At 60.2% G+C, this 57455-nt stretch carries 53 protein-coding genes (2 of these 53 only partly in view); 28 read left to right on the forward strand and 25 right to left on the reverse strand.

What is annotated here, in order from left to right:
- The 4 genes from I8E17_RS19970 to I8E17_RS19985 all read right to left on the reverse strand — a co-directional run.
- Nucleotides 1-190, reverse strand: the start of a protein-coding gene (locus I8E17_RS19970) for a xanthine dehydrogenase family protein molybdopterin-binding subunit (RefSeq protein WP_069610236.1). It extends 2075 nt beyond the left edge of the window; 190 of the gene's 2265 nt are visible here — the first part of the coding sequence; it begins with the start codon at nt 188-190; its stop codon lies beyond the left edge, outside the window.
- Nucleotides 187-648, reverse strand: coding sequence for a (2Fe-2S)-binding protein (locus tag I8E17_RS19975; protein ID WP_069610237.1), 462 nt, complete (start codon nt 646-648; stop codon nt 187-189). The genes I8E17_RS19970 and I8E17_RS19975 overlap by 4 nt, the downstream gene beginning before the upstream one ends.
- A 277-nt stretch (nt 649-925) precedes the next feature.
- A complete protein-coding gene (locus I8E17_RS19980) occupies nt 926-1645 on the reverse strand; it encodes a CDP-diacylglycerol diphosphatase (protein WP_069610238.1) in 720 nt (239 codons plus the stop codon).
- 317 nt (nt 1646-1962) lie between these two features.
- A complete protein-coding gene (locus I8E17_RS19985; protein WP_069610239.1) occupies nt 1963-2319 on the reverse strand; it encodes an NIPSNAP family protein in 357 nt (118 codons plus the stop codon).
- 524 nt (nt 2320-2843) lie between these two features.
- On the opposite strand from I8E17_RS19985, the gene I8E17_RS19990 reads away from it, so the two are divergent.
- From I8E17_RS19990 to fdxA, 4 genes are all read left to right on the forward strand, one after another.
- Nucleotides 2844-3317, forward strand: coding sequence for a (2Fe-2S)-binding protein (locus I8E17_RS19990; protein ID WP_069610240.1), 474 nt, complete (start codon nt 2844-2846; stop codon nt 3315-3317).
- Complete coding sequence (locus I8E17_RS19995) at nt 3317-4300, forward strand: xanthine dehydrogenase family protein subunit M (RefSeq protein WP_069610459.1); 984 nt, start codon at nt 3317-3319, stop codon at nt 4298-4300. Before I8E17_RS19990 ends, I8E17_RS19995 begins: the two co-directional genes overlap by 1 nt.
- Nucleotides 4297-6585 (forward strand): xanthine dehydrogenase family protein molybdopterin-binding subunit, encoded by a 2289-nt coding sequence (locus I8E17_RS20000; RefSeq protein WP_069610241.1) that lies wholly within the window; start codon nt 4297-4299, stop codon nt 6583-6585. Before I8E17_RS19995 ends, I8E17_RS20000 begins: the two co-directional genes overlap by 4 nt.
- A gap of 213 nt (nt 6586-6798) precedes the next feature.
- Entirely contained in the window at nt 6799-7140 is a 342-nt protein-coding gene (fdxA, locus tag I8E17_RS20005; RefSeq protein WP_069610242.1) for a ferredoxin, read from the forward strand.
- A gap of 65 nt (nt 7141-7205) precedes the next feature.
- Here the strand turns inward: fdxA and I8E17_RS20010 are convergent, their stop codons facing one another.
- The 9 genes from I8E17_RS20010 to I8E17_RS20050 all read right to left on the reverse strand — a co-directional run bounded on the left by I8E17_RS20010 (nt 7206) and on the right by I8E17_RS20050 (nt 16892).
- Nucleotides 7206-8603: an amidohydrolase family protein gene (locus tag I8E17_RS20010; RefSeq protein WP_069610243.1), complete on the reverse strand. Its 1398-nt coding sequence runs from the start codon at nt 8601-8603 to the stop codon at nt 7206-7208.
- Nucleotides 8604-8610: 7 nt separating this feature from the next.
- Nucleotides 8611-9534, reverse strand: a complete 924-nt coding sequence (locus tag I8E17_RS20015) for a LysR family transcriptional regulator (protein ID WP_069610244.1) — start codon at nt 9532-9534, stop codon at nt 8611-8613.
- Between the two features lie 35 nt (nt 9535-9569).
- Entirely contained in the window at nt 9570-10346 is a 777-nt protein-coding gene (locus tag I8E17_RS20020) for an enoyl-CoA hydratase-related protein (RefSeq protein ID WP_069610245.1), read from the reverse strand.
- Nucleotides 10343-11500, reverse strand: a complete 1158-nt coding sequence (locus tag I8E17_RS20025; protein WP_069610246.1) for a CaiB/BaiF CoA-transferase family protein — start codon at nt 11498-11500, stop codon at nt 10343-10345. Before I8E17_RS20025 ends, I8E17_RS20020 begins: the two co-directional genes overlap by 4 nt.
- Nucleotides 11497-12855: an FAD-dependent oxidoreductase gene (locus I8E17_RS20030; protein WP_069610247.1), complete on the reverse strand. Its 1359-nt coding sequence runs from the start codon at nt 12853-12855 to the stop codon at nt 11497-11499. The genes I8E17_RS20025 and I8E17_RS20030 overlap by 4 nt, the downstream gene beginning before the upstream one ends.
- A 27-nt stretch (nt 12856-12882) precedes the next feature.
- Nucleotides 12883-13716 carry an ABC transporter permease gene (locus I8E17_RS20035; protein WP_069610248.1) on the reverse strand — a complete coding sequence of 278 codons (834 nt, stop codon included), beginning with the start codon at nt 13714-13716 and terminating at the stop codon, nt 12883-12885.
- Entirely contained in the window at nt 13713-14525 is an 813-nt protein-coding gene (locus tag I8E17_RS20040) for an ABC transporter ATP-binding protein (protein WP_069610460.1), read from the reverse strand. Before I8E17_RS20040 ends, I8E17_RS20035 begins: the two co-directional genes overlap by 4 nt.
- Nucleotides 14526-14533: 8 nt before the next feature.
- Nucleotides 14534-15568 carry an ABC transporter substrate-binding protein gene (locus I8E17_RS20045; protein WP_069610249.1) on the reverse strand — a complete coding sequence of 345 codons (1035 nt, stop codon included), beginning with the start codon at nt 15566-15568 and terminating at the stop codon, nt 14534-14536.
- Nucleotides 15569-15803: 235 nt separating this feature from the next.
- Complete coding sequence (locus I8E17_RS20050; RefSeq protein ID WP_083258022.1) at nt 15804-16892, reverse strand: DJ-1/PfpI family protein; 1089 nt, start codon at nt 16890-16892, stop codon at nt 15804-15806.
- 62 nt (nt 16893-16954) lie between these two features.
- Here I8E17_RS20050 and I8E17_RS20055 point away from each other — a divergent pair, with 62 nt between their 5' ends.
- Nucleotides 16955-17986 carry a helix-turn-helix domain-containing protein gene (locus I8E17_RS20055; RefSeq protein ID WP_229002169.1) on the forward strand — a complete coding sequence of 344 codons (1032 nt, stop codon included), beginning with the start codon at nt 16955-16957 and terminating at the stop codon, nt 17984-17986.
- Nucleotide 17987: 1 nt separating this feature from the next.
- Here I8E17_RS20055 and I8E17_RS20060 read toward each other — a convergent pair whose 3' ends face one another.
- Both I8E17_RS20060 and I8E17_RS20065 read right to left on the reverse strand, forming a co-directional pair.
- Nucleotides 17988-19022: an ABC transporter permease gene (locus I8E17_RS20060; protein WP_069610250.1), complete on the reverse strand. Its 1035-nt coding sequence runs from the start codon at nt 19020-19022 to the stop codon at nt 17988-17990.
- On the reverse strand, nt 19022-20503 hold the full coding sequence (locus tag I8E17_RS20065) for a sugar ABC transporter ATP-binding protein (RefSeq protein ID WP_069610251.1): 1482 nt from the start codon (nt 20501-20503) through the stop codon (nt 19022-19024). Before I8E17_RS20065 ends, I8E17_RS20060 begins: the two co-directional genes overlap by 1 nt.
- 331 nt (nt 20504-20834) lie before the next feature.
- Here I8E17_RS20065 and I8E17_RS20070 point away from each other — a divergent pair, with 331 nt between their 5' ends.
- Complete coding sequence (locus tag I8E17_RS20070; protein WP_162711908.1) at nt 20835-20984, forward strand: hypothetical protein; 150 nt, start codon at nt 20835-20837, stop codon at nt 20982-20984.
- 80 nt (nt 20985-21064) lie between these two features.
- Here I8E17_RS20070 and I8E17_RS20075 read toward each other — a convergent pair whose 3' ends face one another.
- The gene (locus tag I8E17_RS20075) at nt 21065-22948 is read right to left on the reverse strand and encodes an MFS transporter (RefSeq protein WP_069610252.1); all 1884 of its coding nucleotides are present in this window, start codon (nt 22946-22948) and stop codon (nt 21065-21067) included.
- A 371-nt stretch (nt 22949-23319) separates the two neighbouring features.
- Nucleotides 23320-24519 (reverse strand): MFS transporter, encoded by a 1200-nt coding sequence (locus tag I8E17_RS20080; RefSeq protein WP_069610253.1) that lies wholly within the window; start codon nt 24517-24519, stop codon nt 23320-23322.
- Between the two features lie 407 nt (nt 24520-24926).
- On the opposite strand from I8E17_RS20080, the gene I8E17_RS20085 reads away from it, so the two are divergent.
- The 6 genes from I8E17_RS20085 to I8E17_RS20110 all read left to right on the forward strand — a co-directional run bounded on the left by I8E17_RS20085 (nt 24927) and on the right by I8E17_RS20110 (nt 30877).
- Nucleotides 24927-26486, forward strand: a complete 1560-nt coding sequence (locus I8E17_RS20085) for a DUF4070 domain-containing protein (RefSeq protein ID WP_113366211.1) — start codon at nt 24927-24929, stop codon at nt 26484-26486.
- A gap of 458 nt (nt 26487-26944) precedes the next feature.
- Nucleotides 26945-27187: a DUF1127 domain-containing protein gene (locus I8E17_RS20090; RefSeq protein WP_069610256.1), complete on the forward strand. Its 243-nt coding sequence runs from the start codon at nt 26945-26947 to the stop codon at nt 27185-27187.
- Between the two features lie 357 nt (nt 27188-27544).
- Nucleotides 27545-28219, forward strand: coding sequence for a response regulator transcription factor (locus I8E17_RS20095; RefSeq protein ID WP_069610463.1), 675 nt, complete (start codon nt 27545-27547; stop codon nt 28217-28219).
- Nucleotides 28216-29571, forward strand: a complete 1356-nt coding sequence (locus I8E17_RS20100) for a HAMP domain-containing sensor histidine kinase (protein WP_069610258.1) — start codon at nt 28216-28218, stop codon at nt 29569-29571. Before I8E17_RS20095 ends, I8E17_RS20100 begins: the two co-directional genes overlap by 4 nt.
- A gap of 95 nt (nt 29572-29666) precedes the next feature.
- A complete protein-coding gene (locus tag I8E17_RS20105) occupies nt 29667-30260 on the forward strand; it encodes a methyltransferase domain-containing protein (RefSeq protein WP_069610259.1) in 594 nt (197 codons plus the stop codon).
- Nucleotides 30257-30877, forward strand: a complete 621-nt coding sequence (locus tag I8E17_RS20110; protein ID WP_069610260.1) for a DedA family protein — start codon at nt 30257-30259, stop codon at nt 30875-30877. The genes I8E17_RS20105 and I8E17_RS20110 overlap by 4 nt, the downstream gene beginning before the upstream one ends.
- 23 nt (nt 30878-30900) lie before the next feature.
- Here the strand turns inward: I8E17_RS20110 and I8E17_RS20115 are convergent, their stop codons facing one another.
- Nucleotides 30901-31932 carry a class I SAM-dependent methyltransferase gene (locus I8E17_RS20115; RefSeq protein ID WP_069610261.1) on the reverse strand — a complete coding sequence of 344 codons (1032 nt, stop codon included), beginning with the start codon at nt 31930-31932 and terminating at the stop codon, nt 30901-30903.
- A 253-nt stretch (nt 31933-32185) separates the two neighbouring features.
- Between I8E17_RS20115 and I8E17_RS20120 the strand changes: the two genes are divergently transcribed.
- Both I8E17_RS20120 and I8E17_RS20125 read left to right on the forward strand, forming a co-directional pair.
- Nucleotides 32186-34129, forward strand: coding sequence for an EAL domain-containing protein (locus tag I8E17_RS20120; RefSeq protein WP_229002170.1), 1944 nt, complete (start codon nt 32186-32188; stop codon nt 34127-34129).
- 34 nt (nt 34130-34163) lie between these two features.
- Nucleotides 34164-34550, forward strand: a complete 387-nt coding sequence (locus tag I8E17_RS20125) for an ester cyclase (protein WP_069610263.1) — start codon at nt 34164-34166, stop codon at nt 34548-34550.
- Here I8E17_RS20125 and I8E17_RS20130 read toward each other — a convergent pair.
- The 5 genes from I8E17_RS20130 to I8E17_RS20150 form a co-directional block, all read right to left on the reverse strand.
- A complete protein-coding gene (locus tag I8E17_RS20130) occupies nt 34547-35749 on the reverse strand; it encodes an MFS transporter (RefSeq protein WP_069610264.1) in 1203 nt (400 codons plus the stop codon). The genes I8E17_RS20125 and I8E17_RS20130 overlap by 4 nt on opposite strands.
- Nucleotides 35750-35871: 122 nt before the next feature.
- On the reverse strand, nt 35872-38199 hold the full coding sequence (locus I8E17_RS20135; protein ID WP_069610265.1) for a cation:proton antiporter: 2328 nt from the start codon (nt 38197-38199) through the stop codon (nt 35872-35874).
- Between the two features lie 155 nt (nt 38200-38354).
- The gene (gene pcaF, locus I8E17_RS20140; RefSeq protein WP_069610266.1) at nt 38355-39560 is read right to left on the reverse strand and encodes a 3-oxoadipyl-CoA thiolase; all 1206 of its coding nucleotides are present in this window, start codon (nt 39558-39560) and stop codon (nt 38355-38357) included.
- A 114-nt stretch (nt 39561-39674) separates the two neighbouring features.
- The gene (locus I8E17_RS20145) at nt 39675-40364 is read right to left on the reverse strand and encodes a CoA transferase subunit B (protein ID WP_069610267.1); all 690 of its coding nucleotides are present in this window, start codon (nt 40362-40364) and stop codon (nt 39675-39677) included.
- A complete protein-coding gene (locus I8E17_RS20150; RefSeq protein WP_069610268.1) occupies nt 40361-41068 on the reverse strand; it encodes a 3-oxoacid CoA-transferase subunit A in 708 nt (235 codons plus the stop codon). Before I8E17_RS20150 ends, I8E17_RS20145 begins: the two co-directional genes overlap by 4 nt.
- Nucleotides 41069-41221: 153 nt before the next feature.
- On the opposite strand from I8E17_RS20150, the gene I8E17_RS20155 reads away from it, so the two are divergent.
- Nucleotides 41222-41977, forward strand: coding sequence for an IclR family transcriptional regulator (locus I8E17_RS20155; protein ID WP_069610269.1), 756 nt, complete (start codon nt 41222-41224; stop codon nt 41975-41977).
- Nucleotides 41978-41980: 3 nt separating this feature from the next.
- Here I8E17_RS20155 and I8E17_RS20160 read toward each other — a convergent pair whose 3' ends face one another.
- Nucleotides 41981-42868, reverse strand: a complete 888-nt coding sequence (locus I8E17_RS20160) for a helix-turn-helix domain-containing protein (RefSeq protein ID WP_069610270.1) — start codon at nt 42866-42868, stop codon at nt 41981-41983.
- Nucleotides 42869-42981: 113 nt separating this feature from the next.
- Between I8E17_RS20160 and pobA the strand changes: the two genes are divergently transcribed.
- On the forward strand, nt 42982-44154 hold the full coding sequence (gene pobA / locus I8E17_RS20165; protein ID WP_069610271.1) for a 4-hydroxybenzoate 3-monooxygenase: 1173 nt from the start codon (nt 42982-42984) through the stop codon (nt 44152-44154).
- A 7-nt stretch (nt 44155-44161) separates the two neighbouring features.
- On the opposite strand, the gene pcaQ is transcribed toward pobA, so the two are convergent.
- Nucleotides 44162-45088, reverse strand: a complete 927-nt coding sequence (gene pcaQ, locus I8E17_RS20170) for a pca operon transcription factor PcaQ (RefSeq protein WP_069610272.1) — start codon at nt 45086-45088, stop codon at nt 44162-44164.
- Between the two features lie 94 nt (nt 45089-45182).
- On the opposite strand from pcaQ, the gene pcaD reads away from it, so the two are divergent.
- The 12 genes from pcaD to I8E17_RS20230 all read left to right on the forward strand — a co-directional run.
- Nucleotides 45183-45989 (forward strand): 3-oxoadipate enol-lactonase, encoded by an 807-nt coding sequence (gene pcaD / locus I8E17_RS20175; RefSeq protein WP_069610273.1) that lies wholly within the window; start codon nt 45183-45185, stop codon nt 45987-45989.
- Entirely contained in the window at nt 45989-46393 is a 405-nt protein-coding gene (gene pcaC / locus I8E17_RS20180; protein WP_069610274.1) for a 4-carboxymuconolactone decarboxylase, read from the forward strand. The genes pcaD and pcaC overlap by 1 nt, the downstream gene beginning before the upstream one ends.
- A 12-nt stretch (nt 46394-46405) precedes the next feature.
- The gene (gene pcaH / locus I8E17_RS20185; RefSeq protein ID WP_069610275.1) at nt 46406-47155 is read left to right on the forward strand and encodes a protocatechuate 3,4-dioxygenase subunit beta; all 750 of its coding nucleotides are present in this window, start codon (nt 46406-46408) and stop codon (nt 47153-47155) included.
- Nucleotides 47155-47769: a protocatechuate 3,4-dioxygenase subunit alpha gene (pcaG, locus tag I8E17_RS20190; RefSeq protein ID WP_069610276.1), complete on the forward strand. Its 615-nt coding sequence runs from the start codon at nt 47155-47157 to the stop codon at nt 47767-47769. The genes pcaH and pcaG overlap by 1 nt, the downstream gene beginning before the upstream one ends.
- 3 nt (nt 47770-47772) lie before the next feature.
- A complete protein-coding gene (locus I8E17_RS20195) occupies nt 47773-48825 on the forward strand; it encodes a 3-carboxy-cis,cis-muconate cycloisomerase (RefSeq protein ID WP_069610277.1) in 1053 nt (350 codons plus the stop codon).
- 142 nt (nt 48826-48967) lie between these two features.
- Entirely contained in the window at nt 48968-50140 is a 1173-nt protein-coding gene (locus tag I8E17_RS20200) for an ABC transporter substrate-binding protein (RefSeq protein WP_069610278.1), read from the forward strand.
- Nucleotides 50141-50227: 87 nt separating this feature from the next.
- Entirely contained in the window at nt 50228-51091 is an 864-nt protein-coding gene (locus I8E17_RS20205; protein ID WP_069610279.1) for a branched-chain amino acid ABC transporter permease, read from the forward strand.
- A gap of 1 nt (nt 51092) precedes the next feature.
- Nucleotides 51093-52097, forward strand: coding sequence for a branched-chain amino acid ABC transporter permease (locus tag I8E17_RS20210; RefSeq protein ID WP_219511643.1), 1005 nt, complete (start codon nt 51093-51095; stop codon nt 52095-52097).
- Entirely contained in the window at nt 52094-52858 is a 765-nt protein-coding gene (locus I8E17_RS20215) for an ABC transporter ATP-binding protein (protein ID WP_069610281.1), read from the forward strand. Before I8E17_RS20210 ends, I8E17_RS20215 begins: the two co-directional genes overlap by 4 nt.
- The gene (locus tag I8E17_RS20220; protein WP_113366213.1) at nt 52839-53555 is read left to right on the forward strand and encodes an ABC transporter ATP-binding protein; all 717 of its coding nucleotides are present in this window, start codon (nt 52839-52841) and stop codon (nt 53553-53555) included. Before I8E17_RS20215 ends, I8E17_RS20220 begins: the two co-directional genes overlap by 20 nt.
- A 136-nt stretch (nt 53556-53691) precedes the next feature.
- Complete coding sequence (locus I8E17_RS20225) at nt 53692-54084, forward strand: GFA family protein (RefSeq protein WP_069610283.1); 393 nt, start codon at nt 53692-53694, stop codon at nt 54082-54084.
- Nucleotides 54085-54217: 133 nt separating this feature from the next.
- On the forward strand, nt 54218-57455 hold the 5' portion of the coding sequence (locus tag I8E17_RS20230; RefSeq protein WP_219511667.1) for a hydantoinase B/oxoprolinase family protein. Its footprint extends 389 nt past the window's final position; only the first 3238 of its 3627 coding nucleotides appear in the window; the start codon lies at nt 54218-54220; its stop codon lies beyond the right edge, outside the window.

A 57455-nucleotide genomic window follows, 5' to 3' on the forward strand; every position in this document is an offset into this window, starting at 1 on the left:
GCGTGCCCGGGGGCATGGCGCTTGCCGCCTGCTGTGCCCGTGCCCGGCCGACCGGCAGGCCGAAGCCAAGCACGAATGCCCCGGCTGCCGCACCGGCGGAAGTCAGGAGAAAGTGCCGGCGTGAGATGTTGACCGGAGATCCCGTAGGGAATTCATCCTCCGGAACGAGATTGCGGCTGGTTTCGGTCATAGCGTCTCTCCTTCCTTCGAGGAGAGGTCTTTGACCGCCGCCTTGATCGCATTGTAAGTCCCGCATCGACAGAGATTGATCATCGCCGCGGCGATTTCGTCATCGGAGGGATTTGGCGTTTGTTTGAGGAGCGCGGTCGCGGCGACGACCTGCCCCGATTGACAGTAGCCGCATTGCGGAACCTGATGCTTGACCCAGGCGGCGACAACACGCTTTCCAACCGGGTCCGCCTCGATCGCCTCGATCGTCGTGATCTGGCGGCCGGCGACGCTGTCGAGCGGCGTCACGCACGAGCGCACCACTTCGCCATCGACAAGAACGGAACAGGCACCGCATTGTGCCAACCCGCACCCATATTTCGTGCCGGTCATGCCAAGCTCGTCGCGGATGATCCACAGAAGCGGTGTGTCACCGTCTGAATTGACTTGATAAGACTGGCTATTGATTTGAAGATTCATGAGGCGCCTCCTGAGGCTTTCGATCGCGAACCTTCAATGCCGGTGCTGTTCGATGATCTGGATGCTCAACGAACGGATGACGCATAGCTCAGGCTCACAACCCCGACTATAACACTGAACCGACCGCATCAAAAAGATTAGTAGGTGAAACGTGATAGACGTTAGAAACCAGATTCATAAATCTGGTTTCCAGGCCATTTTCGTTCGCGCAAAGGAGGGCGGCTGCATCGAAGAAGTGATCGATGCAGCTTTCGCGCCAAGCGATAATATCCTGATTCTAATGCGTAATCGCACAGCTGTGATCCTGCACGTCTTCGCCGCCCATGCCGGGCACTGCGACATCGGTGAGGACAATGAAGCCGGGGCCGTCGGCGAAATTGGCGCCGACAACCACGAGATTGTGATCGCCCATTTCGTTTGCCGGGTCCTTCAATGTCTTGGCAAGTGCCAAGAACGGATTGAAGGTTCCCAATGTCTCACCCTTGACCCGGAGCGCCGTGAACTTGTGGCCGGCAATGGTATCGGGAAGGGGTGCCCAGTCGGCGCCGATCTTGTCGGCATCGGCCTCGAGGGCAGCCCGCGCATCTGCGCTCAGGCAATCGACGTGGATATGCAACTGGTTCTGCGAGCGGGCCTGCTGCGCATTGACGGCCAGGCTGAGGCCGTCGCGCGGAAGCGCATGTGGCAATCGGGCATCGACGTCGCCTCGTTCTGCCCATGCGTCGGCAAAGTAGTTATGCGTTGCAGGGTGGAGGAGTAGCGGGCTCTCCATGCCGGTAATCTTGTCGGTCGGAATCAGCAGAACTTGCGCAACGCCCCGCAGATCCTTCAGCATCGCATAGTGCTCGTTCGTATTCACCGAAAGGCAGGGCGCAGTTTGTACGACGCACTTGTCATGAACGATCTTCCAGAGCACGTCGGAGTCGGCGAAGGCCGGCGCGAAGAGTAAGGGGAGGAAGGATGCGGCAAGAGCCGTGACGCGGCGCGAGAATGTCATGGCAGGAAATTTCCCAGGATCAAGCGATTTGGCATTTTCGAAATTCCGAAGAGCTTAGCACAGGCCTATTAGGCTGATGTGACGGCTTGGCGACGGCAAGCGTCAAATCCGGCAAATGCGTACGGCGGATATCGCGCGATATCGGTTTCGTTTCGTCTCAGGCTAAGGCCGCTTTCAGTTTGGTTGCCTAAATGGCAGGAGCCGAGTGCCGACAATAGCGGCGACCAGAATGGTTGACTGGAGAGTAGCAGGCACCCCTGCCGAAAAGATTTTGAAAGCCTGCCATGTCCCGGCTTTTGCGATAGCCTAACAACCTTTTATCCGTCTTCAGCCATCGGACTCGCGGCAGATAAAGGGCGAAAGAATGCAGTCGGCTGCAGGACCGAACTGGCGATATTGGCGATGATCGGGCCTGAAGCCTCGCTCTTTGCCAAAGCTTCCTTCCAGGCCGGATCGGTTACGAACTCCGCCCATTTCCGCTGGCGCTCCTCTAGCGATTGCCATTCAAGTAAATAGATGAGGTCGACGCTGGAGGGTCCGATCATCGTCGTCCAGAAACCGATGGGGCGGATTCCGATCCGATCCCAGATCGCCAGTGTCGCCGTTTCAAAACGCTCCTGGAGCGCTGGCAGCTTGCCGGGTAGGCAGGTATAGATGCGCATTTCATGGATCATGAAAATCCTCCTTAAGTGAATTCACAAGAGGTCGAGCCTGTCCCTACGGCAGATTTAAAAATAGTTGAGCGATGACGGGAGGTTGTGATTCATTTTGGTGCTGAAACAAAATGAGGGTCCGATGGCCTCGGCTACTATTGCTCTATTTGAGCATAACTTAGATGCGCTTCATTTTTCAAGTGATTTGATGGACGGTGAGCAGGCGTTGATCAATCCCTTCATCCCGCCAGCTCGCAAGAGGGGACCGGTCCCACCTCCTGCCCTTCCTCTATCTCGATCGTTTCAAGGCTAGATTCGCCCGAATGTCGGGGCTTGACGAAAACAAGCCAGGCATTAATTTAAACGGAGGCGCCTCCGTTTATTTGTGGTGTCCTCCGCTTCCCAATTCAGATGAGAGCCGATCATGACGTCAGAAATTCCACCGGCCCATCTTTCCAACAGAAACCATAGCAACCGGTAGACCGACGGATAGATTCGACTAGATTCCGCAGGTCTCTTCTTCGTGACGATGGCAGGAGCTTATCATGACACGAACCATCCATATCGCGCTCGACATTAACGGGGAGCGTCACGAGCTCGATATCGAGCCGCGTGTGACACTTCTCGATGCGCTGCGCGAGCATCTTTCCCTCACCGGCACCAAGAAGGGCTGCGATCAGGGACAGTGCGGCGCCTGCACCTGCCATGTCGACGGTAAGCGCGTGCTATCCTGTCTGACGCTGGCCGCGCAGGCCGAAGGCCGTGAGATTACGACGATCGAGGGGCTGACTGACGAGAGCGGCGATCTGCATCCGGTGCAGGCAGCGTTCATCGAGCATGATGCTTTCCAGTGCGGCTATTGCACGCCGGGCCAGATCATGTCGGCCGTTGCCTGCATCCGCGAGGGACATGCCGGCTCGGACGCGGAAATCCGCGAATATATGTCCGGCAATCTCTGTCGGTGCGGGGCCTATAACAGCATCGTTGCGGCGGTGCGCCAGGCCGCGGAGGTGGCATGATGCGAAACTTCTCCTATCTGCGCGCGACATCGACAGCAGAAGCCGCCCAGGCGGCGCGGCAGGCTGGCGCCATGCTGCTTGCCGGCGGAACGACGCTGCTCGATCTTGCCAAATGCGGTGTCGGCGAGCCCGATACCGTTATAGACATTACCCATCTTTCCGGTATGAGCGGCATCACCGTTACCGCCGATGGTGCAACGATCGGCGCGCTTGCCAGGATGAGCGAAGTCGCCGACCACAAGGATATCCGCGCGGCTTTCCCGGCTGTTTCCGAATCCTTGTCTCTGGCCGCCTCCGCCCAGCTTCGCAACATGGCGACAGTCGGCGGCAACCTCCTGCAGCGGACGCGCTGTTCCTATTTCCGCGATCCCGGCGCCTTTCCCGCCTGCAACAAGCGCAATCCCGGCTCCGGCTGTTCGGCAATCGGCGGCGTCACGCGCAATCACGCCGTGCTCGGAACCAGCGAGGCCTGCATCGCCTCCTATCCCGGTGATCTGGCGGTTGCTCTGGTCGCATTTGACGCCGTGGTCGAGACGGATAGCCGTAAGGTTGGCATCGACGATTTCTTCCTCCTTCCCGGCGACGCGCCGAACAAGGAAACCGTCCTGCAGCGCGGCGAGATCATCACCGCCGTCACCATTCCTGCCTCCGCCGCGGCCCGGAACTCCACCTACCTCAAGGTCCGTGATCGGCAGTCCTATGAATTTGCTGCCGCGAGTGCCGCGGTCGGCCTGGAGCTTGAAGCCGACGGGAGAACGGTGCGCGATGTCCGCGTGGCAATCGGCGGGGTTGCCACCAAGCCCTGGCGGGCAAGGGCAGTCGAGCAGGCACTCATCGGCAAGGCTCTCACTCCGGAGGCTTTGGAGAAGGCCAGCCGGCTCGCCATGGAGGGTGCCGTCGATCATGGCGGCAACCATTATAAGATCGAACTTGCGCCGCGCGTCATCGTCCGCGCCATTCAGAAGATGGGAGGTCTTGCATGACCATGATGGAACCCCGCAAACACGGCGATGCGTCCGACGGCACCGTCGGCGGTCGTCAGTCGCGCTTCGAAGGCAGTATGAAGGTGACGGGTGCGGCGACCTATGCGCTGGAATATCCGGTCGAAAACCTGGCTTATGCCGTGCTCGTCCAGAGTACGATTCCGGCTGGCCGCGTTGTCGAGGTCGATGCTTCGGCGGCACTTGCGATGCCGGGCGTGCTGCTGGTGCTGACGCCGGAAGATGATCTCGGTCTCAAGCTTTCGGCTGATTGGGGCGGCAACAAGCCCGCCGACGGACCCTACTATCCGCTGCCGCGTGATGTGGGTTTCAACGGACAGTCGATTGCCGCTGTCGTTGCGGAAAGCCGCGAACTGGCGACGGAGGCCGCCAGGCTGGTGCGCGTCACTTACGAAGAGAGCGAGCACGTCGCCGATCTCAACGATCCGAATGCCGGCGAGGGCAAGCTCATGGAGCCCCTCTCGATTGCCTGGGGCGATGCCGAGGCCGCACTTGCCGCTTCCCCGGTTAGGATCGAAGCGGAATATTCGACGCCGCGCGAATATCACGTGGCGATGGAGCCGCATGGTCTGACGGCGAAATGGGATGGCGACCAGCTGACGATCTGGGAGCCAAGCCAATGGTCCCATGGCATGGCGCGCATGTATTCCGAATGGTTCGACATGCCCTATGAGAATGTCCGGATCATTTCGCCTTTCATCGGCGGCGGTTTCGGATCGAAGGGGGTGCCGCTTGCCTATGGCGCGGTCGCCGTTGCGGCTGCCAGAAAGCTAGGCCGGCCGGTGAAACTAGCGGTCACCCGCCCGCAGAATTTCACGAGCTATGGCGGGCGCGCCGCGACCAGGCAGAAGATCGCGCTTGGCGCGACGGAGGACGGTATCCTGCAGGCGATCGTCCATCGCGGTGCCAGCGAAACCTCGGTCGATGCCGACTGGCCGGAGCAGACGGGGGCGGCAACCTCGATCCTCTACAAGGTCGAAAATTTCTCTTCGCAGCATCGTGTCGTGCCGGTCAATAGCGTGACGCCCGGCGCCTTGCGTGGTCCGGGCAAAAATCCGAGTGCCTACGGCATCGAATGTGCGATCGAGGAGCTGGCCTACAAGCTCGGCATGGATCCGCTCGAGATAAGGCTGAAGAACTATGCTGATCACGACTATCAATCGGGCAAGCCCTGGTCGACGCGCAGGCTGCGCGAGGCGCTGACGGAAGGCGCGGAGGCCTTCGGCTGGTCGCGGCGCAGCCACGCGCCGCGCTCGATGCGCGACGGCAAGACACTGATCGGCTGGGGCATTGGCTGCGGCACCTTCCCGGTCATCCGCGCACCGAGCGAGGCGATGATCCGCATTCTCGCAAACGGTCGGGTCGAGGTCGTCAGCGGCGCCATCGATATGGGGCAGGGCACCTACACGATCCTTGCCCAAAGCGCTGCGGAAGTCTTCGGCATTCCGGTCGATCAGGTCGAGGTCTATCTCGGCGATTCACGCCTACCGGGTTCGGCGATTGCTGGCGGCTCGATGCTGGCAGGCTCGATCATGGGGGCCGTCCATAAGGCGGCGGTCGCGGCTCGCGACGAACTCATCGGCCTTGCGCTTAGCGATGCCAATTCGCCCTTCCGCGATACGGGTGCAAATACGCTGAATTTTGGCGAGGGGCGCATCGCAGCCCCGCGTGGCGAGGCACCATCGCTGACGCTCGCCGAACTGATGTCCGCGCTGAAGCGCGAGGAGATCGAAGTCCGGCGCAACACCCTGCCTGACGGTGCGAACGCACAGGAGCAGCTTCAGGCGTGGACCACCATGGCTAAGGTGCAGGGACCGACCATGGGCGATTATTCCATGCATAGCTGGTGCGCCCATTTCGCCGAAGTGCAGGTCGACGAGGACTTCGGCACGGTGCGCGTCTCGCGCATGGTTTCCGCCTTTGATTGCGGCCGGCTCTACAATCCGAGGCTGGTGGAAAGCCAGTGGCGGGGCGGCATCATCATGGGCATCGGCCAGGCGCTTCTGGAAGAGGGGTTGGTCGATCAGCGCAACGGACGCACCGTCAACAACAATGTCGGCGATTACCTCGTGCCGACGAATTCCGACATTCCGGATATTCAGGTGATCTCCGTCGGCGTTCCGGACCATAATGCTTCGGCGCTCGGAGGCAAGGGCGTCGGGGAAGTCGGCATCGTTGGTGTCGCGCCCGCCATTGCCAACGCCGTGTTCCATGCCACCGGCAAGCGTGTTCGCGACCTGCCGATCACGCTGGAAAAGCTGCTCTAACGACAGTTCGGCTTGAGCCGCATTGCGTAAATGCGTGCGGCTCAAATGCCTCAAGCCTATCTCACTTCCGGTGGGTGTATTCCAACAGATTTCCTCGCTCGCGAGCGTTGCCATTTCGGCAATCAGAAGGCCGAAAATCGGCGCTTCTTCAGAACGCTCCCATTTGTCATAGTTCGCCGAAAGCGCCCTTGAGAGCGCTGCGAGGCGAGCGTTATGGCTTACGTAATCACCGAGCCCTGCATCGATACGAAGGATGGCGCCTGCACTGTCGCCTGTCCGGTCGATTGCATCTATGAGGGCGGACGTATGTTTTACATCCATCCGGACGAGTGCATCAATTGCGGCCTCTGCCTCTCGGTCTGTCCCGTCGACGCCATCCTGTGGGATGAGGAAATGCCGGCGGAGCGGCTGTTCCTGCGCGACGTCAACCGCGATTTCTTTGCCGACGGCGTGACCGGCTGGGGTGCCCCCGGCGGCTGGGACAAGAGCCGCACGACCAGTCTCGATCATCCCTTCGTGGCGGCTTACGATGGTGCGCCCCAAAATCGCTTGTGATGCAAAGATATCCGGATTAGGTGTCTCCGCTGCCCTTTGGGCAGTGGTTGTTGCCTCTCGCGATATCAGGAAATGCCGGGCCAACTCGCATAATAGGCGCGCGTCGCTTCTGACAATGCGTTGACGAGAGGCCGTTGCCTCTCAAGTCTCGGCAGATCGGCTCTTGCCTGCGCCAGGAGCTCGGCAAGGGCAGCATCGAAGTCGACGCCTGTCAGTTCGCCTCCGCGCATCACCTCGCGGCCAGCCACGACAAGTCCGCTGGCATATTGCGCGCTCATGCGCGTCAACAAGACCTCCGCCTCGTCGACATCATCGAACAGCGCATCGGCGATGAGGGCTTTGTAGTCGATGATCGTAAAGTCTTCCGCACTCCTGGCATTAATGACCTGCCTCCCAACCCGGATTGCTGCGTCGAAGACATTCTCGGCCGTCAACCGTCGTATCAGGTTACGTCCGCCATGCAGCAGATAAAGGAGACGCATTTCCCGCCATAGATCCTGATCGTCATCCAGCCCTGTGCCATCGAGGCCGATGGCGAAGGCGGGACCGCCGAGTTCGGTCATGGATGCGATCGGAGCGATGCCGGAGCGAAGGCGAAGATTGGCTGAGGGATTGCTGACGAGCTGCACGCCGCGCTCGGCAAGCAGTTCAAGTTCATCGGGGCGCAATTGGACGCCATGGGCGATGGCGAGCCGTGGCGACAGGAAGCCTATTTTGTCGAGATAGTTGGCAATGCCCTCGGGAAAGCGGCGGTCCAGCCATAGACGCTGGCGGGGACTCTCGAGCAGATGCATGTGTATGCGTCGATTATGATGCGCGGAAGCCTCCGCAATCGCCTCCAGAAGCGCGTTCGAGCACCATTGCGGCCCGATCGGCCCATACTGCACATCGACCAGCGGGCTGGTGTTGGCCGCAGCAACCGCCTCAACGGCTGCAAGTTGGGCAGAGATCGGAGCGTAGGCCGGGACGGTCGGCTCCAACGCCTGCCAATCACCTGTGGACAGAAACGGCTTCAGCCGTTGCGGCCCGCCATCATAGGCCCAGGCATCATAGTCGAGCAGCGGGCAGGAAAGCGCAAGTCGAATGCCGATATCGTTGGCGGCCCGTATGACGGCGTTTGCCTCATCGACCAGACGATCGACATTGAGCGAGTTGTGGCAGTGCATCGTCGCGCCGACGCCGGTTTTGGCCAGCCGGCCGAAGGCGACAAGCGCCTCGAGATAAGGATCGGTGCGCGGCCGCAGCCTCAAGCCCGGTATCCACACCTCAAGTGCGTCGTCGGCCGAGCCAAAATCAAGTGTGCGGATGCCATAGCCATGATCATGGGCGTTGACGGGCGAGGGGAGGATGAGGCCGCCGGGCAGCGCAGTCGCAGCGTTGAACTGCAATGGCAGGTCTGTCAATCTGTCGAAGCGCGTGGCCGGGTCGTAGCCAGGGCATTTTAGCAGGCGGATCGTTTTCATACTTTTCTCATCTGCTGACGATGGCTCTCAAATCCTCGCCGAACCTGCGCAACTCGGTATTAAGCAGCTCGATGACCGCTTGGCTAGCATGAGTTAAATGCCGATCGCGGGGGACGAAAACAGCGATATCGACGGTGCTGAGCTTGAAGTCCCGAATCGGAATGGCAACGATCTCGCCCGTCTGGATTTCCGGCCAGAGTCCAACCGGGGTAAAGAAACCAATGCCGTCTCCCGACATGATTAATGGTTTGAGGAGGATTGGATTGTTGGATGCGACCAACGTTCGCCCCACACGATTAAGCCCCGCAAGCTCGACCGCTATCGCCGAACTGACGACTTCGCTGTCGAGCGCCAGAAGCAGCTTATATTGCGCGCATTCCGGCAGCGTCACCGATTTCGCCCTAGCCAGTGGATGCGATGAAGCGACCATGGCCATGAAGGCTGTGCGGATCGACCCCACAAGCTTCAGGTCATGTGGGGTCGCAAGGTCAAAGCTGATGCCGATATCAATATCGCCCGCCGCCATGAAATGGAAAATATTGTTGTAGGCTCCCGCTCGGACGCGAAAGTCGACCGCAGGATGCAGCTTATGAAACCTCTTAATGAAATCAGGAAGAAACGTGACGAGCAGGCTGTCGAGGGCGGCGATATGGACGCGGCCCGTATTCTTTCCCTGAAGGTCACCGAGATTGGACTTCATTACCTCGAAGTCCTGCAGCGTCTCCTTGGCGTGGCGCAGCACGATTTCGCCGGCCGATGTCAGCCGTAAACCGTCGGAAAAGCGCTCGAACAGCGGCGTTCCAAGCTCGTCTTCGAGCTTCTTGATCTGGCGGCTGACGGCGGAGGTTGCCACATGCAGCTCTTCGGACGCCTTGCGAATGGATCCAGAGCGTGCGACCTCGGTGAAATATTTCAGGATGCTGGCATGCATAGAAAGCCCTCGGCAATCTTGAAGCTATAGCATGCCTATCTGCCGCGCCAAACGGGCGCACGCTTCTCGCGGAAGGCCGCTACACCCTCCATCGCATCCTCGCTTTTCAGCGCCTTGATGAGCGCCGGCGTCCGCAGCGCCTGTGCCTCGGCCGGGCTCAAATGGGCGGTGCGATTGACCGTCTGCTTGATCGCCCGCAGCGACAGCGGCGCGCAGGCGACGATGTCGGCGACCCAGCGATCGACAGCAGCATCGAGTTCGCCAGCCGATACGACTTCGTTGACGACACCATAGCTTGCCATTTCGTGGGCGCCGAACTGACGTCCCGTCAGCATCACGGCCATGGCGCGGTTGAACGGGATTTTGCGCTGGAGCAGCACCATGCCGCCATCGAGCGGCATGCGGCCGACGCGCGCTTCCGGCAGGCCGAAGCGTGCCGTCTCCACCGCAATGACGATATCGCAGCCGAGCACCATCTCGAAGCCGCCGCCCAGCGCGTAGCCGTTGACGCGGGCGATGACGGGCACGTCGAGCGAGCGGCGGAACGCGAGGCCGCCAAAGCCGTTTTCCCGGCCGACGGTCCAATAATCGACGCCGGAACTGCCGCTGCCGCCCTTGAGGTCGGCGCCTGCGCAAAAAGCCTTTTCGCCTGAGCCTGTCAGGACGACGCAGCTGATATCGTCGCGCTTCTCGATCTCCGCCCAGATCGACTCAAGTTCGGCTTCCGTCTCGGCATCGACTGCGTTCATCCGGTCGGGCCGGTCCAGCGTGACGCGGGCGACGCGATCTCCTACGGCGAAGGAGACGCTCATGCTGCATCTCCCTGCACCTCGGAAAGCGAAGCCAGAATTTCGTCATTGTGCTGACCGAGCTGCGGCGGAGAAATTCGCACGGTCACCTGCGCGGCTGACATGTCGATCGGCGAGCCGATCAGACGGATGGGACCGGCTGCGGTCTCGCCTGCCTCGAGGATCATCTTGTTGATGATCGTCTGCTCGTCCTTCAGCGCCTCGGGGAGTGAACGCACCGGGGCGCAGAGGATGTCGACTCCTTCCAGCCGTGCAATCCAGTGCGCGGTGCTGTTCTTGGCGAAGTTGTCGCGGAAGATCGCCTGCAATTCCGGCCGCCGCGCCATCTGGGCATCGAAATCCTTGTAGTGCGGATATTGCGAGAGGTCCTCGATCTCCAACGCCTCGCAGATGTCGCGCAAGGGGTTCGGCTTGAAGGCACCGACCATAACGATCGCGCTGTCCGTTGTCTCGAAAACACCCGTCAGCGGAAAGGCGCCCCAGTTCAGATCCTTCTGCCGCATCAGATGCGTCGTGCCCTCCTGCATCTGCATGGCGATCATGGAGTTGTAGAGGCTGACGGCGACCTGTTGGCCTTCGCCGGTCTTGTCGCGTTGCAGCAGGGCAAGCAGGATGCCCTGGACGAGATGCATGCCGGCCGAGTAATCGGCAAGCGGCGTGGCATAGATCGAGGTCGGGTGGCTATTGTCCGACTTGCGGCGCATGACGCCGGAGACGGCCTGCGCCAGCACATCCTGACCGCCTTTATGCTGATAGGGGCCGGTCAGCCCGAAACCCGTGCCGACGGCATAGATCAGGCACGGATTGATCTTCTTGAGATCCTCATAGCCAAAACCCATGCGCTCCATGACGCCCGGCCGGAAGTTGTTGACGACCACGTCGGCAGTCTCAAGCAGCGCCTGGACGGTTTTGCGGGCGCCGGCATCCTTCAGATCGAGCGCCAGGCTCTTCTTGTTGCGGTTCAAGGAGCAAAAGACCGGATTGTTGAGCCCGTCCGGATCGGAGCCCAGCGACCAACGCGAGAGATCGCCGATCTTGACCTTCTCGATCTTGATGACTTCGGCGCCATAGTCGGCCAAAACCTGCGTGCAGGAAGGGCCGAGCATGACCTGCGTGAAATCGATCACGCGGATTCCGTCGAGTGGCAAAGTCGTCATTCTGCAGCCTCCAAATATGTCGCGTTCTCCGAGGGAATGTCGCCTGGATCGGCTCCCTGAGCCCGCATCTGCTTCTGAATTGCCCGAATATCGGCCTTGCGAACGGTCGTTCCGGCATTGAGGGCAACCGTTGCTGCGACACCCGCCGCTTCGCCCATCGCCATGCAGGGCGGGATCTCGCGGCTGGATTTCTGTGCCTGCGGCGTTGCCGAATAATGCCGGCCGGCAACGATCAGCTGATCGACCTCCCTGGGCAGCATGGCGCGGTACGGCGTGTAGTAATCGCGGCCGCGGCAGACCGTGTCCGCAAAATGGCGGCGGGTCATGACGTCGTCCTTCGTCACGACATAATCTCCCTGCAACAGCCGTGTCTGGCGCACGCCGGTCTGCGGCGCGAAATCGACGACATAGGCGTTCTCGAAGCCGGGCATTTTTTCCCGCGCGAAATCGAGCAGCTTTGCGATCCGCGAGCGGCCTTCCATCTCCGCCTTGGTCAGGTCGTCGACCTTCAGACCACTCAGCGTCGGCATATGCGGGCAGTTCAGCCAGACGACGCCCGGCAGCGGCGTCTTCAGCCACCAGAAGGACCAGCAACCGCCGATCAGCCGCTTGGCTTCGTGATCGAGCGCCTTGAAGGCTTCCGGCTCCTGCCGTTCGAAACGCTCCGCCGCTTCCGTATCGACGCCACCCCAGCGCGAGACCGTCGTCAGGATGAAGTTGGATTCGACATGGGAAGCCCCCGCGCTTGCAGCGACATCGAGATCGCCCGTCGTGTCGATGACGACATCGCCGAGGATTGCCTGCATACCTTCCTTGGTCTGGCAGATGACGCCCTTGATTGCGCCACCTTCGACGATCGCCGAGGAGAACCAGCTATGGGTCCTGAGCTTGATCTTCGCTTCGGCGATCATGTCATAGGCGGCGCGCTTGAAGGCGTCGGGATCGAAGGCGGCCGAAAAACAGATCGGATGCGGCATCGACTGGGTGTGGAAGTCGAAAAGGCCCCAGCGCGCCCAGCGCTGCCAGGCCTCCGGCGTATCGCGGAATTCGATCAGGCGATCGCGATCGGTCGGGGTCACGCAGAGTCCCCAGCGCTTCATACGCTCGATCATCTCCATGCAAATGCCGCGCACGGTGATTTCGAGCTCGTTGATCATGTCGTCGAGCACGAGCACCATGCCGCCGGCGGCAAGTCCGCCGACATAGGGATAACGTTCGAGAAGCGTGACGCTGGCGCCGTTACGTGCGGCCGAGATGGCAGCGGCAATCCCTGCCGGGCCACCGCCGACCACAACCACATCGGAGCGATCGACGACACGGATATCCCGTGCAGGCTGGTGAATAACCTGTTCCATTGGTGTTCCCTCGATGTTTTCTAAGCTTTAATGCTGTCCCGCCGGCTTCCAGCGGATCATCTTCGCCTCGGCGACCGAGACGATGAAGAAGAGGATCACGGCCAGCAGCGCGGCAATGACAACCGTCGCGTAAAGCAGCGGCGAGCGGAAATTGTAGGTCGCCTCGATGATGAGTGCGCCAAGCCCGAAGCTGGAACCGATCCATTCCGCGACGATCGCGCCCATGACACTGCTCGTTGCCGCAATTTTTAGTGCGGCGAACAGAAATGGCAGCGAGCTTGGCAGACGGACCTTCCAGAGGATCTCCGAATTGCTGGCCGAAAGCACTCGCATCAGGTCGAGCATTGCGGGGCTGGCGGAGCGTAGCCCCTGCACCATGTTGACCAGCGTCGGGAAGAAGCAGATGAGGCCGGCGATGATGATCTTTGGAGCGATGCCATTGCCGAAGATCAGGACTAGGATCGGCGCAAGCGCGATGATCGGGATCGCCTTGACGAAGACGGCGATCGGATAGAAGGCCTTCTCAGCCATCGTGCTGTGGACGAACCAGATCGCCAGCAGTATGGCGACGAGATTGCCGAAGACGAAACCGAGAACGGCCTCGAGCACGGTTGGCAGGAAGTTTCGCGTCAGCGTCGCGGCATTGTCGCGAAAGGCAGAGAGCACATCGAGCGGGCTTGGCGCCATGAAGGTCGGGATCTTGAAGATCCAAATGACCGCCTGCCAGAGCACGATGCAGCCGAGTGCCGCAAGAATCGCCGGCATATGCGAGGAGAGAACACCGACGGTTGCGTCAAGGATGGCGACCTTACGCGGCGCCTTGGCGATGTGGCTGATGTCGGAGTGCACGGCGTTGCTCATATGCATTCCTCCAGCAGCGCGCGCAGATGCGCGGTCACTTTGATGAAGTCGACCGTGTCACGCATCGCAAGGGCGCGGGGATAGGGAAGATCGACCTTCATGAATTCTTTCACCCGGCCGGGGTGGGCCTGCAGCATCAGCACGTGCTGACCGAGGAAGACCGCCTCCGGAATGGAATGGGTGACGAAAACGATGGTCGTGCCCGTTTCGCGCCAGATGCGGAGCAGTTCCTCATTGAGCTTGTCGCGGGTGATTTCATCCAGAGCGCCGAAGGGCTCGTCCATCAGCAGGATACGTGGCTTTGTTATCAGGGCGCGGGCGATGGCGACCCGCTGGCGCATGCCGCCGGACAATTCGTGCGGCAGGGCATTTTCGCGACCTTTGAGGCCGACGAGAGCGAGCAGCTCCATGGGATCGGCGTAGGAGCTTTTGTCGTGCCTGCCGACTTCCAGCGGCAGGCGGACATTGTCGATGACGCTCCGCCACGGCAAAAGCGTTGCCTCCTGGAAGACGAAGGCAAAATCGCGACCCTGGCGCGCCTCTCGTGGCGGTCTGCCGAAAACCGAAACCGAACCGTCGCTGATGTCAACGAGATCGGCGATGCAGCGCAGCAAGGTCGACTTGCCGCATCCGGACGGCCCGAGCATGGTGACGAACGATTCTTCCGCAATATCGACGGAGACCTTGGACAGAGCAGTGAACTCGTTGCCCTTGTCGCCGAAGCGAATATCGAGATCGCGAATGGAAACGGCAAGCCTTGACGTTTCGACGACCGGTAGCGGCTGCTGCTGGATGGTGGCGGCGCTCATCATGGCAATCATCCGATCTGCTTGCGGATATCGGTCGTCGCGTCGAGGATCGCCATGGTGGCGACGTCATCGACGGTCGGTATTTCTCCCGTAAACTGCTTGAGATCGGCGTAAGCCTTGATCTGTGCTGCCCAATTGTCCTTGTTCATCGCGCCCCAGCCGGTCTGCTTGGTGCTATCGCCGAAGGAGAAATCGATGACCGGGTGGACGGCTTCAAGCTCGCTGGCCTTGTCGAGATTGGGATAGGCATCGACCAGCATGTCGACGGCTTCTTCCGGATGGTCGCGGACGTAACCCCAACCTTTGGCGGCAGCCTTGGTGAAGCGCACCAGCACGTCGGAATGTTTGTCGAGCTGTTCGTCGGTCGTATAATATACGTTGGCGTAGAGCTGCAGGCCGGCATCCCAGAGCATCATGTCGACACGATCGTCGCCGAGCACCTTCAGCGCATTGGTGTTCGTGACCCAGCCGGTGACGGCATCGGCCTGGCCGGTCATCAGCTGGTTCATGTCGGAGCCCATGTTGACCATCTTCACCTTGTCTTCCGGAATGCCGTTTTTGGCGAGGAGCGCGCGCAGCAGGATAAAGGCGGTCGGCTGGGTGGCGATCGTCTTGCCGATCATGTCCTTCGGCTCGCGGATCGGCGCCTTTTTCAGCGAGAAATATGTAAAGGGATGCTTACGGTATCCTGCCAGAAACGCCTTGACCGGCATGCCGGCCGAGCGCGCGAGCATGACGGACGGGCTGGAGGAAATCTGCCCGATGGTGGATTGGCCTGCCGCAACGCCGGCAACGCCATCGACATTCGGGCCGCCGGGGACGATGGTGAGATTGATGCCCTGCTCGGTGAAAAAGCCCTTCTTCTGTGCCGCGACTTCGCCGATGAGTCCGTTGGAAGCAAGCCAGCCGAGCTGCATGCGCACTTCGGCAACATCGGCGGCCTTGCCGGCACGGATGCCGACGAAGGTCTGGGTCGCAGCAAGACCCCCGACCAAGGCGGCATTGGATAGGAAACGGCGACGATCCATCATGAATTGAGACATGCTGATAGTTCCCCTGTTGATTGGGCGATCGGACTTTTCGTCTCGTTATTCACCAATGCCGGGGATGATGAGGGAATTCAGCGTTCTAATAAAGAACAATTATGCGCACTATCGATTGCCGAAAAGGCAACGGTAAAGGTGGCGCAAGTCATGCCTTAGCTGCGGTGTTCATCACGAGAGCGCAGCCGTCGACCACCGCCGAACTTTGCGAGATCGGTGGTGGATAATGATGGAATCAATGCTGTATGGGATATTCGAGCTGCAGCGCGACGATATCAGATGTTCGCGCACCATACCGCGCGGTAATTTCGAACAGCGTCTGATCCAGCGCCTGCGCGGGCGGGCGCGCGGGAACCGTCACGACCGAGGCATCGGTATGGGTTGAAAGGTCCGGCACAAGCAGGAGACCGCTGCGCGAACGGATGGATTGGGCCGGCTCCGCAATGACAGCCTTCGAACGATAGGTTCTCGACCACGCATCCGCCGTCAGCGCCAAAGCGATTTCATCGAAACCGTCCTGCGCGGGCAGGCGGATGATCTCGTGGTCCCAGAAGGCAAGGGTGTTGCCGACAAAGCGCCAGAGGCGGCTCGCTGTCATGTGAAACGGTGCGGAATCATGCGCGCTGCTCCAATCGATGACACCCAGCCGGGTGGCAGCTAAGCGCGCCTTCTGCGCGCCAGCAATGGCCTCCACCAGAGTTAGGGAAGCGGGGATCGATGCCGTGACGCCCGCGGTGCTCATGACATTACCGTCGACGATGTAACGCCGGTTATGAACCCACTCTGTCCGCGGAAAGGTACGGCGGATTTCGTCGAAGGCGTACCAATGGGTGGTGGCGCGCTTGCCGTCGAATACGCCGGCCCTTGCCGCAAGCCAGGCGCCCTCACAGATCGAAACGACCATCGCGCCCTTCGATGATTGCTCGCGAATCCAGGCAATGACGTTGCGGCTTCTGTTATCATGCATGGCGGGGACGATGACGATATCGGCGCCTTCCGGATGCTCACGGTCAAAATCCCGCATTGTCGCGTCCGGCTTGATTTTCAGCGCCGGCATGAGATTCACGATGCCAGCCTGGGTCGAGACGATAACGACGTCGGCGACACCGGCACTGCGCAGGACGCCGTAGGGTATGACGAGATCGGTTGTCTCCGTGCCCCGGTTGTCGGCGGCGATCGCGATGAGGGGCCGTGTCCGTCCGGCTTTGAACGTCGGGAGCCGGATGGCATTTTCCGCAGCTATCGCAGGTCTCACGAAAGGGAAAACCGCAATGCAAAATACGAGCAGGGCGAGGAACAAGATTTTGGGGGAATGGCGATCCATGGCACGTGTCCAGATTTTTGATGTCATACCCTCGGAAATATTTGGTTCGCAGGCTGGCGAAAATGACAAAGATATCGCATTTTCCGCCAATGCAGGATTCTGGACATTCCCCTCGGCGCATCGTCGTTATCGGCTATGACGGTGTTCAGGCGCTCGATATCGTCGGACCCATGGAGGTCTTCGCGATGGCGAACCTTCATTTGCCCGAGGGTGCGCCGCCTTACGAAGTCGTGCTCGCGTCCCCGGCCGGTGGATCGGTGAAAAGCAGTTCCGCCGGCGGCCTTGTCTTCGGCGAGACCATGAGCCTTGAACAACTGCCCGCCGATCTCGATACGATCATCCTCTCCGGCGGCAGTGAGGATGGGCTTCGGCAGGTCATATTTCAGACGGACCTGCTTGCCTGGCTGCATTCGCGGGCGAAGCCTACCCGGCGCATGGCCAGCGTCTGCACCGGAGCCTTCATCCTCGCGGCCGGCGGCTTCCTCGATGGCAGACGAGCGACCACGCATTGGAATTCCTGTTCCCTTTTGAAGGAATTGCGGCCTCAGATCGAGGTCGAGCCCGACGCCATCTTTGTGGCGGAGCCGCCCGTCTTCACCTCAGCCGGCATTACGGCTGGCATCGATCTCTGTCTGGCGCTGGTCGAGGCCGATTGTGGTCCGAAGACCGCTCTTGCCGTTGCGCGACAGATGGTATTGTTCATGCGCCGGCCGGGCGGTCAGTCCCAGTTCAGCGCGGGTCTTGCCCTTCAGGCGAATGCGACACCGCGCTTGCGTCAGCTCCTGAGCGAGATCATCGACGATCCCATAGGGGATCTATCGGGACCTGCTCTTGCCAGTCGGGTTGGCATGACCGAGCGCACCTTTTCGCGCAGTTTCCGAAAGGAAACCGGAACAACGCCGGCGCAATTCGTCGAAGCTGCTCGGCTGGAGCGGGCAAAGGCGCTTCTCGAAAGTTCTGATTGGCCGCTGGCCCGCATCGCCGAGCGTTCGGGCTTTTCAAGCCTCGACACGCTGCATAGGGCCTTTCTCAAGAATCTTGCCATAACACCCGGCTTTTATCGGGCGCGCTTCGGTGCAAGAGTCGATCGCTAGGTCAGATTTTGCTGCGGCCGATCCCGTAGGTCAGCGCAAGCGCGCCGACGAGAACGGCACCCTTGATGAAATCCTGGGTATAATAGGGCGCATTCAGCATCGTCAGGCCGTTCAGAAGCACACCGACGAAGACCGCTCCGATCGTCGTGCCAAGAACGTTGGGGCGGCGCAGGCCAAGGACGGCAAAGCCGATGAGCGAGGCCGCTACGGAGTCCATCAGCAGCGATGCGCCGGAAGAGACGTCGCCGCGACCGACGCGGGCGGCAACGATGATGCCGCCGAGCGAAGCGAGAACGCCTGACAGCACATAGGCAAAGGTCTTCAGACGGGCGATATTGGCGCCGGCGAGCCTGGTCGCGGCTTCATTGCCGCCGGTTGCGTAAAGAAGCCGACCGAGGCGCGTACGCTCGGTCAGCACGAAAAGCACGAGCGCCACGACCAGCATCAGAATGACGGGAAAGGGAATGGTGCCGAACAGGCTTGAACGTCCTATCGTCAAAAAGGCGGGATCGACCTTGCCGATCGCCTTCGTCCCATCGGGAAGGATCAAACCCACCGAGATCGAGCGTCCGGCTGTCGGGATCAGCTGCAATCCCGTGAGCAGGAACATGGTGGAGAGGGTCGCGAGGAGATCCGGCACCTTCAGCCGAACGATCAGCAGAGAATTGACGAGCCCGACGATCGCGCCGAAGGCGAGCACCAGCGGCACGGTCTCATAGACATCGAGGTTCCATACGATCATGGCATAGCTGGCGGCCATGACACTGGAGGCAGCCACCGCGCCAACGGATAGATCGAAACCGCCGATGGCAAGCGTCACCGTCACGCCGGCACCGATGATGGCGACCACCGAAACCGCCTGCAGGATGCTCATCAGATTGTTAATGCTGATGAAGGCCGGCTGGGCGAAGCTGAAGATGATGATAAGGGCAATGAGGAGGAGAAATACAGCGCCTCGCCGCACGAATTCCTGCGGCGATATCGCATGGTTCGCCCGCCTGATCCGTTCGGGGATTTCCACGGTACCTTCACTCATCAGGCATATTCCTCGTTCTGCCGGCCGCCCGAGGCCGCATCAACGGCTTCTTTGAGACCATGATGTTCCATCACCAGCACCCGGTCGGCGACTTCGAGTGCCTCTTCCGGATCGGATGTGGCGATCAGCGTAGCGCGGTCGGTATGGGCGCGTATGGCCGCGATAATGTCCTGGCGGGCGCCGACATCGACCCCTTGAAAGGGCTCGTCGAGCAGCAGCAGGCGGCTTGGCTCGGCTTCCCAGCGCGCGAGCACGACCTTTTGCTGATTGCCGCCTGAAAGAGACCAGACGGACGCCTGGGGACCGGGGGCCTTTATGCCGAGGCGCCGGATGGCCCTTTCTCCCTCACGGCTCTCATGCCCGGAAAACAGGAAGCCCGACGGATACCAGCGTTTCAGGTGCGGTAGGCTGATCGTTGCCGCAATACTCTCTCCGGGCCAGTCCGATGGCATCAGAGAAGAGCGATGCCGGTCAGCGGCAGCCATGACCACGCCACGCGCGATTGCGTCCGCGGGCGAGCCGGGCTGAAATGCAATGCCATCCAGAAGCGCCGTGCCGGCGGCAAAGCGCTCGAGGCCGAAAAGCGTAGACAGAAGCCGGCTCTTGCCGGCGCCGAGAACGCCGGTAATGGCGACGACCTCGCCGGCATGAAGCCTGAGATCGACCGGCGGGCTGTCGGCAAACAGCTGTACGCCCTGAAGCTCCAGTATGGTCCGGTCGAATTGTTCACGGCGATGCGGGCGAGCCGCCTTCATGGAACGGCCGATCATGGTTTCGATGGCGGCGTCGAAGTCAATCGGGCGCGAGAAGGCACCGACGTTGCGGCCGCCGCGCAGAACAACCACGCGATCGGCGAGCGCATCGAGATCGGCCGTCCGGTGCGAGATATAGAGAATGCCCAGGCCGCGGGCCTTCAGCCGACGGACGATATCATAAAGCCGGCTCGCCTCGCGCGCAGACAGACTTGCGGTCGGCTCATCGAGGATCAGCAATTGCGCCTGATTGGAAAGGGCGCGCGCAATGGCGACCATCTGTCGGTCGGCAGTGCCGAGATTGCCGAAATCTCGATCGAGCGGCAAGTCGAAGCCGGCTTCAGAGAGGATCGCTTCTGCCTTCCGCCGCACTGAACGTTTCGACAGAAAGAAGGGCTGGCGTCCGTCAACATATTGGTTGAGCAGCAGCGCATCCGCGACCGAAAGGCCGGCGACCCCGACGACATCGGTCGATTGATGCACGGCAACGATGCCTCGCGCTGTTGCCTCGGCCGGACTTTCGGGGCGATAATCCGCGCCGTTCCATAGGACGATGCCTGAATCGGCGCGGTGAATACCCGACAGGATTTTGACCAGAGTCGACTTGCCGGCGCCATTCGCGCCCATCAGTGCGACGACCTCGCCGCGATCAACGGTTAGAGACGCTGCCGACAAAGCCTGTGTCGAGCCGAAAGCAAGCGAAAGATTTTGGGCATTCAGCAAGGTCATGGGCGTCGGTTCGATGATTGTCAGCGGTACTCGTAAGCCACTGGCGATCAATTAAAAGGACGACCCTTGCTTTGTTTATTTAATCTATAGAATAAATTTTTTCGGGCTCCGGTTCCCCTCCATATGGAGCTCATGGATGTGCTGCGAGACCGCGCGAGTCTTGCCGGCGCCTTTCGCAAGGGAGTTTAATTTGTCTGAAATTCCGAGGAGCCGGAAAACCCTTCCTTTAATCTACTAATTTTATAGACAATATAAAAACGTTAAGTATCAGTAATGCCGCGATAGCGAGGTGATCACGTCGCGCCTGCGGAAACATGCGCCAGGGGTTTTCATGGATACAGTCCTCTATCTCGCTTCTCTTGCAACGCGGCCAAGCCTTGCGGCAACGAAACGCGTCTGGTCGATCCTGCAGCATTTTCTGGCGGGCCTGATGGTCCTCTTTTCGCTTCTGGTGCTGCTGCACGCTGTTTGCGGAAGCTGAGATCCGCGCTTCCATCAGGAACTGACGAGAGAAAAGAAGAGGCCCGGCGTGCCACATCTGAACGCCGGGCCTTTATGCGGTTACTTGATGCTGTTCAGATCGACGCCCTTGGTTTCGCGAACGAAGATAAGGCCGATGACTAGCGTCATCGCAGCGATCGCGATCGGATACCACAGGCCATAATAGATATCGCCCGTGGCGGCGCTCATGGCGAAGACCGTTGCCGGCAGCAGGCCGCCGAACCAGCCATTGCCGATATGGTAGGGCAGGGACATACCGGTATAGCGGATGCGGGTCGGGAACATCTCAACCAGGATTGCGGCGATCGGGCCGTAGACCATCGTCACATAGATGACGAGGATGGTCAGGATGAGGATGGTCAGCGGCCAGTTGATGGCTGAGGGATCGGCAACCATCTTGAAGGCACCACCCTTGGGTATGGTGTAGACCGGCATATCGGTCGCGCCGCCAGCTTGATCCGCCGTCAGAAGCTTCGCCTTGATGAGATCCGCGACCGGAGTGACCGTCTTGTCGCCCGCCCGCACGGTTGCCGCATTGAGCCCGAGTTCCGGGTTTGCGGCGATGAAGGCATCCAGCTTGGCGTCCGGCACCTTGGCAGGATCGCGAGCCAGCGGGAAGCCGGCCTTCTGCAAGGCAAGGTTCATGTCATGCGTGAATGCCGCGCTCTTGGCCGCTGCACCGGCGCCTGCCGCGGTCGCATCGTAGGAGGTGACGGTCGCGTCGCCGACCTTGACCGTCGCCGGCTGCCCGGCTGCGCCTTCGACAATCGTATAGGGCACGGACGACTTCGCCAGGAAGGACGTGGCGATATCGCACGAATTGTTGAACTTGGCGGTGCCGACCGGATTGAACTGGAAGGTGCAATCGCCGGGAGCAGCCGTCACCGTGGCGCGGATGGTTTGCTCCGCTTGGGCGAGAGCGGGGTTTGCCGCATTGGTCAAAGCCTTGAACAGCGGGAAATAGGTGAGGATCGCCAGGGCAAGGCCCGCCATGATGATCGGCTTGCGGCCGATCTTGTCGGATAGCCAGCCGAAGAACACGAAGAAGCCGCTGCCGATCAGAAGCGCGATCGCGATCATGATGTTGACCGATTGGCCGTCGACCTTCAGCACGTTCTGCAGGAAGAACAGGGAGTAGAATTGGCCGGCATACCAGACGACCGCCTGACCGGCGGTAAGGCCGAGCAGCGCGATCAAGGCGATCCTCGCATTTTTCCATTGGCCGAAGGCCTCGGAGAGCGGTGCCTTGGAGCCCTTGCCTTCTTCCTTCATCTTCTTGAAGGCCGGCGATTCGCTGAGCGATAGCCGGATCCAGACGGAGATGGCGAGCAGAAGGCAGGAGAGAAGGAAGGGAATACGCCAGCCCCAAGCCGCGAAAGCCTCCTTGCCGAGAGCGTTCTGGACGATCAGGATGACGATCAGCGACAGGAACAGGCCGAGTGTTGCGGTCGTCTGGATCCAGGAGGTGTAATAGCCGCGTTTGTTGTCGGGCGCATGTTCGGCGACATAAGTTGCAGCGCCGCCATATTCGCCGCCAAGCGCCAGACCCTGCAGCAGGCGAAGGATGATCAGGATGACCGGCGCGGCGATGCCCCAGCTCGCCGCACCCGGGAGAACGCCGACTAGGAAGGTCGAAAGACCCATGATCAGGATCGTGACGAGGAAGGTGTATTTACGCCCGACAAGATCGCCGATGCGCCCGAAGACGAGGGCGCCGAACGGCCGAACGAGGAAGCCTGCGGCGAAGGCGAGCAGGGCGAAGATATTGCGGGTTGCTTCCGGATAGTCGCTGAAGAAGGCCGTGCCGATGAAGGCGGCCAGAGAACCGTAAAGATAGAAATCGTACCATTCGAACACGGTTCCGAGGGAGGAGGCGAAGATGACCTTCTTCTCCTCCCTGGTCATGCCTCGACTCGTCGTCTCGGCCACGGACGTGGATGCCATGAATCAATCCTCCCAATTGCACCAGGGACATGGTCAAAAGACCCGTGTCATGTCCCCCGTAATGACATTACGCAGGACTTTCCTGCCGATGGGCGCGGAAAGTCGCGCCAGTGAATGCTCTCCTGATTTCCTCCCCCAGGAGATCACGCACCTGATGCATATGTGAGTGTTGGCTAAAAATTGAAAATTGCAATGGCTGCAACCGCTGTTGCTCATGGAAATCTGTGTGTAAGCATCAAGAAATACGAATATGTCCTTCCTCAGCGTGGCGGCATGGGCTTGTCGCCGGGGAAAACGCCGCCGGGCGCGGTAAAATGTGATGCACCCCGGCAGGATTCGCAGAAGCGGACTCAGGCCGCTTCCAGCCTGTCTTATGCCGCCTGCAGTTGCAGGCGGCGCATTGGCGGAAAGGCAAGCGCGATGGCGGCAGCCCCCAACCCCACAAGGGACGAGCCGATGAAGAGCCAGGAATAATTGGCGAAGGTGTCGAAAATCCAGCCGCCGATCAAAGGCCCGGCGGCCATGCCGATGCTCGAGAGCATCGATGCCGCGCCAAAGACGGTGCCGATGACGCGCGGCCCGAAATATTCGCGCGCGAGCACGGCATAAAGCGGCATGACTCCGCCATAAGCGCTGCCGAAGATGACCGCCAAAGCATAGAACTCGCCGAGCTCGCTGACCAGCAGATAGGTAGCAAGTGCCGCCGCCTGCACGAGAAGGCCCGCAACCAGCACCGGCTTCACACCGAGCCTGTCCGCCAGCGTCCCGTAAAGAAGACGGCCGCCAAGACCCGCGAGGCCCTCGACGCTATAGATGCTGACCGCTGCCATCGGCCCCACGCCGCAGATGGTTGCGTAGCTGACCATATGGAAGATCGGCCCGGAATGGGCTGCGCAGCAGGCAAAGAAGGTCGCGCCCAGCACGAGGAATTGCGGGGAGCGGAAAATCCGGCCAAGGGGCAGGCTCTGCTCTTCCCTCTGCCCGCCCGAGGCGGTGGCTTCAGCAAGCACAGGTGCCCGCCGCACCAGCAGTGCCGCCGGTATCAGCAGAACCCAGGCCATGATGCCGATGATGAGCATGGCGAAACGCCAATCGTAAGCGGAAATCAGGTAACGGGCGAAGGGCGATACCGTCATCGGTGCAACGCCCATGCCGGCTGACACCAGCGATACCGCAAGACCTCTGCCCTCATCGAACCAGGCGGTCGTCGCCGCGATCATCGGTGCGAAGAAGGCACTGGCGGCAAGGCCGACGAGAGTACCGTAGGTCAGCTGGAACTGCAGAAGCGAGCCCGCCCGGCTTGCCAGGACAAGCGCCAGCCCAAGCAGCAATGCGCCGATCACCACCACGATGCGGATGCCGAAACGATCGCTTGCGGCACCCCAGGCAAAGGCGCCGAGGCCCATCGTCAGGAAATTCAACGTCATGGCGGCGGCAATACCGGCATGCGACCAGCCAGTATCGGCGGCGATAGGCACCTGAAAGATCGCCAGAGAAAACATCGCGCCGAGCGCAACACAGGTCATCAGCGCGCCGGCACCGACAATCACCCAACGATAGGACGAACTCATTCTGCAGCTCCCTTCATCCGGTTCGGCTCAGGCGCGAAAGATCGGATAATATCCTTTCGCGCCATGTCTGGAATAAAGACGATTGCGTCGGGACGATTTCGACATTGCCGCCGGAAAAATTTTTCGCGGCGCCGCAAACCATGTTTATGAGAATTTGCCGACGACATCGCGAGGAGGCAATGCCGCCGTCAGATACCGGCGCTACTCCGCGAATAAGCGACGACCGATCCACGGGCTCGTGGCAGCCGCGAATTTAATCTTGAGCTCATATAGGGCTGCTAAGACAGCCGCCTCGATGCTGGAAGACCCTGCTTCGCGGCCGTGAGGCCGGCGAATGCAGCTGCAAATGACATACAGGCTCAAAGCAATAGCGAACCAGATCTTCATGTCATGGAGCGGACTATTCAATGGCTCATATCGTCATCATCAATCCGCGTTTTGAAACCTCTTATTGGGGCATGGAGCACGCTCTGCCGCTGTTCGACGTGAAGGCCAACCTTCCGGTGGCCTGCCTGCCTTTGCTGGCGGCGCTGACGCCGGCGGAACATACCGTCACTCTGGTGGACGAGAATATCGAGCCGATAGACTACGGCCTTTGCGAGGAGGCCGATATCGTTGCGCTGACGGGCATGATCGTCCAGCGCTTCCGCATGACGGAAATCCTGACCGAGCTCAAACGGCGCAACTGTTTCACCGTTGTCGGCGGACCTTGGGTTACGGTCAAGGAGGATTATTTCGGCAATCTCGTCGATGTCTCGTTCATTGGCGAGGCGGAGGAGACCTGGCCGAAATTCCTGGCCGAATGGCAGGAGGGCCATCATGTTCGGCGCTATGAACAGGCTGACAAGACGGATATGAGCAAGGTGCCCGTGCCGCGCTTCGATCTCCTGAAGATGGACGAATATGCTGTCGGCAGCATCCAGTTTTCGCGCGGCTGTCCCTTCACCTGCGATTTTTGCGATATTATCGTCGTTTTCGGCCGCAAGCCGCGCGTCAAGACCAGTACGCAGATCATCGCCGAGATGGAGGCCCTGCTCGCCTCCGGGATGGATACGGCCTTCATCGTCGACGACAATCTGATCGGCAACAAGAAGGCGATCAAGGAGGTCCTGCGGGATGTCGTTGCCTGGCAGGGGCGCCATCATTACCCGATGACGTTCCTGACGGAGGCGTCGATCGATCTGGCTGACGACGCCGAACTGATGCAGCTGATGGTCGATGCCAATATCCGCGTCGTCTTCATCGGCATCGAAACGCCTAACGAGGAGGCGCTGCGCGAAACCAAGAAGCTGCAGAACCTGCGCAGGGGCGGGACGATGCTGGACAAGATCCACACGATCCAGCAGACCGGTATGGAAGTCTGGTGCGGCATGATCCTTGGCTTCGACAGCGACGATGCGACCATTTTCGATGCACAGCGGGTCTTCATCAGGGATGCGCGCATCGTCAACGCCATGATCGGCATGCTGGCGGCGATTCCGAAGACACCGCTTTATACGCGCCTCGCCAAGGAAGGCCGCCTCGACCACGACGATCCGCCCGCCTATGGCACCAATGTCATACCGCTCAATCTCTCGCGCGAAACCCTGCGGGATGGATATCTTTCGGTTCTAAGCGATCTGCACGAGCCGGCCGCCTATTTCGATCGGCTGGATGCGCTTTACATCGACGCGCGTATCGAACCGGAAAGTACCCGCTTACGCCACCTGCGCCGCCATCCACTGCGCCTGCTGGCACTCAACGCGACATGGGCATTCGAAGCTGTCGGGATTTTCCTCCGGTTGATGCGCCGAGTTAAGGAGGCTGATTTGCGCGCCACTTACCGCGCGCGGCTTTTCAATCTCCTGCGGCATCGGCGCTCTCCCGTCGTCCTGCAAATCTATGCCATCAAATGCGCCATGCACTACCACGCCCATATTATGGTGCAGCAGATGCGCACTGGCGGCGGTATCGTCAATTCATTCTGACGGGCTCAGTAAGTTCCGTTTGTCGTCAGGCCCGCCTTGCGGCCGCAGTCTAACATTTCGTTCGCCGACGATTATTCGACACCATCGTCACTGTTGCTTCGATGCAACATATTGTGCCGGATATTTGCAATTCGAAATTGTGGGGTTGTCGATTTGTGGATCTCGCGTACGATTACGCCATCCGCAAATCGAACAAGGAGGCGTGACATGCATAATTCACATATGTTTACCTACGTCTCCGGCGGAATGATGTCGATCGCCATGGTGTGTGCTGCACCAACCGCGCGGCGACTCTATAATTAAAGCTCAAAAGAGCTTTATTTGCCGCCGTTTAGGCGTTTCTCAATAAACCTATATGACTTGCCGAGCGTGTGATTTGGTGTGTCGTTGACGCATCGACTCCTGAAGCCGGTCAAGCTTCAAGAGGACCTGGTCGCGTGACTGCGCCAGGAATAGCGATGACTCGTTCACAATTTATAGTTGCCGAGAGTTTGACGGCGACGGTCGATGAACTGTACCAGAAATTCGGTGCGTGGAGGACTGCACGCGCCCTGCTGTTTGTTGTCTGGAAACGGCGGCAGACTTATGAGCAGGTATACGGATTATCGAATTATCAGCTCCGTGATATCGGCCTTCCAGAGCGTGAGGAAGGGCTGGATTATCGCAGCTTGCTGGCGTTGCATGTGAGCCGCCTTAAATGAGGTGGGTTTGATGCAGATGGATACTTTACGGCTCGTCCTTCTTGACCTTTGCTGGTTCGAGAATGGCGGGATGGCTGCGAAATTGCGACGGATGGGAAACCATTTATATGATGTGTTCACCGCTCCGTTCGCTGTAGCCTACCTATCAGCCGCCGCGTGGCGGATATCGCAGGGGGAGGCGATGCCTTCCCCTGCGACCTGAGTGGCGTCGAAAGCCGAAACTGACCGATATCTTTCTCACCGACAGCGTATCGGTCCGAATTCTCCAGTGAATGATGAAGTGTCGCCTGGAGTGGGTCGCAATCTTCCCGCAATCCGCATATGCAATGCAATCCTTACATTTTTGGGGATGATTCCTTGCGGATATTGTTGCTGGAAGACGAGCCGGAAATGGCTGCGGCGCTGAGCGCTGCGTTGCAGGCTCGCGATGCCGTCGTCGATCACGTTTCGATCCTGGCCGATGCCGAAGAGGCTGCGATCAATCTCCCTTATGATGTCATTCTTCTTGACCGGCAGGTGCCGGATGGCGACGGCTTGTCGATCATTCCGAAGCTAAGGGCCGCCGGCGTCAACACGCCCGTTATCGTGTTGACGGCACGCGGTGATCTCGACGACCGCATTGGCGGTCTTGATACCGGCGCCGACGATTATCTCGTCAAGCCCTTTGCCATGGAGGAGCTTCTGGCGCGACTGCGTGCCATTCTGCGTCGCCCGGGTGAGGTGCGCAGCGAGGTGCTGAATTTCGGCAGGCTGTCTTATGATTTCGGCTGTCATGACATCCTGATCGAGGGTGAACGGCTCGAATTGCCACGCCGGGAAGTTCTGGTCTTCGAGGCGCTTGCGCGTCGGCTTGGTCGCACGGTGTCGCGCCACGCTCTGGAGGAGGCTGTCTATGGGTTCAGCGAAGATATCCAGTCGAATACGCTGGATGCGCATATCTCCCGTCTTCGCCGCAAGCTTGCCTCGGTGGAGTCCGGGCTGGAGATTCATCCCGTTCGCGGCATTGGCTATCTGATGAGACTGAAATCATGAGCGGAGGCCAGCCTTCCTTGCGATGGCGTCTCGTATCGCGACTATCATTCCTGCAAGCGATCTTCCTGTCGCTGCTTGCGGTGCTCATCGTGGCTGCTCTTTGGGCGACCGGCAGTTTCATCTCTCTTCAGCCGGAAGACGAGACCATCGATGCCATCTCCCGGTCCCTTGGGCGCGATCAGAATGGGACCCTTATGCTGAAGGAGACGTCAGCGCTTTTGGCGCGGCGTGGGGATCTGCCGGGTCTCTGGTTCGTCGTTCGCGATCGCAGCGGCGCCACGATCAAGGACGGAAACGTACCCGCGGCCTATGCCGCGATCGGCGCTGCGCTCGACGGTGTCGGACAGGCCCGTTTCGGCGGCAATCTCGGCGGCAGCACCGTACCTGCCGCCCGGTTGCAATGGGTCTCGTCTCCCGCAGGCGAGGTCCAGGTTCTGACAGGTATGGACGGCAGCGTGTCGACGATCCGTGTTCTTGGCGCGGTCGGCATTGTCTTCTTCAGCGCTCTTCTGCCGCTGCTGATCGTCACGGCGATCGCAACCGTGATTGCCGCGCCGCTCGTGGTTCGCCGCGCTTTTTCTTCGCTCGATTCCGCCGTTGTCCGCGCCGGGCAGATCGATATCAATCGCCAGGGGATGCGGCTGCCGGTCGACGATGTTCCGCGCGAGATCCTGCCGCTTGTCGAAGCCGTCAATGATGCGCTGAGTCGGCTGGACGACGGCTATGAGCGGCAGAAGCGTCTGTTTTCCCATCTTGCCCATGAGTGGCGGACCCCGGTCGCGATCCTGCAGGCACGTCTCGATGGTCTGCCGGCAGGCCCTTTGAAGGAGCGGCTGTTTGAGGATACGGTGCGCCTTGCGACCCTTGCCGAGCAGTTCCTCGATCTTCAGCGCCTCAATCATCGCTTCGAACCGGCTTTGGTCGATCTCGTACAGGTCGCCGAACACGTCGTTTCGGAACTGGCGCCGCTCGCGATCGCTGCCAATTACGAACCCTGTTTCGTCAAGGATGAGGAGGCCGTGGAAGTCCTTGGCGATCGCATGGCCATCGAGCGGGCCGTCACCAACCTCGTGCAGAATGCGATCCAGCATGGCGGCCGCCGTGGCAGGATCACCGTCCATGTCGGCCGCGCCACCGGCATCACCGTAACCGACGAAGGAAACGGTGTCCCGCAAGAGGAGCGGGACCGCATCTTCGAACCGTTTCACCGCCTCCAGGGTCGCAGCAAAGGGTTCGGCCTCGGGCTGAACCTCGTCCAGGAGATTGCGAGGCTCCACGGCGGAAAGGTTTGCGTCATCGACGGACCGACGGGTGGTGCGTCTTTCCGATTGAGCTTTCCGATGGCCGGATAGCCCGTCGGCTCCGATGCAATGTTCTCGCAATCGGCTCGCTTTAGGAAAAGCCTGCCGCGCAGGCGAATCTCTTGAGCCCCTACTGGCGGGAACATATGTCAAACACATCACTATTCTTGCGAACTCTGCTGACCAATCCGCGCATGGTGGGAGCGATCGCCCCCTCCGGCCCGGTCCTGGCCAATCTGATTACAAGTGAAATTGGTCCTTCGGCGGGACCTATCCTTGAGCTCGGCCCGGGCACGGGAGTATTCACACGAGCCCTGCTCGCACGCGGCATATGCGAAAGCGATATTACGCTGATTGAATCCGCTGATAGTTTTGCCAGTCTGCTGCGACAGCGGTTTCCTGATGCCCGCGTCATCTGCGCCGATGCTGCGCGGCTTGATGCCTATGACTTGCCGGAGGAAGGAGAGCTGTTCGGCTGTGCGATCAGTGGATTGCCGCTACTTAATATGTCGCCGAAGACGGTCATTGCCATTCTTGCTGCGGTATCAGCGAGGCTGCGTGAGGGCGGGGCGCTCTATCAGTTCACCTATGGCCTGCGCTGTCCGATACCAAATCGCCTGCTCGACCGGTATGGCTTCAAGGCAACGCTGCAGGGCCAGGTGCTGCGCAACTTTCCGCCTGCCAGGGTCTATAAGATCGTCCGGCGCAGGCCGATAAAATCTCCGGCTGCCGCCACATGAGTGACTCCTCCTATATGTTGGATGTTCTGCCCGATCTGGCGGCCTGGGGACTGTTCGGCCTTGCATTGTGTTCCGCGATCGAGAAGCTTGTCCCCATCCTACCGTCGATCGCCCTGTTCTTGATGCTGGGCATGCTGGGTGTCGCCAAGCCACTTGATCTGCCTGCAGTGATCGCCGTTACCGCCGCCGGTTCAACGACAGGCTCGCTGTTCTGGTACGGAATGGGCCGTTGGCTGGGACCTGCGCGTGGCGATCTCTTCGTGCTGAGGATGACCCGGCGTCTGGATATCAAAGAAGAGTGGTATCTGCGCCTGAAACGCAATTATCATGGCCATCCCATACGGGCCACGCTCTTCGGTCAGCTTATACCTGTTGTTCGCGCCTATATGGCGTTGCCAGCAGGGGTGCTTGCCATACCGGCGCCAAGCTTTGCCATCGCGACATTCTGCGGCGCGTTGATTTGGAATACGCCGTTTCTGGTATCGGGTTATTTGTTGCGTCAACAGATATTGGCGCCAGATGCAGCAGCACCTGCCGCCGTCGCAGCAATCATCTTGGTCAATCTTCTGCTGCTTGCGCTGCTGCGATTTAACCGGCCAAGCCGCAGCGCGGCTTAGCCGGTCATCACGCTTGCCGTCGGCTATACGGTCAGAACCGCGTATATGACGCCACCGTTTTCGCCGCGTGTAAGGGAAACTTCGGCGATCGGGTGTTTGACCTTGTCGATGATCGACTGGACATCCTCGTCCGTTCGCCAGATCAGCGGCCAGTTCATGAAGGTCTCCATATAACCTTCGACACCGATATCCTTGGCGAAGTTTGCGAGCAGGAACTTGCCGCCGGGCTTCAGCATCTGCAGGCAACGTTCCGTCAGACGCACGGCTACGCTTTCCGCCAGATAATCGTAAAGGCCGGCTGCATAGATGAAGTCGAACGTGCCGAGCTTCTGCGCGCGTCCCAAAATGGTGCGAACGGAGCCGTTGATCGCTTCGATGCAGGTGCCATGGAAGGTCGAGCTCACCGCCCCGACACTGACTGGATCCTGATCAAGCGCGACCCAGCGCTTGAGCCTGCCGCTCTGCAGAGCCTTTGAGAGCTCCGCTTCGCGAAGATGGCCGGCCGCGATTGCCAGGACTTCGGCGCCATCCGTCACCTCCGCCACTGCATCGACGTGGGCTGCCAGGATCTCGCGCCTTTCTCGCACGGCGACGGCGGATGGTGCGCGCCGGGTGAAATCGTAAACTTCTGCGCCCAGCGCCGAAGCTTCCGCCACCTGTGCGGCAACGGCCGGATGTTCATAGATGAAATCCAGCAGATAGGCATCGCCGCTGTAGCCGCGCGGCTTTTCGAAGGACCATCGCGTCAGAGGGTCCTGCAGCAGATAGGACGACACGGGATGCCCCTGCGCCACCGAGGCGAGATGTGCCCAGGTAAGGGGTGTCGTCTTGTTTTTCAGCGCCTGCAGACGCTCCGTCAAGGCTTGCATGGTGCCTGGAACGGGCGCGTTTGCTTCGAACGACTGCTGCGTGAGGGAGAGAATGAGGGCGAGTTCGGCCTCGCCCTCCTTTATTTGGTCGGTTGCAATGTGGTCACCGGACGATCTCGTATGTTCCGAGATGGACTGGGAGGTAACGAGGCTGAAGCCATCAAGAGCGGTTTGAAATTGTTTCAATTTTAAATCATTCCGTGAACACTACACAAACCATATCTCATATAAAAATTGAGCGCTATGGTTTTGTTAATGTCGCTGCGGCAACGCTGTCGTTATCAAACGGATCAAATTAGCCGCCGTGGTGAAGCGAGCGATTTGTTCATTCGAGCGACGCAAAGGTAACGCGGTGGACATGAGGTCTCGGCTAACTCGGGTGATGATGAGCATGCGTCGATTGTCGGGAAACAGCGATCTTGGTCCGAGCGAGGCTCGCATGACTAACCGCCCCGATGAGCTGCGCGGGCTCTACAAAGCCTATAGCAACGATGCGCGGCGCGTCTTGGCTCGCAGCGGTCTGTGGCTTGCCGTGCCCGTTTATATCCTCTTCCTGGTCACGGACCTGGTCTTCATTCCCGACGTCTCGCACGTGACGATCCCTGCGCGGTTTCTGATCGGGGGCTTTTCGCTTTTGATCCTGGAAATGCAGTTTTCGCGGCAACGTCGTGCCGGCGAGCTTGAGGCGACATGTGCTGCGGCCGTCGTTCTTGGATATGTCGTGTGGCTGCTGCCGGCATTGCAGACGGCCAATGCCGAGGCATTCTCCTATTATGCCGCCTTCGGCGCCATTTTCATGATGGGCGTTAACCTGTTCTTCAGCCTCGAATTCGGCCTGGCATTGATGTCGTCAGGGCTGATCTTCGCCTTTTTCCTGCTGTCGCTGACGGAATTTCACTACAGCGCCGCCTACTGTCTGGCCTTCACCACCTTCTATCTCTGCTGCTTCGTGTTCACCTCTTATGTGAACTGGAAACTGAACAAGGAGCGTTTCAACGTCTTTCTCAATGCCAGGGAAGCGGAGCTGCAGCAGCGCCAGGCGGCCGAACGCGGCGAGGCGCTTCTGCGCCTTTCCATTACGGATTCCCTGACCGGAATGGAGAACAGAAGAGCCGCGGATATAAGACTGAAACAATTTTGGGATCGCTGGCGCGAGAAGGGCGCAGCATTCGCCATCCTGCTGGTCGATGTCGACTTCTTTAAGAAGTATAATGATTATTACGGCCATCAGGAGGGGGATCACTGCCTTGTGACGGTTGCCAATGCGCTGTCGAACATCGTTGCTCCACTCGGGGCAACGGTCGGACGTTACGGCGGCGAGGAATTCATCGTTATCCTCGATCTGGAGAGCAGTTCGGATGCGCTGGCTCTGGCGGATGCCATTTGTCAGGGGATAGAGGCTCTCGATATCGTCCATGCACAGCGTCTGGACGGCTTCGGGCATGTCACGGTGAGCGTTGGAGCGACCATTACGAGAGACGTCGCCGGCGCGAAGCTGGAGAATGTGATCAACGAGGCCGACCGTGCGCTGTATTCGGCAAAGGCGAGCGGCCGCAATTGCGCACGGATATTCGATCCGAACGAGCTGCCGGGCGGCGATGCGAGCGAGAATATCGCAGCCATTCTGAAGATCGCCATCCAGCAGAACCTCGTCTCGCTGGTCTACCAGCCGATCCAATATCTCCAGACTGGAGAAATCGGTGCCTATGAAGCTCTGATGCGCCTGCAGTTGCTCGATGGGTCGAATGCATCTCCGGCCGTCTTTATCCCGATAGCGGAACGCACCGGCGCCATCATGGAGCTCGGCTATTGGGCGATCAGAAGGGCCTGCTGTGATTTGCTTACCCGCGATATCGTCGACACGGTCAGCATAAACGTTTCTCCGATCCAGCTGCGGGCTCCGGGTTTCGCCGCGCAGGTGGCCGCTATTCTGGCGGAAACGGGCGTTTCGGGTCACAGGGTGGCGTTCGAGATCACCGAGGGCGTCGATATGGAGATACGCCCCGATGTCCTCGACAGCATTCAGGATCTGAAGAAGCTCGGCATCAAGTTCTGGCTGGATGATTTCGGCACAGGTTTTGCCGGGTTGTCGTGGCTTCGCCTGATGGAGTTCGAAACCGTCAAGATCGACAAATCCTTCCTGCATGACGCGGCAAGCAACGATGGTGCGAAGATCCTTCTCGAAGACATCATCGGTCTGGTGCGCAATCGCGGCCATCGTATTCTGGTCGAGGGCGTAGAGGACGAGGAGCAGCTCAATCTCGTCAAATCCTTTGGCATCGATGCCGTTCAGGGATATCATATCGGCCGTCCGGCACCGGCGCTCAAGCATCCGATTACGATGATGCATACGAGTCGCCGCCGTCTGCAGGCATCGGCCTGAAGCGCAGGCCGCCTCCGGGGCCAAGGTGATGAGAATGGCAAGCGTCGATCTGTCCGAGATCTACCGAGGCTATATTGCCTGCCTGAACAAGCAGGATTGGTCGAATCTCGGTAAATTCGTCCATGAAGACGTGCATTACAATGACGCCTACATTGGACTATCAGGTTATCGGCAAATGCTCGAAGGCGATTTTCGCGCCATTCCCGATCTTCATTTCGATATCACTCTACTGATCTGCGAACCGCCACGCGTCGCAAGCCGCCTGCAATTTGATTGCAGACCGACGGGAATGCTGTTCGGTATGGCGGTGAATGGCAGAAGGGTGCAGTTTGCCGAGAATGTCTTCTATGAGTTTCTGGATCGGCGGATCCGGAACGTCTGGTCTATCATCGACAAGGCTGCCATCGCAGCTCAGCTCTAGGACTTCTTGCCGAGGCGCAACGCGATAAAGCCTGCTGCGAATGCCGCGAGGCCGCTTGCGATAATCGGGCCGGAATAGCTGCCGGTATGGTCGAAAATAAAGCCTGCTGCAGTCGGCCCGATCAGGGCTGCCACACCCACGGCCGAATAGAGATACCCGATAACTGCACCAATCTGGCGCGTGCCGAACAGATCGGCGGCGACAGCCGGATAAAGGCCGACGCACCCGCCATAGCTCATGCCGAAGATCAATGCGAACAAGATCAGCTGGATCATGCCTGATGCCGATGCCCATATGGCAAAGGAGGCCGCGACCGCAAGGGTGAGCGATGCCAGCAGCTGCCGGCGGCCGAAACGATCTCCCAGGCCTGCCAGAAAGAAGCGGCCGATGACGCTGCCGACACCGATAAAGCTGACAAGGGCGGCTCCGTCCTGAATGGAAAGCCCCATGTCGCGGGCGGCGGCGACGATATGAACATAGGGGATGAAGGTGCACAGAGAGGACAGGAGCAGCACGATATAGAAGAGCCAGAACCGTCCGTCACGCCATATAGCGGGGGGCTTGGGATTGCCGGCGTACGCCGGGGACGAGATCGTACCGTCCCGGCGCTTGCGGACAAGCAGTGCCGCCGGCACGCCGAAAACGGCGAAGATGCAGGCAAGCGCAAGGAAACACCCTCGCCAGCCGATGAAGGGAAGAGCCTGGCCGATGGCAAAGGGCAGGATCAAGGTTCCAAGGCCAATCCCGGCCGTCGCGATGCCCGACGCCTGGCTTCGTTTGTGGATGAACCAGGATTGCACCGCGCCGATCGCCGGAACGTATGACAGGCCGATCCCAAACCCGACGCCGAAGCCATACCAGATGTAAAGTGCCGTCAGGGATCCGGCACGACTGGCGCCGATATAGCCAATGATCATTGCTCCCAATCCCAGAAGAACCAGGCTGCGCGGTGACCATCTGTCGGCGAGAGGCCCGGCAATCGCGCCGAGCGAGTAGAAGAGAAATGCGGAAATGGAAAAGACGAGGGCGACCTCGCCGCGCGACGCATTGAACTCCGCAGCAAGCCCCGGCAACGTGGCGGAGAAGGAGTAGGCGGCTCCGAACGTCACGGTCGTCAGCACATGGGTGGCGGCGACGACCTTCCATCCCTCCCGCGTATCGGCTTCTTCATGGTCGCGCGAGAGGATAAGGTCGGACATATCGGGCTCGGCAAAAGATCGTGCTGCCGGTCAATATGCTTCACGGGGCTAGGTTCGAGAAATGAATAGTGCTGATGGCGCCCATTGATTCTCTTGATCCATCCCACCGTTGATGGACAGGGCTATTCGCGAATTGCCTGCGAGGCGGCCAAGTCGGTTTCAATGAAGACGCATGATCTGTCTGCGGTTTGCAGCAGTGTGTCTGCCACGCTGCCATAGGAGAGGCTGCCACTGGCTCGCTTGCTCACGCCGAGCACGATCAGATTATATTTGCCGCTTCGGGCGTGCCGCAGGATCGACAGCTCCGGTGAGGGGCCTTGCTGCACGACCTTCTCGATCTCGACGCCATAGTAATCCGCGATCGCGCCGACCTTGTTGAGAACGTCCCATTGGTCATTGCCCCGGTCGCTGATGCGCGGAATGGCTCTGACCTGTCGCGGTTCAACGATCAGCAGCAGGGCGCAATGGGCTCCCGCCGCCTTCGCAATCGCAAGCCCGAATTCGGCTGCTCGGACGGAGCGTTCGGTGCCGCTGACCGGCAGCAGGATTCTCAGCTCTTGGGGACGTTCGGGGAGCATACCGCGTGCTGTTGCGATAGCTGACGTTCCCTGGAAGGCAGAGGTCATGATTTGCAGGGACGTGCTGAAGCGCCCGTCTTCGCCCATGGTCGGTTCGATGCCCATGAAGAGGAGATCGTGGCCGGTACCCGAGACATCCTCGAGCATGGTTTCCAGCTTGTCGTTCTTCTCCCGGACCGTAACATGGATATCGCTTTCGCTGGCCATATTCTGCTTCGGGGAAGCCGACGCGAGTAAATCGGTCGCGCATTGTCTCAAATCGTCAGCGACGGCTCGACCTTGCGGCGCCGCGCCCGTCGTCGCTGTATCATTTGGATCTTGTATTGCGTCGCTTGGTTCCCTGATATCCAGGACGGTGACAGGCATCTTGCGCGTCACAGCGAAGAAGGCGGCGATCCATGTGGCGAGGCGGCTGCTTTGCGAGCCATCCACGGTCAGCAGGATGCGTTCGAAATTTCCCAGGAAGCTTTCGCTTTCGAATTCTTCACGTTCGAGCCGGTCACGTTCCTCTTCGCGCAATGGCAGGCGCGCAAGCGCCCAGCGAAGCGTTGGCGGCATCGCCATCGTGGTGATGACGGCCATGGCGACAATGATGGAGAAGAGTTTTTCGTCCAATACGCCGACTGACAGGCCTATGGTCGCGACGATGACTTCCGTCGATCCCCTTGCGTTCATTCCGCAGCCGAGCGCCAGAGCTTCGGATGCCGAATAGCCGCCAAACTTGGCGGCGGCAAAAGCGCCTCCGAACTTGCCGATGCTCGCTATGACGACGATGGCGGCCGTCAGCAGCAAGATGGAGGGATCGGCAAGCACGGTGAGATCGGTCTGCAGGCCCGTTAGCCCGAAGAAAACAGGCATGAACAGCGCCGTCGTCAAGCCGCGAAGCTGGACGTCGATCTGTCGGGTAAGGATCGGCGATTCACCGACGAGAATGCCGGCGACGAAGGCGCCGAGCACGGTATGGACGCCGATGAGATTGGTGATGATGGCCATCCCGCCCATGATCGCAACGATGGCGCTGAGCACGGGCAGATCGCTGCGAAAATTATCGTTGGTCCAGCGGATGATCTCGAACACGATCCGTCGTCCCACAGTGAAGCTGACGGCCATGAAGGCCAGTGTGCCGATGACGCTGGTCGCCAGTGTCATGAGATCGACCGCCCCTTTTTCCGCAAGACCAAAGGTTATGGCGATGATGACCCATCCAACCGTATCGTCGATAATGGCCGAAGCGACGATCAGCTGACCGATGTTCCGGCGCATGAAATCCATTTCGCGGACGACGGAGGCGACGATCTTCACGGAAGAGATGGAAAGCGCGGTACCAAGAAAAAGTGATGTGACCAGCCGCTTTTCAGGATCGGGAAGAAAGGCGCCCGGGATGAGCTCGCCGAGTGCAAAGCCGGCCGCAAAGGGAATGACGATGCCCGTCAGCGAAACGCCGGCCGCAGATTTGCGCAGGCGTTTCGCAAGACCGAGATCGGTTTCCATGCCTGCGAGCAGCAGAAGAAAGAGAATGCCGAGCTGACCGATCGCGTCGGTCATGCTCTTTTGTGCGCCCTCCGAAGGAAAAAGGCTCGCCTGTGCATGGGGGAAGATCAAGCCGAAAAGGGAGGGGCCGAGAATGATGCCGGCAATGATCTGACCCATGATGGACGGCTGGCCGATGCGCACCATCAATTCGCCGAGCAATCTGCCCGATACGACAAGCAGAATGATCTGGATCAGGAACAGCCCTTCCGAAGGGTGGCCGGCCTTTTGCCCCTCGGCGGCGAAGGCGGATTGCGCAATCGACAGCAATAGGGTGAAGGCAATGAGAATGATAAGGGCGCTTGACGGAAATGCTTTTAAGACATTCTGGCGTGACGGCATGGACTGATCCCACTGAGCAGCAGGAAAAACGCGCCAGAGCCTTTGCCGTTCCAGATTTTATCGTTGGTTGCAGCCTTCAATGGCCCGGCGTCGGGTTTCGACCGTGAGCATGGTCCGCCGCTCATGTGGCGCCGGACCCCGCCTGTTCGCAACGATCAGACCCGTTCCAGCGCAATGGCGATGCCTTGGCCGACGCCGATGCACATGGTCGACAGCGAATAGCGACCGCCGGTTTCTTTCAGTTCCAGAGCTGCAGTGCCGGTGATGCGGGCACCGGACATACCAAGCGGATGTCCAAGCGCGATGGCGCCGCCATTACGATTGACGCGCGCGTCGTCATCGGCAATGCCGAGTTCGCGCAACACGGCAAGCCCTTGCGAAGCAAATGCTTCGTTCAATTCGACAACGTCGAACTGTTCCTGCCGCATGCCGAGGCGCGTCATGAGCTTGCGCGAAGCCGGTACGGGACCGATGCCCATGATGCGCGGGGGAACACCGGCGACCGCACCGCCGAGAATGCGAGCAATCGGCGTCAGGCCGTATTTCCTGGCAGCTGCCTCTGAAGCAATGATGAGCGCGGCAGCGCCATCATTGACGCCGGAGGCGTTGCCGGCCGTCACCGTGCCGCCTTCCTTCTTGAAGGGCGTGCCGAGCTTGGCAAGCGCCTCCATGGTGGTTGCGCGCGGATGCTCGTCCTTGCCGACGATGACGGGATCGCCCTTGCGCTGCGGGATCGTGACCGAAGTGATTTCCTTGGCAAGCCGGCCGTTTTCCTGTGCCGTGGCTGCCTTTGCCTGCGAACGAACGGCAAAGGCGTCCTGGTCTTCACGGGTGACCTTGTAATCTTCTGCGACGTTCTCGCCGGTTTCCGGCATGGAATCCACGCCGTATTGCTTCTTCATGACAGGGTTGATGAAGCGCCAGCCGATGGTGGTGTCGTAGATCTCGGCATTGCGCGAAAAGGCGCTTTCGGCCTTGGGGATGACGAAGGGTGCGCGCGACATGCTTTCGACGCCGCCGGCGATCATCAGTTCAGCCTCGCCGGCGCGGATGGCGCGGGCGGCTGCGATAACGGCATCCATGCCCGAGCCGCAAAGCCGATTGATCGTCGTGCCGGGCACTGAAATCGGCAGGCCGGCCAGCAGGCTTGCCATGCGCGCGACGTTGCGATTGTCCTCGCCCGCCTGGTTGGCGCAGCCATAGATAACATCATCGACGGCTTCCCAGTTGACGGAGCCGTTGCGCTCGATCAGCGCTTTCAGCGGCATGGCGCCGAGATCGTCGGCGCGAATGGAGGAGAGCGATCCGCCGAAGCGGCCGATCGGCGTGCGGATATAATCACAGATGAAGGCTTCGGTCATGGTCTTCTCCCAACGGCATGTCGCGCAAAAGTGAGCAACGGATTTGCGACAACGGCATGCGAAATATTATAAGCTTAAAGCATTGCGCGCGAATCTGAAAGATCGCAACGCGCTTTAGAGCGTCGGCACGATCAGGTCGGCAACCGCGCCGTCTGTATGCAGGGGCGCACCGGTCATCGCTTGCAGCTCGTTCATCGTCATGGCAGCGAGTTTTTCGCGCACGACGAAACCTTGCTTGCCAATGTCGATGACCGCATGGCTCGTATAGATGCGGGTGATGCAGCCGACACCGGTCAGCGGAAAGGTGCAGGCCTCCACCAGTTTCGGCTTGCCGTCCTTGGTCACATGTTCGGTGATGACGAAGACCTGCTTGGCGCCATGGACCAGATCCATGGCTCCGCCGACGGCTGGCACGCCCTTGGAGCCGACGCGCCAATTGGCGAGATCGCCATTCTGCGCCACTTGATAGGCGCCGAGGATCGCGACATCCAGATGGCCGCCGCGCACCATGGCGAAGCTATCGGCGTGGTGGAAAAAGGAGGCGCCTGGTTTCAGCGTGACGGCCTTCTTGCCGGCGTTGATCAGATCCCAATCTTCCTCGCCTTCCGCCGGCGGCTCGCCGAAATTCAGGATGCCGTTTTCGGTGTGGAAGATCGCCTGGCGGCCAGGAGGCTGGTAGCGAGCGACCATTTCCGGAAAACCGATGCCGAGGTTAACATAGGCGCCATCTTCGATATCCTGCGCCGCGCGCCAGGCGATCTGGGCGTTGGAGAGCTTGATGTCTTCGCGTGTGTCGGTGGTCATACGTAGGCCACTCCGGCTCGAATGAGATTTTCTTCCTGCTGCGGATCGGCGACCTCAACGACGCCGTTGACGAAGATCCCGGGGGTAACGATGTGTTCGGGATCGAGCTCGCCGGCGGCAACGATTTTCGAGACCTGTGCGATCGTCTTGGCCGCGGCCATGCACATCAGCGGATTAAAATTGCGGCCGGCCTTGTTGTAGATGAGATTGCCCTGCACATCCCCGACTTCAGCCTTGACGATGGCGAAATCGGCCTTGAGCCAGCGCTCCTGAACATAGTGGCGGCCGTCGAATTCGGCGATGACCTTGCCGTTGGCGAGTTCGGTGCCATAGGCGGTCGGTGTGTAGAAAGCCGGAATGCCGGCGCCGCCGGCGCGGATGCGTTCGGCGAGCGTCCCCTGAGGCACCAGCTCCAGCTCTATTTCGCCGGCTAGATAGCGGTCGGTGAAGGCGCGTGGATCGGATGAACGCGGGAAGGAGCAGATCATCTTCCTGACCATGCCGGCATCGATCATCGCAGCGATGCCGATACGCCCGTTGCCGGCATTGTTGTTGATGACGGTCAGGTTCTTCGGGCCTTTGTCGATCAGCGCATGAATGAGTTCGATCGGCGCACCGGAGCCGCCAAAGCCGCCGATCATGACCGTCGCACCATCTCCGATCTCGGAGACGGCAGCCGCCGTGCTCGCAATTGTCTTATCCATGCGCAAACTCCCACTTGCCAATGCGGGCGGACCAAGGCGCCCCGTCCTCTTCCTTCGAATAAAACAGCACGAGCTCGACGGCAATCATTTTGTGCGATATTTGACATTTGTTCATATATCGCACAAACTAACTGTCGAAATTGAGAATCTAAGATGCGCGAAACGGATTTCGTCGGCGGCTTTGCCAAGGGTTTGAAAGTGATCGAAGCCTTCGGCGAGACGCAGCAGCGCCTGACGATCGCCGAAGCGTCGAAGCTGACAGGGCTCGATCGCGCCACCGTGCGCCGTTCGCTGCTGACGCTCTCCGAACTCGGCTATGCCACTTATGACGGCAAATTCTTCACGCTGACGCCGAAGATCCTGAGGCTCGGCCACGCCTATCTGGCCGCGACGCCGCTGCCGACCATCATCCAGCCCCATCTCGATCAGCTTGCCGAGCGCGCCGGGCAGAATGCGTCAGCCTCGGTGCTCGACGGCACGGAGGTCGTCTACATCGCCCGCGCCTCGCAGCGCCGGGTGATGTCGATCAACCTGACGCCAGGCAGCCGGCTTCCGGCCTTCTGCGCCTCGATGGGCCGCGTCCTGCTCGCCGCCTTGCCGGAAAGCCAGGCGCGTGCGGTGCTCGAGCGGAGCGACCTCAAGGCGAACACGCCGAATACAAAGACCGATCCTGAGGAACTGATGGCGGAGTTCCGCCGAGTGAGGGAGCAGGGCTATGCCGTCATCGATCAGGAACTGGAAATCGGCCTTTGCTCGATTGCCGTGCCGGTCGAAAACGATCGCGGCCAGACCGTGGCAGCGATCAATATCGGTGCTCCGGCTGCTTATGTCGCGGCTTCCGACATGGCGGATCGCTTTCTGCCACTGCTGAAGGAAACGCAAAAGGCGCTTCGGCTGGTGCTGCCGTAACCATCACATTCCCAGCCTCTCCCTCTCCTCGATCCGCCAAGCGCGCGGCGTCTGGCCAGTCTGCTTGACGAAGAAGCGGGAGAAATAGGCGGGATCGGCAAAGCCGAGGCGATAGCTGATTTCCTGAACGGTCGCGAAGGTGAAGACCAGCTCGCGCTTGGCCTCATCCAGCAGCTTGCGCGTGATCAGCTCATGCGCGCCGTGCCCGGTTCTGCCACGCACGATGCGGCTGAGATGGGCCGGCGAGATGCCGAGGCTTTCGGCATAGAAGGCGGCCGGCTTATGCGAACGGAAGTGACGCTGGACGAGGCCCTGCAGCATCTCCATGCGGCGCTCGCTCTCGTCGCCCGGATTGGATTCCTCATCAGCTTTCTGGGCGATGCGGGCCGTCAGCAGCAAGGCCGAGGTCAGATAGGCATCCAGCAGATCGTTGCGGCCGTTGCGGTGGCTCGCAAATTCCTCTCCCAGGCGTCTCAGTGTGCTGGCGACGTGGGCTGCGTCTTCATCGCGGGTGTCGAGCAAGGTCAGATGCGGATCTGCAAGCCATGTGCCCAGCCGGCTGCGATCGCCAGGGGATGCCTTCAGATGCGAGATCAGCACCGTGATGACGAAGCCGTCAATATCTCGCGAAAAGCGGAAACCGTGATTGAGGTGTGGCGGCACCGTAATGACGGCGGGTGGCGTTATGGCATGGGGAGTTCCGTCAAAGATGGCATCGCCGGATCCGGCGTGTATGTACAAGATCTGGAAAAAGCTCTCATGCCGATGCGGGCGAATCTCCCAATGATGAAGGCTGCTGCGGGAGGGAATTGTCTCGCAATGCAGCCAGAAATCCGGCTTTCGGCCGGTATTTTCGCCATAGAGCTCATAGGTCGGTACGGTCTTCGTCATGGCACTCCTCTCTCGCCATGTTCGATTTGTGCAATTTCATGACCGAAATGTCCATTGCGGACGTGCCTCGCGCCGAAGAGACTTGAGGCAAGAAATAGGCATGGGAGGAGACGATGCGCACTCAAGTCGCCATTATCGGTTCGGGGCCGTCCGGGCTTTTGCTCGGCCAGCTGCTGACGGAGGCCGGCATCGATAACATCATTCTCGATCGGGTCGGCAAGGATTATATTCTCGGCCGCGTCCGCGCCGGCGTGCTGGAGGAAGGCACCGTCCGATTGCTGGATCAGGCGAAATCCAGCGCGCGGCTGCATGCCGAGGGCTTGCCGCATGACGGCTTCTCGCTTGCCTTCGACGGCCGCGATCATCGCATCGATCTTCATGGTCTCACGGGCGGCAAGCGGGTTGTGATCTACGGCCAGACGGAGATGACCCGCGACCTGATGGCCCGCCGCGAGGAATGTGGCGCTCCAACCATATACAGCGCTGCCAACGTCCAGCCGCACGGTTTCGATGGCGATATGCCCTATCTGACCTATGAGAGAGACGGCGTTTCCCATCGCATCGATTGCGATTTCATTGCCGGCTGCGACGGTTTTCACGGCGTCAGCCGCAAATCGGTTCCGGAAAAGGCGATCCGCAGTTTCGAGAAGGTCTATCCCTTCGGCTGGCTTGGCGTTCTGGCGGAAGTGACGCCCGTCAATCATGAGCTGATCTATGCCAACCATCCGCGCGGATTTGCGCTATGCTCGATGCGATCGATGACGCGCAGCCGCTATTACATTCAGTGTCCCCTTGACGAGAAGGTCGAGGACTGGAGCGACGACCGCTTCTGGGATGAGCTGCGCCGTCGGCTGCCGGCCCATCATGCCGAGGCGCTGGTGACGGCGCCATCCTTCGAGAAATCGATCGCGCCGCTACGCTCCTTCGTGGCTGAACCCATGCGTTTCGGCCGCCTTTTCCTCGTCGGCGATGCCGCGCATATCGTGCCGCCGACCGGCGCCAAGGGCCTGAATCTGGCGGCAAGCGACGTGCATTACCTGTTTTCGGGTCTCGCCGAGCATTATCAGGACCGCTCGAACGCCGGACTGGAAGCCTATTCCGCCCGCGCGCTTGCCCGGGTCTGGAAGGCGGTGCGCTTTTCCTGGTGGATGACGACGATGATGCATCGCTTTCCCGATACAAATGATTTCGACCAGAAGATCCAGGAAGCCGAACTCGACTATCTCACCCATTCGCGTGCCGCCTCGACCGCGCTCGCCGAGAACTATGTCGGCCTGCCGTTCTAGACGAGATCTAAAGCTTCTTGGCGACCTCGTTTGCCGCTTCCCGGATGGTCTGCATCAGGATCGACAAGGGAAGGGTGGGGATGGCGTCAGTGCGCATGGTCAATCCGACCGGTCCCTTCGTTTCGCTGGTATCGATCGGCAGAAGTGCTAATAGTCCATCCTCGACATCGCCGGCAACGACTCCGGCCGAGATGATCCAGATGGCGTCGCTCGAGCGCACGAACGCGCGGCCGAAGGAGTCGGAGACGGTTTCGATTTGGTTGGGTAGTCCGCCTGCGCCGTTGGCGATCAGAAAGCTTTCGACGAAAGGCCGGATGATCGAGCCGCGCGTCGGCATCAGGATCGTGTAGCGATTGAGATCGGAAAACAGCGACTGCCTTTCGGACAGAAGTGGATGGCCGGCCCGGACAGCAAAGACGACCTGTTCGGAATAGAGGTGCTCGAAGGAAAAGCCGGTCATCTTGTCGGGGCTCGCCAATCGGCCGACGACCAGATCGAGATCGCCGACGCGCAACTGCTCCAGAAGGACCGCGTTTTCGCCTGTCACGATCTTGATGCGGCTCCAGGTCTCTTCCTTGAGGAACAGGTCCATTGCCCGTGGCATGATCCGCGTCGAAACCGTCGGCAATGCGCCGACGCGGATCGGCGGCGCTTCGCCGGAGCGCTCCTGCGAGACGGAATCCAGCCCTTGTCGGAGTGCTGTCAACGCGGCACCGGCATGGCGCAGAAAGACTTCGCCATAGCGGGTGATGCGGATGCCGCGCCCGTCGCGCTCGAAGACGGCGACGCCAAGCGCTTCTTCCAACTCGCGGATCGTCTTTGTCACCGCCGGCTGGCTGATATTCAGCAGGCCAGCCGCCTTGATCACGCTTTTCTGGCGCGCAACCTCGACAAAGGTCTGCAGATGGCGGAACTTTATGCGTGCGTCGAGCATGCCAACTCATAACCCCTGAGTTATCGTAGAGCAAAGAAATATCATTTTACCTAACCAGATTATACATCCAATCTCGCAACAGAGGAGATTTCCAGTGCAGTTTGCCCGCATCAACGACGTCACGATCCATTACCAGATCATTGGCGGCCCCGCCGACAAGCCGGTTCTTGTCTTTGCCAATTCGCTCGGCACCGATTTCCGGATCTGGCGGGATGTGATCGTGCGGCTCGCCGGCGATTTCGCCATCGTGCTTTACGACAAGCGCGGCCATGGTCTCTCCGATCTCGGCCAGATGCCCTATACCATTGAGGACCATGCGACCGACCTCGCCGGCCTGCTCGATTTCCTCTCGGTCAAGAATGCCATCATTTGCGGCCTGTCGGTCGGGGGGCTGGTCGCGCAGTCGCTCTATCAGCGGCGGCCGGATCTGGTGCGGGCGCTGATCCTCTGCGACACCGCCCACAAGATCGGTACGGCCGACAGCTGGAATGCCCGCATCGCTCAGGTAGAGGCCGAAGGCATCGAATCCATCGTCGATGCCATCATGGAGCGCTGGTTCACGCCCGCCTTCCGTCGTCCGGAAAACATCGCCTATGCCGGCTATTGCAACATGCTGATCCGCCAGCCCGTCGCAGGCTATGCCGCCACCTGCGCGGCTCTTCGCGATGCCGATCTGACCGAAGCCGCGACAAAGATCGCCGTGCCGACCATCTGCATCGTCGGCGATCAGGACGGTTCGACGCCGCCGGAGCTGGTGCTTTCGACGGCAAAGCTCATTCCGAATGCGCGTTATGAAGTGATCAAGGACGCGGGCCACATCCCCTGCGTCGAACAACCCGAGGCGTTGACCGAAGTCATCCGTGCCTTCATCGATGTCGTCCTGCGTGGAGAGCAAGCCTGATGAATGACCCCACCATGCCGTCCGAGCGCTATCTGCAGGGCATGGCAACGCGCCGCGCTGTGCTCGGCGACGCCCATGTCGATCGCGCCCAGCAGACCGTGACCGATTTCGACCAGCCCTTCCAGGAGCTGATCACCGAAGCGGCCTGGGGGCATGTCTGGTCGCGCCCGACGCTCAGCCGTCGCGAGCGCTCCATCGTGACGATCGCGCTGCTGGCGGCACTCGGCCAGGATGACGAGGTGGCCATGCATGTGCGCGCCACGCGCAACACCGGCGCGACGCGCGACGATATTTGCGAGGCGCTTCTGCATGTGGCGATCTATGCCGGCGTGCCGGCGGCAAACCACGCGATCAAGATCGCCAAGCAGGTTTTCGAACAGATGGACGCCGAACAGGCGGCATGAAGCGAGGCAGACATGTCCGATAGAAGCAACAGCAAGCCCGAGACGGGCGCCTTTTTCGCGAGAGACCGCGCCTGGCATCCGCCGGCCTTTGCACCCGGCTACAAGACGTCCGTCCTGCGCTCGCCGCAGCGCGCGCTGCTGTCGCTCGACGGCACCATCTCCGAAATTACCGGACCGGTCTTCGGCCATTCCATATTGAACGAGCTCGATAACGATCTGATCCATAATTTCGCCAAGCCGGGCGAGAGCGCTATCGGCGAGCGGATCATCGTGCACGGTCGCGTGCTCGACGAGCGCGGCCAGCCGGTGCCGGGCGTCCTGCTCGAATTCTGGCAGGCCAATGCCGGCGGCCGTTACCGCCATAAGAAGGAAACCTATCTCGCGGCCATCGATCCGAATTTCGGCGGCTGCGGCCGCGCCATCACCGATGATGAAGGGCGTTATGCCTTCCGCACGATCCGCCCCGGCGCCTATCCCTGGCCGAACGGCGTCAACGACTGGCGTCCGGCGCATATCCACTTCTCCGTCTTCGGCCATGGCTTTGCGCAGCGGCTGATCACGCAGATGTATTTCGAGGGCGATCCGATGATCTGGAAATGTCCGATCGTCGGCACGATCCCCGATAAACGGGCGATCGAGCAGCTGATTGCGCCGCTCGACTGGGGCAACACGATCCCGATGGATGCCCGCGCCTATAAATTCGATATCGTGCTGCGCGGTCGCCGGTCGACCCTGTTCGAAAACCGGCTGGAGGGCAATTGATGGTACAGGATCTCGGCTATCTCAAGGAAACGCCGTCGCAGACGGCAGGGCCTTACGTCCATATCGGCCTGACGCCGAATTACAGCGAGATCGGCGGTGTTTACGAAACCGACCTCGGCTCCGTCATGGTGAACGACAAGACGCTCGGCGAGCGCATAACGGTGACGGGCAAGGTGATCGATGGCGCGGGGGCGCCGGTCAAGGATGCCGTCCTCGAGATCTGGCAGGCCGATAGCGCCGGGCTTTATAACAGCCCCTCGGAGCTGCGCGGCACGGCCGATCCGAACTTTACCGGCTGGGGGCGTTGTCCGACCAATTCGACCGAAGGCGTTTTCCGTTTCGAGACCATCAAGCCCGGCCGCCTTCCCTTTAAGGACGGCCGCAAGATGGCGCCGCACATCACCGTATGGATCGTCGCACGCGGTATCAACATCGGCCTGCACACGCGCATGTACTTCCCCGAAGAGGCCGCTGCCAACGCCGAGGACCCGTTGCTCGCGCGCATCGAACACAGGGATCGCCTCGCAACGCTGATTGCCGCGAAGGAAGGCTCCGTCTACACCTTCGACATCCATTTGCAGGGCGACAAAGAGACGGTTTTCCTCGATATATAGGCCATGAGCGTTTCTCCCTTCGATCATCCCTTTCTGTCAGGCCTTCTCGGTGACGAGGAGATTGCGGCGTATTTTTCAGCCAAGGCCGATATCCGCGCCATGCTCTCTTTCGAAGCGGCACTTGCCGAGGTCGAGGCCCAGCATGGGCTGATCCCGCAGGAGGTGACTGCGCATATCGCTAAGGTCTGCGCGGATTTCGAACCCGATCTACAAAGCCTGATGAGTGCAACGGCATCGGATGGCGTCGTCGTGCCCGATCTTGTTCGGCAGCTGCGCAAGGCGGTCGCAGAGGATGTCGGCAAACATGTCCATTTCGGCGCCACCAGCCAGGATGTCATCGACACCAGCCTGATGCTGCGGCTGAAGGCGGCGGTTTTCATCCTAAGCAACCGTCTTTTCGCAGTATCGTCCGCGCTCACCAAGCTGGATGAGCGTTTCGGATCGAACCGGCTGATGGGCCGCACCCGGATGCAGGCTGCGATCGCGATCACCGTGTCCGACCGGCTGCGGGCATGGCGCCATCCGCTCGATCAATATCGCGACCGGCTGACGCAGGAGACTTTTCCGCTGCAATTCGGCGGTGCGGCCGGTACGCTGGAAAAATTCGGGCCGAAAGCGGCGGAAATCCGGAGCTCGCTGGCGCAAGCGCTTGGTCTCACGGACGAGCCGCAATGGCAAAGCCAGAGAGCGCGCATTGCCGAGCTTGCCGGGCTCTTGTCCATGATCTCAGGTAGCCTCGGCAAGATCGGCCAGGACGTGGCACTTTTGGCACAGGCGGGCGACGAGATCGAGCTTGCCGGCGGCGGCGGTTCCTCGGCCATGCCACACAAGCAGAACCCGGTCGCGGCCGAAACGCTGGTCACGCTTGCCCGCTTCAATGCCGTCCAGCTTTCGGGCATTCATCAATCACTCGTGCATGAGCAGGAGCGCTCTGGCGCCGCCTGGACATTGGAATGGCTGCTATTGCCGCCTATGGTGGTGGCAACGGCAGCTTCGTTGCGCCACGCGTTGCAACTGGTCGGTTCGATCAAGCGCTTGGGAACGACGGCCGAGTAGGATATTCGCCATTCATAACTGAATCGGTATGGAAGCAAGGTTTTATTTCATTTTACATCACCATTTCTCATGAGAAATTGGCGATGATCAGAATTTGAATGATCAAGGGCGGCATAAGGAACGGCTGCCGGGAGGAGAGAAAATGAAACGGTTTGTCTTGGCCGCCCTTACGGCCGTTGCTCTTGGCAGCGCTGCTCATGCCGATACCATCAAGGTCGGCGTCATCGGTCCGTTTTCCGGCCCGTTCGCGCTGCAGGGCAAGAATTTCAAGGCCGGCATCGACGCCTATATGGCTGTCAATGGCAAGAAGGTCGGCAATGACGAGGTGGAGGTGATCTATCGCGATTTGCCGGCGGCCGATCCCGCCCAATCGAAGTCGCTCGCCCAGGAGCTCGTCGTCAAGGAGAAGGTCCAGTATCTCGCCGGCTTCTACTTTACCCCGGATGCGATGGCCGTGACGCCGATCCTCAAGCAGGCCAATGTGCCGATGGTGATCTTCAATGCTGCCACTTCGGCCATCGTCACAAAGAGCCCGCTTGTCGTGCGCACGTCCTTTACCACCTGGCAGACCTCGACGCCGATCGCCAAGGTTGCCTATGATGCCGGCGTGAAGAAGGTCATCTCCGTCGTCAGCGACTACGGTCCGGGCGTCGATGCCGAAAACGCTTTCAAGGCTGGCTTCGAAAAGCAGGGTGGCGAAGTGGTGCAGGCGATCCGTATGCCGCTGTCGACCAATGACTTCAGCCCGATCATGCAGCGCATCAAGGATTCCGGCGCGCAGGGCGTCTTCGCCTTCCTGCCCTCCGGGCCGACGACGCTCGGCTTCGTCAAGGCCTATAATGAAAATGGCCTGAAGGCAGCCGGTATCAAGCTGTTTGCGCCGGGCGACCTGACACAGGAGTCGGATCTACCGGCGCTTGGCGATGCCGCTCTTGGCATGCAGACGACCTTCCACTATGCGATTTCGCATGACTCGCCCGAAAACAAGGCTTTCGTCGCCGCCGCCGACAAGGCGATTGGCAATCCGGCCGAGCTGACCTTCCCGGCCGTGGGTGCCTTCGACGGCATGCATGTCATCTATAAGATGATTGAGGCGACCGGCGGCAAGCAGGATGCGCAGAAGGCGGTCGATGCCGTGAAAGGCCTGTCCTGGGCCAGCCCACGCGGCCCCGTCACCATCGATCCGGAAAGCCGGCATATCACGCAGAACATCTATCTGCGCGAGGTCGCCAAGGGCGATGACGGCAAATATTACAACAAGGAAATCCAGACCTTCGAGAAGCAGGGCGATCCCGGCCTTGCCGCTGCGAAGTAAGCGCTCCAGTACCTGATCCCCTGATCGGAAGATTCCGTTCAGGGGATGACGGCGGTGGCGCAACAACAAACCGGACCAGCAATATCAATGCAAACCGTGCTCAGCATAGCAGTCGATGCCCTCGCTTACGGCATGGTGCTGTTCGTCATCTCCATCGGCCTTTCCGTCACCATGGGGCTGATGCGCGTCGTCAATCTCGCTCATGGCGCCTTTGCCATGATCGGCGGCTATATCGCCTCCTATGCCACGCGCGATCTTGGTCTAGGTTATGGCGCAGCCGTATTGCTGGCTGTGGTGGGCACGGTCATTATCTCCATCCCTATCGAACGGCTGCTCTATCGACGCATCTATGGTGCGCCAGAATTGACGCAGGTGCTGATGACGATCGGTATCACCTTCTGCATCATCGGCATTGCCAACTATGTCTTCGGTCCCACCCTGAAGACCATACCGCTGCCTGGCAGCCTCCAAGGTTCGGTCGATCTCGGCTTCCGTACCATCGGCACCCATCGTATCTTCGCGATCACCTGCGGCCTCATCGTCGCACTGGCCTTGTGGTACACGATCGAGAAGACCTCCTTCGGCGTGAAGCTGCGCGCTTCCGTCGATAATGCCGCGATGGCGGCTGCTCTCGGCGTCAGGACGGAAATCGTCTATGCGGTCAGCTTCGCCATTGCCGTCGGGCTTGCCGCCTTCGGTGGTGTCGTGGGTGCCGAGCTCCTGCCGGTCGAACCCTATTATGCCCTGCGCTACATGGTGACCTTCTTGGTTGTCGTTTCGGTCGGCGGCGCGGGCTCAATTTCCGGCGCGCTGCTTGCCTGTCTCATTCTTGGCTGCATCGATACGACCGGCCGCTATCTCATGCCGGAATATGGGGAATTCTTCTTCTATCTGGCCGTCATTGCCATTGTCTGCGTCTTCCCGCGCGGCTTTGCCGGGAGAATGAAGTAACATGGCTTTGACGTTTGAAAGAGAGGCCGCTCCGCTCGTGACCAGACATCGTACACTTGGACAGGATTTCATCGCGGTGGCGGTCATCGCCCTGCTGGCTGCCGCCGGCTACCTGCTGTTTCCAGACAACCTTGCCCTCCTGACGCGCCTGATCGCGATTGCGCTTCTCGTTCTCTCGCTCGATCTTGTCACCGGCTATTGCGGCGTGGCGACTCTAGGCCATGCGGCATTGTTCGGCGCCGGCGCCTATGCGGCCGGCATCGCGTCAGCCCATTACGGCATCAACGATCCCTTGCTGATGACGTTTGCCGGCATCGCCGGCGGCGCAGCTGCCGGGTTGATTTGCTCCATCGTCATTTTGAGAGCTCATGGCCTGCCGCAGCTCGTGCTGTCGATCGCGCTGATCTATCTCTTCCACGAATTCGCCAACAAGGCGTCGAGCTGGACGGGCGGCAGCGACGGCCTGTCGGGTATTTCAGCTGATCCGCTGTTTGGTGTTTTCGAATTCGATCTCTATGGACACACGGCCTACTTCTATGGTGTGGCACTGCTGCTGATCGTGCTCGTGCTTTTGCGCTTTCTCGTGCGTTCGCCCTTTGGTATGCTCTGCCGCGGTATCCGGCAGAATCCCTTGCGCATCCGCGCCATGGGCGCGTCGCCGAAGGTAGCTCTCATCAAGATGTATGTCATTTCCGGTGCTGTTGCCGGCATCGGCGGTGCGCTGAATGCGATCTCGACGCAGGTCGTCGGTCTCGACAGTCTCTCCTTCACACAATCGGCCGAGGCGCTGGTCATGCTCGTGCTCGGCGGCACCGGCTCGCTGTTCGGCGCCCTTGTCGGTACACTGATCTTCATGCTGTTCGAGGATTACGTCTCCGCCGCCAATCCCTTCCACTGGCTGACGATCGTCGGCGCTCTTCTCATCCTCGTCGTTCTCTTCGCGCCCAAGGGCATCTACGGCACGGCAGCTGCCTATGTGGCTCGCTACCGGGAGGCGCGGGCATGAGCGCAATTTTCGAGGTCAACAATCTGAAGAAGGCGTTCGGCGGGCTGACGGTGACGAACAATGTCAGCCTGTCGATGGCGCCGGGCGACCGCGTCGCTCTCATTGGCCCGAACGGCGCCGGCAAGACCAGCTTCGTCAATCTCGTAACAGGCAATCTGCAGGCGGATTCCGGCGAGGTCCGCATTGCCGGTCAGAACGTCAACAAGGTCGATGCCATCGGCCGGGTGAGGCGCGGGCTGGTGCGTTCGTTCCAGGTGACTAGGCTGTTTCAGGATATGACGCCGGCCGAGCATGTCGGCATGGCGGTGCTGCAACGGACCGGCCGTTCCGGTCGCATGTTCGGCAATTTTCTTGCCATGCAAGATGTCATGGCTGAGACGGCGGAACTGCTCGGCACGCTCGGCCTCACAGCTCTCGCGCATCGCAAGGTCAGCGAGATCGCCTACGGCCAGCAGCGGCTATTGGAAATTGCCGTTGCCATGGCCTTAAAGCCGAAGGTACTTCTGCTCGACGAGCCCGCCGCCGGCGTGCCGCAGAGCGATACCGGCCGCATCGAGCAGGCCTTGGCCGATCTGCCTGCCGATCTCGCCGTGCTGATGATCGAACATGACATGGACCTCGTCTTCCGCTTCGCCAAGCGCGTGGTGGTGCTCGCGGCCGGCACGATCATATTCGACGGGTCGCCGAAAGATGTAACGCAGGATGCGCGGGTGCGCGAAGCCTATCTGGGGAGCTACGCCAATGCCGGCCACGCCGCTTGAAGTCGAAAACCTGTCGGCTGGCTATGGTCCGACACGGGTGCTGGAAGGTGTTTCCTTTTCCGTGCCGGCCGGCGGCCGGCTTGCCGTTCTCGGCCGCAACGGCATGGGCAAAAGCACGCTGCTTGCCACGTTGGCCGGGCAGACCCGGCGCTATGATGGCCACATCCGGCTGGGCTCGGCGGATATTGCCGGCCTGCCGAGCGCCAGGCGGGCCCATCAGGGTCTCGGCTATGTACCGCAGACGCGCGACGTCTTTCCGACGTTGACGGTGGAGGAAAATCTTTCCGTCGGGCTGAAGGGACGGCCGAAGAGCGCCCTGCAGGAAGCCTATGAGATGTTTCCGCGCCTGCAGGAGCGTCGCCGCAATTTGGGCGGCCAGCTTTCAGGCGGCGAGCAACAGATGCTGTCGACGGCCCGTACCATCCTCGGCAAACCGACCGTCCTGCTACTGGACGAACCGCTGGAGGGGCTTGCCCCCGTCATCTGCGAGGAGTTGATGGCGGCCTTTACCAAGCTCGCCAAGGCGGGCGACATGACGATCCTGCTGGTCGAGCAGCGCATCCAGAGCGCATTGGATTTTGCCAGCGATGTCATCATTCTGGAGCGCGGCCGGCTTGCCTGGAAAGGGGCGCCCGAGGCGCTGGCCGCAGATCATCACGCGGTTGAACGCCTGCTCGGCGTTGGTGGATTGCATTAACGCATCCACTTCCGACTGTGCTCCGATGGAGCGCGGCCTTATCATGAAACGCCATGCTTTCACGAGCCGCCTGCGGTTGCGGCGGCTGTTTCGTTTGTCGTAGACAATTCGCCGACTTGTTTTCAGGAGGTGCAAGATGGACCGATTTACCGGCGGATGCCTGTGCGGCAAGGTACGGATCGTCGCCTCGGGGCGCCCCTATCGGGTCGGCATTTGTCATTGTCTCGACTGCCGCAAGCATCACGGAGCGCTTTTTCATGCCTCCGCGATCTTTCCCGAGGATACGGTCAAGATCGAGGGCGAAACACGCGACTATGCCGGCCGATTTTTCTGCCCTCACTGCGGCTCATCTGTTTTCTCGCGGAGCGCAGACGAAATCGAAGTGAACCTCGGATCTCTCGATGCTCCCGATCAGTTGAAGCCGACCTACGAACTCTGGACCGTTCGCCGCGAATCCTGGTTGCCATCGTTTCCGCTCGCGAGGCGATATGATCACGATCGCGAGGCAACGAGCCGCTTCGAGGATTAGGTCGGGTTCGCCGCAAGCGTTATGATGACGAAAATCGTTACTGAGATCGATATCGATTCATGTTGACGATAAAACGTTGACGATTTATCGATATATTATCATCGTTGTTGGCGTCGTGCTGCTGGAGGCGGGTTTGTCGGAGAATATTTCGGGTCGTTGGGATTTCTGGATCGACCGCGGCGGTACGTTTACCGACGTGGTCGGGCGCGATCCGTCTGGCGCTCTTCACGCCCGCAAGGTCTTATCTGAAAACCCCGAAGCCTATCGTGATGCCGCCGTTCATGGCATCCGCCTGCATCTCGGTCTCGCCAAGGGAGAGTCTATTCCCGAGGGTGCGATCGGCGAGGTCCGCATGGGCACGACGGTCGCCACCAATGCGCTACTCGAGCGCAAGGGCGAACGCCTAGCTCTGGTAACGACAAAGGGTTTCCGTGACGCGCTGCGCATCGGCTACCAGGAACGCAAGAAGATCTTCGCGACCGAGATCGTCAAACCGGAAGCGCTCTATGAAGATGTCGTCGAGTTCGAAGAGCGCGTGCTTGCCGACGGCACCGTCGAACTGGCTCTGGACGAAAAGGCCGCCGAAATGGCGCTGCGTGACCTTCTCGCCAAAGGTTATCGCTCCGTCGCCATCGTCTTCATGCATGCCTACAAGTTCCCGGCGCATGAGGCCGCCGTTGCAAGGATCGCAAGGTCGATCGGCTTCGAGCAAGTCTCGGTCAGCCATGAGGTTTCGCCGCTGATCAAGCTCGTCGGCCGCGGCGATACGGCTGTCATCGACGCATATCTCTCGCCGGTGCTCGGCCGCTATATCCGCCAGGTTTGCGATGAGCTCGATGTCGAGCGCACGGGCGCACGCGTCATGTTCATGATGTCGTCGGGCGGATTGACGGCCGCAGACATGTTTCAGGGCAAGGATGCGATCCTCTCCGGCCCGGCTGGCGGCGTGGTCGGCCTTGCGAAGACCGGTGAGCAGGCCGGCTTTGCCAATGTCATCGGCTTCGACATGGGCGGCACCTCGACGGATGTGGCGCATTTCGACGGCGAATATGAACGCGCCTTCGAGACGGAAGTGGCCGGCGTCCGCGTCCGTGCGCCGATGATGCTGATCCATACCGTGGCCGCCGGTGGCGGTTCGATCCTGCATTTCGATGGCGATCGCTTCCGTGTTGGGCCGGATTCCGCCGGCGCCTTTCCGGGGCCGGCCTGCTATCGCAATGGCGGCCCGCTGGCCGTCACCGACGCCAATGTCATGGCCGGCAAGCTGCTGCCGGAATTCTTTCCCTCCATCTTCGGACCCAATCAGGACCAGCCGCTCGATGTCGAAACGGTGCGCGCCAAGTTCGGGTCCCTTGCAGCCGAAATTGGCGGTGGGCGAAGCCCGGAAGACGTTGCCGACGGCTTTATCCGTATCGCGGTTGCCAATATGGTCGAGGCGATCAAGAAAATCTCGGTGCAGCGCGGCTATGACGTGACGCGTTATGCGCTCAACTGCTTCGGCGGCGCCGGCGGGCAGCATGCCTGCCTGGTTGCCGACGCGCTCGGCATGAAGAGCATACTTCTGCATCCGATGTCCGGCCTTCTGTCCGCCTATGGCATGGGCCTTGCCGATATCCGCGCAACGCGCCAGAAGGCGCTCGGCGTTTCCCTCGATGATGCCGCACCCACCGCGATTGCAGCACTCGGTAGCGAATTGCGCGGCGAATGCGTGCCCGAGCTGGAAGCCCAGGGAGTTGCAACGGGCGACATCAAGACGGTCCAGCGCGCCCATATCCGCTATGCCGGCACCGATACCTTGCTGGCGGTCGAGACGACCTTCCCGGAAATCGACACTTCCGCGCGGCTGCGCAGCCAATTCGAGACGCTGCACAAGCGCCGCTTCGGTTTCGTTGCCGAGGACAAGCCTCTGGTCGTGGAAGCCGTCGAAATTGAAACGATCGGCGGTGCTGCTGCCGATATAGCGGTCGAGCTCGAAGCTGCGGCCGAGGGTGAGGCGCAGGCTGCAAGGCGCACCTCCTTCTACTCGAACGGCGAAAGTCACGATGCGGCCGTCGTCCTGCGTGAGGCGATCAAGCCGGGCCAGACCGTCACCGGTCCGGCCATCATCATCGAGCCGAACCAGACGATCGTCATCGAGGATGGATGGCAGGCGCAGCTGACCACAAAGGATCATATCGTTCTCAGGCGCATCAAGGCGCTGCCGGAGCGCAATGCCATCGGCACCAAGGCCGATCCCGTCATGCTGGAGATCTTCAACAATCTCTTCATGTCGATCGCAGAGCAGATGGGCATGACGCTGCAGAACACGGCCTATTCGGTCAACATCAAGGAGCGGCTGGATTTCTCCTGCGCCGTCTTCGATGCCGAGGGCAACCTGGTCGCCAACGCGCCGCATATGCCGGTTCATCTCGGCTCCATGGATGCCTCCGTCGCGACTGCGATCCGCGAAAATGCCGTCATTCATCCGGGCGATGTATTCCTCATCAACGCGCCCTATAACGGCGGCACGCATCTGCCTGACCTCACCGTCTGCACCCCTGTCTTCGACGATGCCGGTCAGAAAATCCGCTTCTGGGTCGCCAGCCGCGGCCATCACGCCGATATCGGCGGTATTTCGCCAGGCTCCATGTCGCCGCTCGCCACCCATATCGAGGAAGAAGGCGTCTATATCGACAATTTCAAGCTGCTCGATCGCGGCCGCTTCTGTGAAGCGGAGCTTACCAAGCTGCTGACAGGCGCCCGCTATCCGGTGCGCACGCTGGCGCAGAATATCAACGATCTCAAGGCCCAGGTCGCCGCCAATGAAAAGGGTGTCGCCGAACTGAAGAAGATGATAGCGCTCTTCGGTGAAGACGTCGTCGATGCCTATATGGGCCACGTTCAGGACAATGCGGCGGAAAGCGTGCGGCGTGTCCTCGATCGTCTGTCGGACGGCGAATTCAGCTATGAGATGGATCAGGGCTGCAAGATCGTCGTCAAGATTTCGATCGATAAGGACAAGCGCGAGGCGACGGTCGATTTCACCGGCACATCGGCGCAGCGCCCCGACAATTTCAATGCGCCGCAGCCAGTCACACGCGCTGCCGTGCTCTATGTCTTCCGCGTTCTCGTCGAGGCGGATATTCCGATGAATGCCGGCTGCCTCCGGCCGATCAGGATCATCATCCCCGAGGGAACGATGCTGACGCCGAAATATCCGGCTGCTGTTGTTGCCGGCAATGTCGAGGTCAGCCAGGCCGTGACCAACTGCTTGTTCGGTGCGGTCGAGGCGCTTGCCGCTGCTCAAGGTACGATGAACAATCTGACCTTCGGCAACGATGCCTATCAGTATTACGAGACGATCTGCTCAGGGGCGCCGGCTGGACCGGGCT

Origin of the sequence: Rhizobium sp. AB2/73, from assembly GCF_020871915.1 — a bacterium.
In the GTDB taxonomy this organism is placed as follows: domain Bacteria; phylum Pseudomonadota; class Alphaproteobacteria; order Rhizobiales; family Rhizobiaceae; genus Rhizobium; species Rhizobium dioscoreae.

Coding starts and splice junctions, on each gene's coding strand:
- I8E17_RS20135 (WP_069610265.1), bottom strand. CDS start 38,199: ATGCCGTCACGCCAGAATGTCTTAAAAGCATTTCCGTCAAGCGCCCTT.
- I8E17_RS20080 (WP_069610253.1), bottom strand. CDS start 24,519: ATGAGTTCGTCCTATCGTTGGGTGATTGTCGGTGCCGGCGCGCTGATG.
- pcaQ (WP_069610272.1), bottom strand. CDS start 45,088: ATGCTCGACGCACGCATAAAGTTCCGCCATCTGCAGACCTTTGTCGAG.
- I8E17_RS20085 (WP_113366211.1), top strand. CDS start 24,927: ATGGCTCATATCGTCATCATCAATCCGCGTTTTGAAACCTCTTATTGG.
- I8E17_RS20130 (WP_069610264.1), bottom strand. CDS start 35,749: ATGTCCGACCTTATCCTCTCGCGCGACCATGAAGAAGCCGATACGCGG.
- I8E17_RS20100 (WP_069610258.1), top strand. CDS start 28,216: ATGAGCGGAGGCCAGCCTTCCTTGCGATGGCGTCTCGTATCGCGACTA.
- I8E17_RS20220 (WP_113366213.1), top strand. CDS start 52,839: ATGCCGGCCACGCCGCTTGAAGTCGAAAACCTGTCGGCTGGCTATGGT.
- I8E17_RS19980 (WP_069610238.1), bottom strand. CDS start 1,645: ATGACATTCTCGCGCCGCGTCACGGCTCTTGCCGCATCCTTCCTCCCC.
- fdxA (WP_069610242.1), top strand. CDS start 6,799: ATGGCTTACGTAATCACCGAGCCCTGCATCGATACGAAGGATGGCGCC.
- I8E17_RS20215 (WP_069610281.1), top strand. CDS start 52,094: ATGAGCGCAATTTTCGAGGTCAACAATCTGAAGAAGGCGTTCGGCGGG.
- pcaC (WP_069610274.1), top strand. CDS start 45,989: ATGAATGACCCCACCATGCCGTCCGAGCGCTATCTGCAGGGCATGGCA.
- I8E17_RS20025 (WP_069610246.1), bottom strand. CDS start 11,500: ATGACGACTTTGCCACTCGACGGAATCCGCGTGATCGATTTCACGCAG.
- I8E17_RS20040 (WP_069610460.1), bottom strand. CDS start 14,525: ATGAGCGCCGCCACCATCCAGCAGCAGCCGCTACCGGTCGTCGAAACG.
- I8E17_RS20225 (WP_069610283.1), top strand. CDS start 53,692: ATGGACCGATTTACCGGCGGATGCCTGTGCGGCAAGGTACGGATCGTC.
- I8E17_RS20030 (WP_069610247.1), bottom strand. CDS start 12,855: ATGGAACAGGTTATTCACCAGCCTGCACGGGATATCCGTGTCGTCGAT.
- I8E17_RS20050 (WP_083258022.1), bottom strand. CDS start 16,892: ATGGATCGCCATTCCCCCAAAATCTTGTTCCTCGCCCTGCTCGTATTT.
- I8E17_RS20110 (WP_069610260.1), top strand. CDS start 30,257: ATGAGTGACTCCTCCTATATGTTGGATGTTCTGCCCGATCTGGCGGCC.
- I8E17_RS20125 (WP_069610263.1), top strand. CDS start 34,164: ATGGCAAGCGTCGATCTGTCCGAGATCTACCGAGGCTATATTGCCTGC.
- I8E17_RS20200 (WP_069610278.1), top strand. CDS start 48,968: ATGAAACGGTTTGTCTTGGCCGCCCTTACGGCCGTTGCTCTTGGCAGC.
- I8E17_RS20105 (WP_069610259.1), top strand. CDS start 29,667: ATGTCAAACACATCACTATTCTTGCGAACTCTGCTGACCAATCCGCGC.
- I8E17_RS19975 (WP_069610237.1), bottom strand. CDS start 648: ATGAATCTTCAAATCAATAGCCAGTCTTATCAAGTCAATTCAGACGGT.
- pcaH (WP_069610275.1), top strand. CDS start 46,406: ATGTCCGATAGAAGCAACAGCAAGCCCGAGACGGGCGCCTTTTTCGCG.
- pobA (WP_069610271.1), top strand. CDS start 42,982: ATGCGCACTCAAGTCGCCATTATCGGTTCGGGGCCGTCCGGGCTTTTG.
- I8E17_RS20045 (WP_069610249.1), bottom strand. CDS start 15,568: ATGTCTCAATTCATGATGGATCGTCGCCGTTTCCTATCCAATGCCGCC.
- I8E17_RS19985 (WP_069610239.1), bottom strand. CDS start 2,319: ATGATCCATGAAATGCGCATCTATACCTGCCTACCCGGCAAGCTGCCA.
- I8E17_RS20010 (WP_069610243.1), bottom strand. CDS start 8,603: ATGAAAACGATCCGCCTGCTAAAATGCCCTGGCTACGACCCGGCCACG.
- I8E17_RS20150 (WP_069610268.1), bottom strand. CDS start 41,068: ATGGATAAGACAATTGCGAGCACGGCGGCTGCCGTCTCCGAGATCGGA.
- I8E17_RS19990 (WP_069610240.1), top strand. CDS start 2,844: ATGACACGAACCATCCATATCGCGCTCGACATTAACGGGGAGCGTCAC.
- I8E17_RS20205 (WP_069610279.1), top strand. CDS start 50,228: ATGCAAACCGTGCTCAGCATAGCAGTCGATGCCCTCGCTTACGGCATG.
- I8E17_RS20120 (WP_229002170.1), top strand. CDS start 32,186: ATGACTAACCGCCCCGATGAGCTGCGCGGGCTCTACAAAGCCTATAGC.
- pcaF (WP_069610266.1), bottom strand. CDS start 39,560: ATGACCGAAGCCTTCATCTGTGATTATATCCGCACGCCGATCGGCCGC.
- I8E17_RS20065 (WP_069610251.1), bottom strand. CDS start 20,503: ATGACCTTGCTGAATGCCCAAAATCTTTCGCTTGCTTTCGGCTCGACA.
- I8E17_RS20035 (WP_069610248.1), bottom strand. CDS start 13,716: ATGAGCAACGCCGTGCACTCCGACATCAGCCACATCGCCAAGGCGCCG.
- I8E17_RS19995 (WP_069610459.1), top strand. CDS start 3,317: ATGCGAAACTTCTCCTATCTGCGCGCGACATCGACAGCAGAAGCCGCC.
- I8E17_RS20020 (WP_069610245.1), bottom strand. CDS start 10,346: ATGAGCGTCTCCTTCGCCGTAGGAGATCGCGTCGCCCGCGTCACGCTG.
- I8E17_RS20090 (WP_069610256.1), top strand. CDS start 26,945: ATGACTCGTTCACAATTTATAGTTGCCGAGAGTTTGACGGCGACGGTC.
- pcaG (WP_069610276.1), top strand. CDS start 47,155: ATGGTACAGGATCTCGGCTATCTCAAGGAAACGCCGTCGCAGACGGCA.
- I8E17_RS20210 (WP_219511643.1), top strand. CDS start 51,093: ATGGCTTTGACGTTTGAAAGAGAGGCCGCTCCGCTCGTGACCAGACAT.
- I8E17_RS20145 (WP_069610267.1), bottom strand. CDS start 40,364: ATGACCACCGACACACGCGAAGACATCAAGCTCTCCAACGCCCAGATC.
- I8E17_RS20195 (WP_069610277.1), top strand. CDS start 47,773: ATGAGCGTTTCTCCCTTCGATCATCCCTTTCTGTCAGGCCTTCTCGGT.
- I8E17_RS20070 (WP_162711908.1), top strand. CDS start 20,835: ATGGATACAGTCCTCTATCTCGCTTCTCTTGCAACGCGGCCAAGCCTT.
- I8E17_RS20055 (WP_229002169.1), top strand. CDS start 16,955: ATGACAAAGATATCGCATTTTCCGCCAATGCAGGATTCTGGACATTCC.
- I8E17_RS20075 (WP_069610252.1), bottom strand. CDS start 22,948: ATGGCATCCACGTCCGTGGCCGAGACGACGAGTCGAGGCATGACCAGG.
- I8E17_RS20015 (WP_069610244.1), bottom strand. CDS start 9,534: ATGCATGCCAGCATCCTGAAATATTTCACCGAGGTCGCACGCTCTGGA.
- I8E17_RS20155 (WP_069610269.1), top strand. CDS start 41,222: ATGCGCGAAACGGATTTCGTCGGCGGCTTTGCCAAGGGTTTGAAAGTG.
- I8E17_RS20160 (WP_069610270.1), bottom strand. CDS start 42,868: ATGACGAAGACCGTACCGACCTATGAGCTCTATGGCGAAAATACCGGC.
- I8E17_RS20000 (WP_069610241.1), top strand. CDS start 4,297: ATGACCATGATGGAACCCCGCAAACACGGCGATGCGTCCGACGGCACC.
- I8E17_RS20060 (WP_069610250.1), bottom strand. CDS start 19,022: ATGAGTGAAGGTACCGTGGAAATCCCCGAACGGATCAGGCGGGCGAAC.